The organism is Pectobacterium colocasium (genome assembly GCF_020181655.1).
In the GTDB taxonomy this organism is placed as follows: Bacteria; Pseudomonadota; Gammaproteobacteria; order Enterobacterales; family Enterobacteriaceae; genus Pectobacterium; species Pectobacterium colocasium.
In genome coordinates this window covers 1,612,219-1,669,889 of sequence record NZ_CP084032.1, presented here as the reverse complement: position 1 = coordinate 1,669,889, position 57,671 = coordinate 1,612,219, and the positions used below count along the sequence as shown (strand labels likewise).

At 51.9% G+C, this 57,671-nt stretch carries 47 protein-coding genes, 1 tRNA gene and 1 pseudogene (2 of these 49 only partly in view); 28 read left to right on the top strand and 21 right to left on the bottom strand.

The features are described from left to right. From fdhF to LCF41_RS07470, 4 genes are all read left to right on the top strand, one after another. Positions 1 to 79, top strand: partial view of a formate dehydrogenase subunit alpha gene (fdhF, locus tag LCF41_RS07485; RefSeq protein ID WP_225087509.1) — the 3' end only. Its footprint begins 2,072 nt before the window's first position; only the last 79 of its 2,151 coding nucleotides appear in the window; its start codon lies beyond the left edge, outside the window; the stop codon is at positions 77 to 79. Positions 80 to 837: 758 nt separating this feature from the next. Further along, on the top strand, positions 838 to 2,151 hold the full coding sequence (locus LCF41_RS07480) for a CitMHS family transporter (RefSeq protein ID WP_225087508.1): 1,314 nt from the start codon (positions 838 to 840) through the stop codon (positions 2,149 to 2,151). 107 nt (positions 2,152 to 2,258) lie between these two features. Continuing rightward, entirely contained in the window at positions 2,259 to 3,152 is an 894-nt protein-coding gene (locus LCF41_RS07475; protein ID WP_225087507.1) for a GntR family transcriptional regulator, read from the top strand. Between the two features lie 660 nt (positions 3,153 to 3,812). Then, positions 3,813 to 5,120: a dicarboxylate/amino acid:cation symporter gene (locus tag LCF41_RS07470; protein WP_225087506.1), complete on the top strand. Its 1,308-nt coding sequence runs from the start codon at positions 3,813 to 3,815 to the stop codon at positions 5,118 to 5,120. Positions 5,121 to 5,240: 120 nt separating this feature from the next. Here LCF41_RS07470 and hypT read toward each other — a convergent pair whose 3' ends face one another. Then, positions 5,241 to 6,140: a hypochlorite stress DNA-binding transcriptional regulator HypT gene (gene hypT / locus LCF41_RS07465; RefSeq protein ID WP_129703913.1), complete on the bottom strand. Its 900-nt coding sequence runs from the start codon at positions 6,138 to 6,140 to the stop codon at positions 5,241 to 5,243. Positions 6,141 to 6,379: 239 nt separating this feature from the next. On the opposite strand from hypT, the gene cuyB reads away from it, so the two are divergent. After that, complete coding sequence (cuyB, locus tag LCF41_RS07460) at positions 6,380 to 7,096, top strand: cysteate racemase (RefSeq protein WP_225087505.1); 717 nt, start codon at positions 6,380 to 6,382, stop codon at positions 7,094 to 7,096. Between the two features lie 16 nt (positions 7,097 to 7,112). Here the strand turns inward: cuyB and LCF41_RS07455 are convergent, their stop codons facing one another. The 8 genes from LCF41_RS07455 to nlpA form a co-directional block, all read right to left on the bottom strand. Beyond that, on the bottom strand, positions 7,113 to 8,483 hold the full coding sequence (locus LCF41_RS07455) for an efflux transporter outer membrane subunit (RefSeq protein ID WP_225087504.1): 1,371 nt from the start codon (positions 8,481 to 8,483) through the stop codon (positions 7,113 to 7,115). Then, positions 8,480 to 10,411 carry an ABC transporter permease gene (locus tag LCF41_RS07450; protein WP_225087503.1) on the bottom strand — a complete coding sequence of 644 codons (1,932 nt, stop codon included), beginning with the start codon at positions 10,409 to 10,411 and terminating at the stop codon, positions 8,480 to 8,482. The genes LCF41_RS07455 and LCF41_RS07450 overlap by 4 nt, the downstream gene beginning before the upstream one ends. Further along, positions 10,405 to 11,610, bottom strand: coding sequence for an efflux RND transporter periplasmic adaptor subunit (locus LCF41_RS07445; RefSeq protein ID WP_225087502.1), 1,206 nt, complete (start codon positions 11,608 to 11,610; stop codon positions 10,405 to 10,407). Before LCF41_RS07445 ends, LCF41_RS07450 begins: the two co-directional genes overlap by 7 nt. Before the next feature lie 143 nt (positions 11,611 to 11,753). After that, positions 11,754 to 12,068 carry a hypothetical protein gene (locus LCF41_RS07440; RefSeq protein WP_225087501.1) on the bottom strand — a complete coding sequence of 105 codons (315 nt, stop codon included), beginning with the start codon at positions 12,066 to 12,068 and terminating at the stop codon, positions 11,754 to 11,756. 69 nt (positions 12,069 to 12,137) lie between these two features. Further along, positions 12,138 to 12,434, bottom strand: coding sequence for a hypothetical protein (locus LCF41_RS07435; protein ID WP_225087500.1), 297 nt, complete (start codon positions 12,432 to 12,434; stop codon positions 12,138 to 12,140). Between the two features lie 122 nt (positions 12,435 to 12,556). Next, a complete protein-coding gene (locus tag LCF41_RS07430) occupies positions 12,557 to 13,585 on the bottom strand; it encodes an AraC family transcriptional regulator (protein WP_225087499.1) in 1,029 nt (342 codons plus the stop codon). Positions 13,586 to 13,940: 355 nt separating this feature from the next. Continuing rightward, a complete protein-coding gene (locus LCF41_RS07425; protein ID WP_225087498.1) occupies positions 13,941 to 14,885 on the bottom strand; it encodes a polysaccharide lyase in 945 nt (314 codons plus the stop codon). Between the two features lie 225 nt (positions 14,886 to 15,110). After that, the gene (gene nlpA / locus LCF41_RS07420) at positions 15,111 to 15,926 is read right to left on the bottom strand and encodes a lipoprotein NlpA (protein ID WP_431191555.1); all 816 of its coding nucleotides are present in this window, start codon (positions 15,924 to 15,926) and stop codon (positions 15,111 to 15,113) included. 244 nt (positions 15,927 to 16,170) lie between these two features. On the opposite strand from nlpA, the gene LCF41_RS07415 reads away from it, so the two are divergent. The 10 genes from LCF41_RS07415 (at position 16,171) to LCF41_RS07370 (ending at position 30,598) form a co-directional block, all read left to right on the top strand. Then, positions 16,171 to 16,800 carry a response regulator transcription factor gene (locus LCF41_RS07415; protein WP_043881903.1) on the top strand — a complete coding sequence of 210 codons (630 nt, stop codon included), beginning with the start codon at positions 16,171 to 16,173 and terminating at the stop codon, positions 16,798 to 16,800. A gap of 3 nt (positions 16,801 to 16,803) precedes the next feature. After that, positions 16,804 to 18,381: an MASE1 domain-containing sensor histidine kinase gene (locus tag LCF41_RS07410; RefSeq protein ID WP_225087497.1), complete on the top strand. Its 1,578-nt coding sequence runs from the start codon at positions 16,804 to 16,806 to the stop codon at positions 18,379 to 18,381. Positions 18,382 to 18,470: 89 nt separating this feature from the next. Beyond that, on the top strand, positions 18,471 to 19,808 hold the full coding sequence (gene uhpC, locus LCF41_RS07405) for an MFS transporter family glucose-6-phosphate receptor UhpC (protein WP_225087496.1): 1,338 nt from the start codon (positions 18,471 to 18,473) through the stop codon (positions 19,806 to 19,808). Between the two features lie 39 nt (positions 19,809 to 19,847). Then, positions 19,848 to 20,882, top strand: coding sequence for an ABC transporter substrate-binding protein (locus tag LCF41_RS07400; protein WP_225087495.1), 1,035 nt, complete (start codon positions 19,848 to 19,850; stop codon positions 20,880 to 20,882). Positions 20,883 to 21,078: 196 nt separating this feature from the next. Continuing rightward, positions 21,079 to 23,157, top strand: a complete 2,079-nt coding sequence (locus LCF41_RS07395) for an ABC transporter permease (protein ID WP_225087494.1) — start codon at positions 21,079 to 21,081, stop codon at positions 23,155 to 23,157. A 5-nt stretch (positions 23,158 to 23,162) separates the two neighbouring features. Continuing rightward, positions 23,163 to 24,221, top strand: a complete 1,059-nt coding sequence (gene fbpC / locus LCF41_RS07390) for a ferric ABC transporter ATP-binding protein (protein WP_181829482.1) — start codon at positions 23,163 to 23,165, stop codon at positions 24,219 to 24,221. A 202-nt stretch (positions 24,222 to 24,423) separates the two neighbouring features. Further along, positions 24,424 to 25,500 carry a LacI family DNA-binding transcriptional regulator gene (locus LCF41_RS07385; protein WP_225087493.1) on the top strand — a complete coding sequence of 359 codons (1,077 nt, stop codon included), beginning with the start codon at positions 24,424 to 24,426 and terminating at the stop codon, positions 25,498 to 25,500. Between the two features lie 295 nt (positions 25,501 to 25,795). After that, a complete protein-coding gene (locus LCF41_RS07380; protein ID WP_225087492.1) occupies positions 25,796 to 28,927 on the top strand; it encodes a beta-galactosidase in 3,132 nt (1,043 codons plus the stop codon). A gap of 190 nt (positions 28,928 to 29,117) precedes the next feature. Then, on the top strand, positions 29,118 to 30,380 hold the full coding sequence (locus LCF41_RS07375; RefSeq protein ID WP_225087491.1) for an MFS transporter: 1,263 nt from the start codon (positions 29,118 to 29,120) through the stop codon (positions 30,378 to 30,380). A gap of 142 nt (positions 30,381 to 30,522) precedes the next feature. Further along, positions 30,523 to 30,598 (top strand) — tRNA-Asn (locus LCF41_RS07370). A gap of 270 nt (positions 30,599 to 30,868) precedes the next feature. Here the strand turns inward: LCF41_RS07370 and LCF41_RS07365 are convergent. Continuing rightward, complete coding sequence (locus LCF41_RS07365) at positions 30,869 to 31,459, bottom strand: flavin reductase family protein (RefSeq protein WP_225087490.1); 591 nt, start codon at positions 31,457 to 31,459, stop codon at positions 30,869 to 30,871. A 379-nt stretch (positions 31,460 to 31,838) separates the two neighbouring features. Between LCF41_RS07365 and LCF41_RS07360 the strand changes: the two genes are divergently transcribed. The 7 genes and pseudogenes from LCF41_RS07360 to LCF41_RS07330 all read left to right on the top strand — a co-directional run. After that, positions 31,839 to 32,171, top strand: a complete 333-nt coding sequence (locus LCF41_RS07360; RefSeq protein ID WP_225087489.1) for a TehB family protein — start codon at positions 31,839 to 31,841, stop codon at positions 32,169 to 32,171. 10 nt (positions 32,172 to 32,181) lie between these two features. After that, the gene (locus tag LCF41_RS07355) at positions 32,182 to 32,520 is read left to right on the top strand and encodes a DUF1869 domain-containing protein (RefSeq protein WP_225087488.1); all 339 of its coding nucleotides are present in this window, start codon (positions 32,182 to 32,184) and stop codon (positions 32,518 to 32,520) included. Between the two features lie 513 nt (positions 32,521 to 33,033). Next, entirely contained in the window at positions 33,034 to 33,486 is a 453-nt protein-coding gene (locus LCF41_RS07350; RefSeq protein ID WP_225087487.1) for a hypothetical protein, read from the top strand. Positions 33,487 to 33,593: 107 nt separating this feature from the next. Further along, on the top strand, positions 33,594 to 34,400 hold the full coding sequence (locus LCF41_RS07345; protein WP_225087486.1) for a hypothetical protein: 807 nt from the start codon (positions 33,594 to 33,596) through the stop codon (positions 34,398 to 34,400). 333 nt (positions 34,401 to 34,733) lie between these two features. After that, positions 34,734 to 36,605, top strand: coding sequence for a beta-glucoside-specific PTS transporter subunit IIABC (locus tag LCF41_RS07340; RefSeq protein ID WP_225087485.1), 1,872 nt, complete (start codon positions 34,734 to 34,736; stop codon positions 36,603 to 36,605). After that, positions 36,605 to 38,068: a glycoside hydrolase family 1 protein gene (locus LCF41_RS07335; RefSeq protein WP_225087484.1), complete on the top strand. Its 1,464-nt coding sequence runs from the start codon at positions 36,605 to 36,607 to the stop codon at positions 38,066 to 38,068. Before LCF41_RS07340 ends, LCF41_RS07335 begins: the two co-directional genes overlap by 1 nt. A 96-nt stretch (positions 38,069 to 38,164) precedes the next feature. Continuing rightward, positions 38,165 to 38,569 (top strand): annotated as a pseudogene (locus tag LCF41_RS07330) (CAT RNA binding domain-containing protein); the annotation flags it as partial. Between the two features lie 35 nt (positions 38,570 to 38,604). Here LCF41_RS07330 and LCF41_RS07325 read toward each other — a convergent pair. After that, the gene (locus LCF41_RS07325) at positions 38,605 to 39,813 is read right to left on the bottom strand and encodes an IS256 family transposase (protein ID WP_225084729.1); all 1,209 of its coding nucleotides are present in this window, start codon (positions 39,811 to 39,813) and stop codon (positions 38,605 to 38,607) included. Positions 39,814 to 39,887: 74 nt separating this feature from the next. Here LCF41_RS07325 and LCF41_RS07320 point away from each other — a divergent pair, with 74 nt between their 5' ends. The 6 genes from LCF41_RS07320 (at position 39,888) to LCF41_RS07295 (ending at position 44,659) form a co-directional block, all read left to right on the top strand. Next, positions 39,888 to 40,328 (top strand): PRD domain-containing protein, encoded by a 441-nt coding sequence (locus LCF41_RS07320; protein WP_225087483.1) that lies wholly within the window; start codon positions 39,888 to 39,890, stop codon positions 40,326 to 40,328. Positions 40,329 to 40,545: 217 nt separating this feature from the next. Beyond that, positions 40,546 to 41,592 (top strand): Fe(3+) ABC transporter substrate-binding protein, encoded by a 1,047-nt coding sequence (locus LCF41_RS07315; protein WP_225087482.1) that lies wholly within the window; start codon positions 40,546 to 40,548, stop codon positions 41,590 to 41,592. After that, positions 41,576 to 43,273 (top strand): ABC transporter permease, encoded by a 1,698-nt coding sequence (locus LCF41_RS07310; protein WP_225087481.1) that lies wholly within the window; start codon positions 41,576 to 41,578, stop codon positions 43,271 to 43,273. Before LCF41_RS07315 ends, LCF41_RS07310 begins: the two co-directional genes overlap by 17 nt. A 21-nt stretch (positions 43,274 to 43,294) precedes the next feature. Beyond that, on the top strand, positions 43,295 to 43,984 hold the full coding sequence (locus LCF41_RS07305) for an ABC transporter ATP-binding protein (RefSeq protein ID WP_225087480.1): 690 nt from the start codon (positions 43,295 to 43,297) through the stop codon (positions 43,982 to 43,984). Between the two features lie 76 nt (positions 43,985 to 44,060). After that, positions 44,061 to 44,339: a type II toxin-antitoxin system ParD family antitoxin gene (locus LCF41_RS07300; protein WP_180742476.1), complete on the top strand. Its 279-nt coding sequence runs from the start codon at positions 44,061 to 44,063 to the stop codon at positions 44,337 to 44,339. Then, on the top strand, positions 44,339 to 44,659 hold the full coding sequence (locus LCF41_RS07295; protein ID WP_225087479.1) for a type II toxin-antitoxin system RelE/ParE family toxin: 321 nt from the start codon (positions 44,339 to 44,341) through the stop codon (positions 44,657 to 44,659). The genes LCF41_RS07300 and LCF41_RS07295 overlap by 1 nt, the downstream gene beginning before the upstream one ends. Before the next feature lie 118 nt (positions 44,660 to 44,777). On the opposite strand, the gene iolB is transcribed toward LCF41_RS07295, so the two are convergent. The 10 genes from iolB to LCF41_RS07245 form a co-directional block, all read right to left on the bottom strand. Further along, on the bottom strand, positions 44,778 to 45,614 hold the full coding sequence (gene iolB, locus LCF41_RS07290; RefSeq protein ID WP_225087478.1) for a 5-deoxy-glucuronate isomerase: 837 nt from the start codon (positions 45,612 to 45,614) through the stop codon (positions 44,778 to 44,780). A gap of 87 nt (positions 45,615 to 45,701) precedes the next feature. Next, a complete protein-coding gene (gene iolE / locus LCF41_RS07285; protein ID WP_225087477.1) occupies positions 45,702 to 46,592 on the bottom strand; it encodes a myo-inosose-2 dehydratase in 891 nt (296 codons plus the stop codon). A 33-nt stretch (positions 46,593 to 46,625) separates the two neighbouring features. After that, positions 46,626 to 48,530 (bottom strand): bifunctional 5-dehydro-2-deoxygluconokinase/5-dehydro-2-deoxyphosphogluconate aldolase, encoded by a 1,905-nt coding sequence (locus LCF41_RS07280; protein WP_225087476.1) that lies wholly within the window; start codon positions 48,528 to 48,530, stop codon positions 46,626 to 46,628. Positions 48,531 to 48,571: 41 nt separating this feature from the next. Beyond that, entirely contained in the window at positions 48,572 to 49,705 is a 1,134-nt protein-coding gene (locus LCF41_RS07275; protein ID WP_225087475.1) for a Gfo/Idh/MocA family protein, read from the bottom strand. A 40-nt stretch (positions 49,706 to 49,745) separates the two neighbouring features. Then, positions 49,746 to 50,777: an ABC transporter permease gene (locus LCF41_RS07270; protein ID WP_010281439.1), complete on the bottom strand. Its 1,032-nt coding sequence runs from the start codon at positions 50,775 to 50,777 to the stop codon at positions 49,746 to 49,748. A 12-nt stretch (positions 50,778 to 50,789) separates the two neighbouring features. Beyond that, positions 50,790 to 52,337: a sugar ABC transporter ATP-binding protein gene (locus LCF41_RS07265; protein WP_225087474.1), complete on the bottom strand. Its 1,548-nt coding sequence runs from the start codon at positions 52,335 to 52,337 to the stop codon at positions 50,790 to 50,792. 66 nt (positions 52,338 to 52,403) lie between these two features. Beyond that, a complete protein-coding gene (locus tag LCF41_RS07260; RefSeq protein WP_225087473.1) occupies positions 52,404 to 53,342 on the bottom strand; it encodes a substrate-binding domain-containing protein in 939 nt (312 codons plus the stop codon). A gap of 80 nt (positions 53,343 to 53,422) precedes the next feature. Next, complete coding sequence (gene iolG / locus LCF41_RS07255; RefSeq protein WP_225087472.1) at positions 53,423 to 54,409, bottom strand: inositol 2-dehydrogenase; 987 nt, start codon at positions 54,407 to 54,409, stop codon at positions 53,423 to 53,425. Between the two features lie 739 nt (positions 54,410 to 55,148). Beyond that, on the bottom strand, positions 55,149 to 57,080 hold the full coding sequence (gene iolD / locus LCF41_RS07250; protein WP_225087471.1) for a 3D-(3,5/4)-trihydroxycyclohexane-1,2-dione acylhydrolase (decyclizing): 1,932 nt from the start codon (positions 57,078 to 57,080) through the stop codon (positions 55,149 to 55,151). A 357-nt stretch (positions 57,081 to 57,437) separates the two neighbouring features. Then, on the bottom strand, positions 57,438 to 57,671 hold the end of the coding sequence (locus LCF41_RS07245; protein ID WP_225087470.1) for a CoA-acylating methylmalonate-semialdehyde dehydrogenase. Its footprint extends 1,278 nt past the window's final position; the window shows 234 of its 1,512 coding nt (coding positions 1,279-1,512); its start codon lies beyond the right edge, outside the window; its stop codon occupies positions 57,438 to 57,440.

Below are 57,671 nucleotides of genomic sequence, written 5' to 3'. Positions count from 1 at the left end.
AGCGGCGGAGCACTACGTACAGCAGGAATACAGCCAGTTGAAAGATCGGTTACGTACTACCGCAGAAAACGTCAGCTAATCCCCTTGCCTAAGCCGCCGCGAATACGAGCCATTGAGTAAAGCTCATTGAGCACAGGCCGTGGCGGCTTAGGAAATACATCGCACCCAGACAAGACATGTGATTGAGAAAATACATAGCGTCCAGAAAATACATGCTGGTTTAGACAACGTTTAACTCCCCTCTCTGATAATATCTTTATTTCTCACCTCATCTTGTAAAGATTTATTAATGGACGCGGATAAATTTCCGTTAATCGATAATAAATTTCTACGCAGCCATTAAATTTTCACACCTCTGTTTATCTTTTAAAATTATGTTGGCCATTGTATCCCCTCTCTCCGTTCAATTGTTTTTTATTCCAATTTAGCGCAATTTGCGTTTCATTTTACAATGATTTAATTTGTTTTTAACAAAAAGAGCCCCTGCCAGTCGTGGTAATTTTCCACGTAATGCCATGCCAAACAATCGGTTAGATTTAAGCTGGCGGGGATAAAAGGAATGTTATTATCGCTCGTATCGAGGTCGTTTATGTTGCCGATTACCGTTACCTTGTCTCGCCATCATTACCTGTCGTTTATTATTCGTATCGACCCCGGAAGCTAATTCCCTCCTTTTATCCGTATTTCCTCTGAACGTCTCTGACGCTGGGAAATAACCCGCTCCTATCCCTTTCGATATGCGGTTATGCAAAAACCGCACGGCTTTTGGCACCCTAAATTTGCCGACGAGAAAGGCAGTAAGCTACTCGGAAAATAATAAAAAACAGGAGATTCACTGTGCTCACTATTCTCGCTTTCTCTATGGTCATCTGCTTTATGTACCTGATCATGACCAAACGAATGTCTGCGCTTATCGCGCTGATTCTTGTCCCTACGCTGTTTGCGCTGGCGGCAGGTTTTTATCAGGGGCTGGGAGCAATGATGCTGGACGGCATCAAAACGCTGGCGCCAACGGGCGTAATGCTGACGTTCTCTATTCTTTACTTCGGCATCATGATCGACGCGGGGCTGTTCGATCCGTTGGTGCGTTTCATTCTCCGTCTGGTTAAGGGCGACCCGCTGAAAGTGTTGGTCGGCACCGCCGTATTAACCTTAATGGTTGCGCTGGACGGCGACAGCACAACAACCTACATGATCGCGATTGCCGCATTCCTGCCGCTCTATCAGCGGCTGGGTATGAGCGTGCTCGGATTGACCTGTCTGGTGAACATCGCCAGCGGCGTGATGAATCTTTCCCCTTGGGGCGGCCCTACGGCGCGCGCCGCCGCTGCATTGCGCGTTGATGCGCTGGACGTTTTCCTCCCCATGCTCCCTGCAATTATTCTAGCCAGCCTAACGCTGGTCGGCGTGGCCGTGTTTCTGGGGCTACAGGAACGTAAACGATTGGGGATCATTGATATCAGCGACCTCCAGAATGCCTCGATCAACCTGGGCAACGGTAGTGACGAAGAAAGCGATGCCAATCGCCGCCCTAAGATGTTCTGGCCTAACTTTGTCCTGACCACCCTGCTTCTGGTGTTTCTGGTGATCGGCATTCTGCCGATTCAGGTGCTGTTTATGGTCGGCTTTGCCATCGCCGTCATGCTCAACTATCCCAAGCTGGAAGAGCAAAAAGCGCGAATCGGCTCACACGCGGCTAACGTGTTGGCGGTAACATCGCTCATTTTCGCCGCCGGGATTTTTACCGGGATCTTATCCGGTACAGGCATGGTGGATGCCATGGCGAAAAGCCTGCTGCAGGTGATACCAGAGAGTTTCGGCCCGTATCTTGCGGTATTCACCGCGCTCATTAGCCTGCCGTTTACTTTTTTGATGTCCAACGATGCGTTCTATTTCGGAATCTTACCGGTTATCGCCCAGACGGCGGTCAACTATGGTATCACCCCAGAAGAGATCGCTCGGGCGTCGATTGTCGGCCAGCCGTTCCACCTGCTCAGCCCGCTGGTGCCGTCACTCTACCTGCTGGTCAGTCTGGCAAAAGTGGACATCGGCGATCACCAACGCTTTGCCATCAAATGGGCGATTTTTGTCAGCCTGTCGCTGCTGGTCGGTGGTATTGTCTTCGGCGCGTTTCCGTTCTATCACCAGTAACGCAGGATTGCTCCGGCTCCAGCCGGAGCCTACTTCGCAGGCAAGCGAACCTTGCTCCAGAACATAACGATCCCCGTAACACCCTTAAATGACATAGCAGGATAGCGATGGCTTTAACTCCCCTACAGACAAGGATTGTCAGGCAGATTGTCGCCTATATTCGCCGCGAGCAACTGCCCCCCGGCGCACATCTGATCGAATCGTCGCTGGCGCAGGTACTGAATGCCTCACGCACGCCGGTCAAGGCAGCTCTGCTGTATCTGACAGAAAAAGGCATGCTGCATTACCACCGTAATCGTGGGTTTTATCTTGACCGTCCGGCCCATGAATTGGGTCATCTGGTCGCCGAGTTAGCCACCAGCAGCGAAGACCCGCTCTACCAGAAGATTGTCGATATGCGTCTCGCACGCCGGTTGCCGGAGCAGTTTTCAGAAGTGGATCTGATGCGGGAATGTCAGGTGTCCCGTTCCGTGCTGCGTAACGTTCTGACGCGTATTCAGCAGGAAGGCTGGCTGGAGTTTCGCACCGGCCAGGGTTGGCGAACCACGCCGATTATCGATTCCGTCGCCGCCTATGAGGAAAGTTTTACCTTCCGTCTGCTGCTTGAGCCGATCAGCCTGCTGTCGCCGCAGTTTCATATCGATCAGCATACGCTGGACGCCTGCCGTAAGCAGCAGGAAGACATTCTCAATGGGGGTTACCTAACGCTGACCCCCCATGAAATGTTCGATGCCAATACGCACTTTCATGAAACGCTACTCGCCTGTAGCGGCAACCGTTTCGCCCACCATAGCCTGCAACGAGTCAATCAATTACGGCGTCTGGTGGAATACCGACAAAGCAGCCCAACCTTCAATCCCAAGCGGCTGGAACAGATTACAGAACATCTGGACATTCTTGATTGTTTACAGCGGGGAGAACGCGAAACGGCAGCAGAGCGGATGAAAAAACATCTGGAAAACGCTTGCCACGATAAAGTAAGCATCGAGCTTTTTCGCTGAAATAACCAACAGCGAGGCCTCAAATCATAGGTAACATATGTTTAAAAAATAAAAAACACCATTTTAAACACACCAAATGCTTTGAAAGTTACAAATAGAAACACATAGAACAATAAGTAAACATTAAACCAGTAACACCAAAATGAAGGTTAAACCACAAAAGAAAAGTCACGTTTTAAATAATTAAAAAATTAATTTTTTTATAAAAATACATGTATATAAACTTTTCGTTAATTGTTCTTTTATTTTTACTTAATCTTTAAGTAATTCACCATATGTTTTATTGATGTATAGCCACAGATCATTAGCAACACTAATTCAACACATTACGCATCCGCTCTTCGGGCAAAAAAACACATCCCAAGCCATTGTTTATTAATGAATTAATGAGACATGCTTGTTTTATGCGTTCGGTGTGTCACATCCCCATTTATCATTATACACGACATGGATATGCATTTTTCGCATGACAAAGATCACAATTACATAACAATCCGCAGAAAAAAAATGTAAAAAGCAAGAATCGTTGTAATATCGGCGGGCAGACACAACACCCCAATAACAGATTCGGGTGAGGGCTTGGTGTATTCAGGGAAACATCGGCCATCACGCGGCAATAATATTGTGTTGTCTGAATCAATTCATCAACATGAGGTTTATATGCAAAGGCAGAAGTTACTTGTACAGATAGTCTTGGCTATCGTCCTGGGAATATTAATCGGCTGGGCCTGCCATCAATATCTTGATGGTGGTCGAGCAAAAGAAGTTGCATCCTATTTCAACATGGTTACCGATATCTTCCTGCGCCTGATTAAAATGATCATCGCGCCACTGGTCTTCGCTACGCTGGTTTCCGGCCTGGCAAGCATGGGAGGAAATTCTTCTGCCGTTGGTCGTATCGGTATGAAAGCGATGATCTGGTTTGTCAGCGCATCGTTCATCTCTCTGCTCATCGGTATGGTGTTCGCAAATCTGTTCCAACCAGGGGCAGGAATGAATCTGCCGATTCCTGTACAACAGGTTGCTACAGGTCTGAACACTGACGGATTTACGCTTAAGAGCTTCATCAGCCATATCTTCCCGAAAAGTATCGTAGAAGCGATGGCGAACAATGAAATTCTGCAAATTCTGGTGTTCTCACTGTTCTTCGGTTCTGCTCTGGCTTATGTCAAAGGCAAAAACAAGCACGCGACCACGATCATTTCCATGATCGAAGAACTGACCAAAGTGATGTTCCGCGTGACCGACTACGTCATGGCGCTGGCTCCTATTGCTGTCTTTGCCGCAATCGCTTCCGCGATTACCACGCAAGGTCTGGGTCTGCTTTACGACTTCGGTAAACTGATCGGTGAGTTCTACCTCGGTCTGGCCGTACTGTGGGGCGTTCTGTTCCTGGTTGGCTACCTGTTCCTGGGCAAAGCCATCGTTACGCTGGCGAAGCTGATTCGTGAACCGACCATGCTGGCTTTCGCCACGGCGAGCAGTGAGTCTGCTTACCCGAAAACCATGGAAGCGCTGACCAAATTCGGCGTGCCGAAAAAAGTCACCAGCTTTGTGCTGCCGCTCGGTTATTCGTTCAACCTTGATGGTTCCATGATGTACCAGTCCTTTGCGATTCTGTTTATCGCACAGGCTTACAACATCGATCTGAGCATTACCCAGCAAATCCTGATTCTGCTGACGCTGATGATCACCAGTAAAGGGATGGCGGGTGTAGCACGTGCTTCCATCGTGGTGGTTGCCGCCACGCTGCCAATGTTCAGCCTGCCGGAAGCCGGTATTCTGCTGATTATCGGTATCGACCAGTTCTTGGATATGGGCCGTACTGCAACTAACGTCATCGGTAACAGTATCTCTACTGCCGTTGTGGCCAGTATGGAAAAAGATATCCATGATGATGATGAGGAAGAGGCTACCGACGAAGTCGTCGCCTATCAGGAACCTCAGCAAGCCACGCAAAATAGCTAATGCTGAGTGAGTGAATGCTTCATCATAGCGGCCTTCGGGCCGCTATTTTTTTATCTCGCCATACGTCAAGCAGCCCGTGTGCGGGTCGTATGACTCAGCACCTCAATGGTCTCACGCCGCTTATAGCCCAGACGTCGATGACAGCCCTTTCATGTAGCGCCAGAATTTCTCAGAGGCCACATTCAGCCGCGCATCAAGACGATACAGATAAACCCCCATGCGGATCACCGCATTTTCCATGCTCAGGATCGTCAGCTCTTTGTTTTTCAGCTCTTCCTGAATGGAATAGTCCGGTAGCCAGGCAATTCCATAACCTTTTTTCGTCATGCGTTTGAGCAAGTCGCTCATAGAAGAGACGAAGTTGACCGTAAACTTATCGCTATCGACGCTGGATAAGTAACGGCTGACCTGACGCCCCATATAGCTGGTCTCGGTATAGTTGAGTAACGGCACCGATGAGGCGCTGACATCAAACAGTGGCTTCCCTGCGCTATCACACGCGCAGACCGGATAAAGCCGGGATTCCAGTATCTTCTCGTGCATAAAGGGCTCCCCCATCAGATCCTCATTGTAGAATGAGAAAATGAAGTCGCTGCGCCCTTCTTTGAGATTCAGTACCGCTTCATCGACATCGATCGATTCAACATAGAAGATTTTTTCCTGCGGATCCGGCACGTCTTTTAACAGCTCCGGCATGATGAAGACCGACAGCGAATGCGCCGCCGCAATGGTGATCTTGTTTTTGTAATTATCCCCGCCGTGCAGCTTATTGAGCTGATACTCCAAATCATCCAGCGTATTGCGGATATAGGCGTGAAACACGCGGCCCTGTTCGGTGAGTTGCAGCGGCAGCGCGCTACGGTCGAAAATGTCAAACCCAACCGCCGCTTCCAACGCCTGAATGCGCCGGCTAAATGAGGATTGAGAGATATTTCGCTTCTCGGCCGCCAGCGTAAAACTCCGGTGCTCTTCCAGCACGATAAAGTCATAGAGCCACTTGGTTTCGATATTATTCAGCATTACCCCTCACTCAAAACGCGCAGCGTCATGTTTTCGTTCCCTATACCAACGTCCTATCTCTGCCAACGTCCAGCCTCGCCGATAAAGCGGCTTCCCACCGTATACGGTTAAAATCAATAAAAGCATAGGGATGCCAATAGTTATGCAAATCATACATAGCAGATGGGAATTTAGCAATTCACATTGCCCGGCAGTGTGCGATTATCCTTTTAATTTCATAATGCTACAGGGTTAACAGCATGAACAGTCTCGTGGGAATTCTTGGCGGTATGGGGCCGGGTGCCACCGTCGATGCGATGCAAAAATTGATTAAAAACACGCCAGCGTATCGGGATCAAGACCATATCCCCATGATTGCGGTGTCTATTCCCGATATCCCTGACAGAACAAAATGCATTCTTCAGCACAGTGCCTCACCGCTGGAAAAAATGCTGCAATATATGAAAATTCTCGAAAATGCAGGCGCTGAATGTATCATTATCCCGTGTAATACCGCGCACTATTGGTTTAATGAATTAAAACAGCAATGCCGAGCGGAGATGATCAGTATCATTGATGTGACCTGTCAGGCGATTAAGAGTGCCAACACCACGCGCGTCGGCCTGTTAGCAACGACAGCGACGGTCAAAGCGAGAATTTATCAGGACAACCTGATTGCCGATAATATTGAGTGCTACACGCCGGATGATGCAGACCAACAACAGGTAATGGAAAGCATTTACGCGTATAAATCCGGTGATATCGCCAGTGCCTATAGCATACTGTCGCCGGTAAAAGATCGCCTGTTGCAGGCTGGCGTCGAGAAAATTATTCTGGGCTGCACCGAGCTTCCTCTCATTCTGGAGCAGGAAGTCAAAACGTCACCCCAGCATTATGTCGATGCGACGGAAGAGCTAATAAAGAAAACGGTCGAGTGGTATTTTTCCCACAGCCCGAGAAATGATATTGCGGCTTAAGGTGCGACAGTGCATATCACTCCTGCAACTCGCTGCCTCCAAGTGCTACAGCCAGATCGTTGGCGGCTTGCAGCCTCTGTTGCCACAATATGCTGGATGCTAGCTCCGTGCTATAAAACACATTTTGTGCGTTTAGCAAACGCTGTAGATCCTCAGCTCCCTCTCTATAGCGGATCTCAGCAAGCCTTAGCGAGTCCCGTGCCGCCGCCAACTGTGCATCTTGCCAGCGCTGCTGCTGCTGTAAATTCAACATCGCATGGAGCGCCGTTTCGACGTCACCAAAAGCCACCAATAGCGCTTCGCGGTAGGCGTTAAGCGCAATTTTTCGGTTAATTAAGGCAAGACGCTGATTATCAACTCGAGCAGCTCGATCCCAAATAGGTAGCGAAATCTCCAGACCGCTGCCCCACCCTGGCGCTAGCCGAAATAACTGATTTAGTCCCGCTGCGCTCACGCTGGAGGTCGCCGAAAGGGAAATCGAGGGAAACATTGCGGCTCGTGCCGCATCAATATTGGCGCCCGCAGCAGCCAATTTGGCTTCCGCACTTAACAGGTCGGGCCGCTTGTGCATGAGATCCGCAGGAAGACCGCTGCCAATATCAGGCATGCGGAGATCTTCAATATGCAGCCTAGGCTCTATTAATTCCTGCGGCGTTTTATCGAGTAACGCTGCCAGCGTTTTGCTGACCTGCCGAGATTGCTGATGCAGTTGCAGAAACATCACTTCCATTCCCGCAACAAAGGATTGTTGTTGAGCAAGGTCGAGTCTCGCGACAGCACCAGCAGCATATTTAGTCTCCACAAGGGTCAATAATCTGCGGCTAATGTCCAAATTTTTCTCGGCCAGCGCGATCTGACGACGGATGCCAAGCAGTGCTAAATATTGGGTAATTACTGACGAACGCAACATTAATGCCGTCGCGGAAACATCATAAGATGCAGCTCGCCACAACGCTTCATTACTATAAGAAGCAGCGCGTTTGGCTCCCCAGACATCGGGAGAATAAGATAGCGACAGGCTGGCGCCATAGCTTTTGTTCCGCTGATGTTCTCCCCAAACGCCCGAAAGATTCTTAGAAAATGCGCTATTCACCTCTGGTGTTTTCGCCATCTGGCTACTCTGCCATTGGATACGAGCTTGCTCCATGTTCTGGCGAACAGTATCAAGATTACGATTGACCAGCAGCGCTCCTTCCAGCAGCGTGTTCAACTCCTGACTGCCAAAAGCCTTCCACCACCCCTTATCTGGCGGCTTCAGCGCTGAAGTCACGTCTATTGACCAGGTATCCGGTAATTCGGAGGCGGCATCATCAGGAATGGGTAATACTGTACAGCCCGCACATAGCATCCCTATCAATACATAGCTGAATTTCGTTAGTGTCCTCATTCCTGATTCAACGCCATAACGGGATCGAGCTGGGCCGCTTTACGTGCGGGTAAATATCCAAATAGGAGCCCGGTGACAAGCGCACTACAAAAAGAGAGTAAAGCAGGGAGAAAACCCAGCGCGACTGGCTTGCCGAAAGAGTGAACAACGTGAGCAAGAAAATACCCTGACAGTAGCCCCACCAGGCCACCACTCAATGCCAGAATGATGGCTTCCCACAGAAACTGGAACTGGATATCCTGCTGACGAGCACCGACAGCCAGACGAATACCGATCTCTCGCGTACGCTCTGCAACAGACATTAACATTACGTTCATCACGCCAATTCCACCCACAAGCAATGAAATCGCGGCAATTGAACCCAACATGGCAGTCATGATATCCATCGACGCTTCCTGAGAGCGCAAAATAGCCGCCCGGTTGATGATGGTGAAATCAGGGCGCTGATGACGTGCAGACAGTAGATCATTCACCTCGCTTTCCACGCGTCTTACCGTTTGTAAGGAGCGTGCTTTCAATGTCACGCTGTCGATATTCTGCCGTCCTATGACGCGTAAACTTCCTGTGCCAAAAGGCACGATAACAGCTTGATCAAGATTCCCGTTCATGTCAGCCCCGCCTTGAGGCGCAAGAACCCCTACCACCGTGAACGGAATATTGTTCAATAGAATGTCGCTGCCTACTGCGTTTCCAGAAGGAAAACTGCGCTGCGCGACCTCTGCACCCAGCACAGTGACAGACATATTCGCGTATTCGTGCAGAGGCATAATAAATGCCCCAGCGCTTAGCCCCCAGTTATTGACCGCCATCGCCTCAGCCGTCGTGGCAATAATGGCACTTTTTAAATTAAAGGCGCCTTGTCGCACCGTAGCCTGTCCTGTAAGCATGGGGACGACGGCGTCGATATCTGGTAGCCGCTTAAGCGCTTCAATATCCGCATCAGTAATACGTCCCGCAGCCACATCAGCGTCAATGCTCTGCGGAATCACGGTCATTAGCGTGCTACCCAGCCGCGATAAGGTTTTTGACATTTCTTGTCGAGCGCCTTCCCCAATCCCAAGCATCACGAGAATAGAGGCAATACCAATAGCAATCCCCAGCAATGTCAGCGCACTGCGCAATGGAGAAAACAGCAGAGTCCGCCAGGCCTGACGCAGTAACGCATAGCGGTCAGTTTTCCCTCCCGCCGTAACAAGCCAATGTGTGCCCATTGTCTCTGCTGGGGCAGAGACAACACGGACGGTATCAGAAACAATACGTCCATCGCGTAATTCGATCACGCGGCGGGCGCGATTCGCCACATCTGGGTTATGCGTGACTAAAACAACGGTTCTTCCTGAAGCCGCCAGCGTCTCCAATAACACCAGTACCGACTCACCGTTAACACTATCAAGCGCGCCCGTCGGTTCATCGGCAAACAACACATCGCCGCCGTTTATCAAAGCCCGAGCGATAGACACACGCTGCTGTTGTCCGCCCGAAAGTTGCTCCGGTTTGTAGTCAAAACGATCGGATAGAGAAAGCTGGCCTAACAATGCCTGCGCATGGTCATGGCGCAACCTTTTTTCCAGCCCAGCATAGACGGTGGGAAGTTCAACATTTTCCTGCGCACTAATCCCAGGAATAAGAAAGTAACGTTGGAATACAAAACCGAAAACCGTACGACGAAGTTGTGCCAATTGATCAGCACTTAACCGAGAAACATCCTGTCCGGCAAAGCGGTAAACACCCTGAGTCGCACCATCTAAAGTCCCTAGGATATGCATGAGAGTCGACTTACCCGATCCAGAGGGACCAACAAGAGCGACAAACTCACCGGCATGAATAGTCAGATTGATATCCTGTAATACGCTAACGTAGCCCTGAGCCTCGTTACCATACTGCTTGCTAACACCAGATAACGCGATTAAAGGGGTAGGATTTACCATAACGAATCACTTTCCACAATTTGCGGCAACGGTGGTAACAAAACATGCTCACCAAGACTCAGCCCAGAGGTGATTTGAGCAAGAACGGGACCTTTTATACCCACCTGAACCAAACGGGGAATCGCGTTGACATGACCGCCTTCTGGAGGGATCACCTCAACCTGAAAATGCCCATCGGGGCGTAGTGTTAACGCGGTAATCGGGACGCTAATAGCCTGCTTTACCGCATTCACAACGAGGTAAACCTGAGCGCTCATGTGTGACATCAAACGACCATCTGCGTTATCAATATCAAAAAGGGCGGTATAAAATACCGTTTCCATCATGGGGCTTCCACCCATGTTACCACCATTCATCGTGTTGTCCTGACTCCCTTGCGGAGCAGGCATGATCTGCTGTAACTTGGCTGTCCAACGCACTTTCGGATAACCGAGAACACTGAAATAGACAGGCATTCCGATACGGAGACGGGGAATATCCGCTTCAGAGACACGAACGGATACCGTCATCTTTGTTAGATCGGCAATCCGCATAATGACGGGGGTCTGTTGTACTGCATTGAGCGTTTGACCGGGACGAGCCTGTAATGATACAACCGTACCCGCGATGGGCGCGTAAATCTGGGTATAACCTAGCTTGACCTTATCCCCTTTTAACGTTGACTCCGTTTGGCGTATCTGTGCTTGAAGACTTTCTAACTGCGCTTGTGCAACCCGCAAGTTGGCTTCGCTAATCTGTATGTCCTGTTCGCTGGCAGCCCCTTCCATCCACATTTTTCTTTGTCGGGCATTCTGGCGCTGAGCTAATGTCAACTGCGCCATCTGCTGGCGTATAGCCGCCTGCTGACTATCAAGTAATGCACGATTCGCCTCAACCGTCGCGAGTTGTAATTCCGGATCAATCTGCGCGACGAGCTGCCCCTTTTTTACGGTCGCCCCCACCGCCACAGGAATATGCTGAATCTGCCCAGAAACCTGAACCCCAACATCGACATATTGCATCGGGCTTATCTGCCCTGCTGCAGTCACCACATCGTCAATATCGGCGTAGGTAACCTCAACGCTATGGCGATTCGCAAATTCGGTCTGGCTGAAAAATAGACCGCCACTCCAAACCGCAATACCAATACCAAGAGCCCCCAACACCAATAATAGGCTGAGCCACAGTTTTCTCTGTTGTTTATTTATTTCTGATTCCATATTTAACACTCAATACTCAGAAAAAATCTGGCGCTGGCGTGTGGAAATAAAACCTACAATAATATTTGACCAGTCCTATGACAATAAAAAACTGGCCAAACAACATATCATTTTAAATAGATTAACACATCAAGTCGATGCTATTATGTATTACTATCACACACCCAACTAGACAACACTCGGTCGCCACTAATTTTTGCCGTATCCCTTATATAATGCACACTTTTTGTTTGAGGGTAAGCTTTCCGACAAGCGTCCCAAGCCTTACCCCAACTCGCCGTTGGCGGAATAGAATATGTATAACTTGCACGCCCCGTTGAACGGTCAAAGATAATTGTTGCCGGATCGGAAACATTAACAATCCCAAATATTACCGCACTAGCCTGAGGAACATAGCTTGCTGTTAATGCAACGCTACAGATAAAAAAAGCGAGTGTGCGAATTTTTTTTAATCTCATATTTTACGTCCTTTTGATATTACATAATATTAAAGAGAGTGTTGATACTTATAACTGCATAGCAATTTATTATTTATCGTGACAATCCCATGAGGCCAGCCAATATACGCCGCCGGTCGTTTCAGACATACCTTGCGTTGCTCCTTTAAATCCCAGACTTTTAGTCCCACGATACTTGGAACGACATTCATCCCAAGCAGCCCCCCAACTATCTTGCCAGGCAGAATGAGACATAACTTTAGTAATGACAGTCACTCCACCTAATGTTGCTGCTGACGTGGCAGATGAAAATAATGCAGGCAGAAAGAAAACAGTGGCGGTAAAAGAACAAGCCATAAGTAGCTTTTTATGAAAAGTAACGTCCATGTTGCATACCTCGTTTGAGTAATCATAATGTGTCTTATTTACGAACTGCATGATGAGGTTACAATAGTGATTAAAATAAAAAAGGGCGTACGGCGGTCAATTGAGGACAAATCCGGCCATTTTCAGGTATGCCGCTGCGCACGAAGTTGACGAGGCGTCTTGCCGGTCCAACGAGTAAACGCACGCCTAAAACTACGAATGTCATCAAAGCCCACCGCAAGGCCAATCTTTTCTATTGATAATCCTGAGGTGTACAGCAATGCCAGAGCACGCTCTTTACGTACCTCATCCAGCAGCGTGAGATACGTTTTACCGCATTCTGCAAGTCGACGCCGTAATGTACGTTCACTTACTGCAAGCTGTCTGGCTATTGCATCAAACATTGGCGGTTTTTCCAGCGTTCGATATAGGATAAGGGATACCTCATTAACAATATTTTTCTGAACAACATAACGTTCAAGCAGTTGTTCAAGAAACGTCAACATCAATTTATGATTGACATGGTCATGAGTAGGAATAGGTAATTGTAAAATAGATTCTTGAAAATATAATGCATTATGCGGCTGGTTAAAATGTAAATCGCAGTTGAATTTTTTCCGGTATTTATCAAAATAAGAAGGTTGAGGGAAACTAAAGTCTATCTTTATCAACCGGATATTTTTCGCAGACATCTCTTGAATCATTCTTGGTAAGAATGAAAAAGCTTCCTCAATGAGAAAGGTAAGAATATCGATCTGCTGAAATGTACTGTGGGCAAATAACACCAAATTTCTCGATTCTTCTTTCCTATACGAGAAATGCAGTAACCCATGGATAAGCCCTTGGTATTTAAATCCGATATCTAATAAATGATGGAGCGTTGGGCTAGTAATAAAAGCAAAATAGAGCGGCCCCATTGTAGAGATAGTATGATTAGCGCCAATCCTTAGCCCAAAGCCATCATATCGGCAAAGCTGTAAGGCTCTCTGGATAACTGTTTGTCCATGAAGCACTGGAATACGGACATAGGGATCATTAACATCTTGCAATGTGATAGGGAGGCCGGAAAAAATTATTTCAGGATCAAAACCTTGATTGACAAGTTCATCACTAATGCTACGTAGTAAAAACGTAGGCATAGTTGAATAGATAAACTCTCTGTTTTTCATCATTCCTCCATGACTGCCGAAAAAATCCCCCACAAAATTTGTTATTTTCCTTTACAAACTTCTTCTAATGGGGCTTTCCAAGTGTTTATTATAGAACAATCTTATCCGATATTGATGGCACGGAATAATTTTTTTACACTTTTAGTTATTGATGAAAGAAATTTTTCTGCGCAGTGTTCGTAAAATCATTATGCTACTGAAATAATCATTATTAAAATAAAAAAAGTGCCACTCAACATAAAAAAGTATGTCGAGTGGCATGTGTCTAAGATCCATCAATCTAAAACGTAAAGCGTTTGAAAATCAAGCACACAAAAATATGCATGACAGACGACTATCTAACGTTCCCTCCTACTAATTATGACGGGAATTTCAGCGCACTATTCTGTGCACCTGCATTCGAAACGACCCAGGATTGCGCTGCCGACGTTGTCATCAAACTGTATGAATAATTAGATGACGCTGTCCATTTAGCCGCAGGCGATTTACTTGCCACCGCCGCCGGTGAACTGCCATTATCGGTAAAGGTTGAACCATTGCCTTTATCATCAACCATCCCATTCTTCTCCGCACCGCTGCCAAATACGTTGCGTTCAGAAATAATATTGGCATTCTGTGCGACAGTAAAAGCCAACTGGAATTTATTGATGTAGTTGTTGAACACGTGGAAATAACCGTAACGCATCAGGCCTGGTGCACGAACCTCAATATTTTCGTAATAGTTATGGCAGATAGTCAAACGCGGATAGCCATTGTAAGCGCTATTATTGTCATCTGCCGGGTGACCGAAAATGCAGCCATATTTATGATTCGAGAATAAGCAGTTACTGATGGTGACGTAATCCGCTTTTTCACCGACATAAATCAGTTTATCGAGGCTACCGTCGTTATCACTCCACGTATGTCCAGGCCATGAGCAGTGATCGACCCAATATCCCTTACCGTAGTTCAAATACAGCTGAATATCGTCATTATCCTTGATCCCGACATCATGTTTAAAAACCAGGTTCTGGAAAATGACATTGGCAGAGCTGGCATCAGCGCGCAGGTGGATATTGGTCAACACATTCGCCCCACCGAAAGAACCGACGATGGTTTTATTGCTGCCAAATACCACTTTGGTCAGCGCGGATGCTTTCAGCGATGCACCCAGCACCACAATCGTTTTTGTGGAACCGCTCACGGCTGATGTAAAATCAGCCAGAGAATTTACCGTAACAACTTTACCACCTGTTCCTCCGGTAACATTTGCTGCTTTTGCAAAACCAATAATCCCAGTAAGATTCGTTGTTGGATAAGCCATAAATTTTCCTTTTTACAATTAGTGAATAGTAATGTCATTTGAGGTGTTAATTAATAAAATAAATAACACGCCTTCGACAATTACAGAGTGTATATAAGAGAATTTACTATGCTTATTAATCGAGTTTAATAAAAAAAAGAACCTTGCGAATAGTTTCTTATTTAATTAATTTGCAGTCACATTATTAATAAAGGTGACTGCATCATAGCCATCAAATTATTATCGCTACCATCCTTTTACTGCACCGCCATTAAAAATATGGTTAGCAGCCTGTTCAACCTCATCGGACTGGTAGGCTTGAATAAATTTCTTCACGTTCTCCGCCTCCTTATTATCCTCACGGGTAACAATGATATTCACATACGGAGATTCTTTATCTTCAATAAAAATACCGTCTTTCGTTGGCGTTAAGCCCGTTTGCTGAATATAGGTGGTGCTAATGATCGCCACCGTCACTTTCGGGTCATCTAATAAACGTGGCAACTGTGCGCCTTCTACTTCCATAATACGTAGGTTATGCGGATTGGCAGTGATATCCAGCACCGTCGGCAATAAACCCGTATCAGGCTTCAGGGTAATTAATCCGGTTTTCTCCAGTAATAACAGCGCCCGCCCCAGATTCGTCGGATCGAAAGGAATCGCGATGGTATCGCCATCTTTCAGATCGTTGATATTTTTTATCTTTTTCGAATAACCCGCCATCGGGAAAACAAAGGTATTCCCTACCGCAACCAGCTTATAGCCGTGTTCACGATTTTGCTGTTCCAAAAAAGGACGGTGTTGAAAGACATTCGCGTCCAAATCACTTTTATCCGTCGCTTCGTTCGGCAATAGCGAACCGCTAAACCCAACTAACTCGACATCCAGGCCATATTTTTCTTTTGCCACTTTCTTCGCAACATCGGCAACATCCTGTTCCGCACCATTAATCACCCCCACTTTAATGTGGTTGGCAGAATGGCTTGCGTTATCGCATGCGGTCAAGGCCATCGCGGCCGTGACCATTCCCGCCACCAAAGCTATACGCCATTTCTTCATCACTCTGATTCCCTGATATCGTAAATACATTGATTTCTCAATATATTGATTTAAAGAAAAAAAACAGTATGTCCCTCGATTAAGCGAGTCAAATAACTCCGCGTTCTATCAATATGCCTTTCATCATTCGGTCAATGCATATGGTGAATGTGTTAAGCCGATTCCATTTTACTTATCTGCTATTGCTCACCTCTTGATTCCCCCGCATTATGACACTTTGATGACTTTGGATTTACACGGCGAAACCATGATTAATGTGGCTTTGGTTGACGATCACATCGTTGTACGGTCTGGCTTTGCACAGCTTCTGGCATTAGAGAATGACATTCAGGTCGTTGGACAATATGCCTCGGCGGCACAGGCGTGGCCGCATCTACTCAAACAGCCGATTGACGTTGCCGTGATTGATATCGCCATGCCGGATGAAAGCGGCCTGTCGTTATTAACCCGCCTGCGTCAGCAGCGTCCTCAGTTTCGCGCCATTATTCTGAGCATTTACGATACCACCGCATTTGTACAAAGCGCGCTGGACGCGGGCGCGGGCGGCTATCTCACAAAGCGCTGCGGCCCGGAAGAGTTAGTACAGGCGGTTCGCGTGGTCAGTAGCGGCGGTATTTACCTCTGCGCGGATGCCCTGCACGCCATCCGCCACCAGCAGCAGCCACCGAAGGAACTGCTGGCACTGACTCCACGCGAGCGGGAAATATTCAGCCTGCTGATCAACGGGATTAGTGTGAAAAGCATCGCTGAACAGCTCGAACTCAGCCATAAAACCGTTCACGTGCACCGCGCCAATATTCTCAGCAAATTGCAGTGTGAATCCACGGTTGAACTGGTGCACTTTGCACTACAGCATCAATTGCTGGCCGGGAAATAAACCATGCGCCGCCTGCACGTCGTCGGTATGACGCTGTTTCTGGCCTTTTTCTACAGTCTGACCTGGCTGGCGCTGTGGACCATCAGTTTCTATTTGAGCAACAACGGCCAACAGGCACTGCTACTGTTACCGCAAGGGCTACGGCTGGCGCTGATGATTTTGCTGCCGCGCAAATACTGGCCGACCTTGCTACTCTCGGAAATTGCTATCCAGAGCTGGCTTATCAGCGAACAGCTCATGACGCGTTCGCTGCTACTGCTTTCCCCGTTCCTCAGCCTGATTCCGGCCATCATCACGCATAAAATCTGGCATCGCTACACGCTTTATTGGCAACGCCTCTTGCTGTTGCTAGCGGCGCTGTCGCTCAACACGATTCTGCACGGCATCTCGATTGGCCCCTGGTTGCATTCGCAGCTGACGCAGACGCTGCTGGCCACGTTTACCGGCGGCGTCCTGCTGATTCCGTTCATCTATCTGCTGTACGAATACATCAAGCAGCAACACTTGCAGACCCTGCTGGCGCAGGAGATCCCCGATCCGCCGTTGCGTACTTCGCTGCTGATTTGGTGCTCGCTGTTTTTTTCGATCGGCGTTTGCCTGCAAATGGCGTTCACTCCGGAGATGGAGCGACTGCTGCTGATCTTCGTTTTTCTGCCCAACGTGGTGATGGCGTATAAATTCGGCTGGCAAGGTGGCGTGCTCTCCGCCGTACTCGGCAGTCTGATGATTGCCGTCACCCGCCAGGTAAGCGGTGCATTCGACGATTTGCGCGAGCTGGAGCTATTCCTGTCCACGCAGGCATTGCTCGGTATTGGGCTGGGGATCGCCATCAGCCGCCAGCAACAGCTGGCACAGCGGCTTCAGCGCTACCGTCAGCAGTTGGAACAGGAGCTGAAAACCCGGCGGCGGCTCATGGAGCGCATCATCCATACCGAAGAGGCCGTGCGCAAAGACATCGCACGCGAGCTGCACGATGACATCGGCCAAAATATCACCGCCATTCAGATTCAGGCCATGCTGGTAAAACACAGCGCGCCAGCCGAGGCCGCCCAGCATGCTGCCGGACAAATCAGCGAGCTGTCGCGACGCATCCACCACACCACGCGCCAGCTTCTGCGCCAGCTGCGCCCGCCGGTGCTGGATGAGATGGTGCTGGATAAAGCGTTGCATCATCTGGCGGATGAATTCGCCTTCACCGCACGCGGCATCCAGTTTCAGCTGGATTATCAGCTTCCCACGCCCCCGAACGATGACGTGGTAGTTTTCACCCTTTACCGACTGGTGCAGGAACTGCTGAATAACATCAATAAACACGCCAGCGCCACGCAGATTACGGTTCGGCTTTCTCAGCAGGATAACCTGATTACGCTTGACGTCATTGATAATGGCGTGGGCATTGCACAAAAAGACAAGAAAAAACCTTCGAGCGGCGGCTTCGGCCTGCGGGGCATCGAGGAACGCGTTCAGGCACTGGGCGGTCACTGGCTGGTGAAGACCGCGACCAGCAGTGAATCCACCACACCGCACGGCACACACATAATTGTTAACCTGCCCACAAAATTTAAACAAAAAGACGATTAGCTAAGAATTATTCCTAGTTACCTAAAACCTTGTCTCATCCTTTTTAATTCGCATCCCCCTACTCTTCTCTCAACGCGACGGAGAACCCCATGCAGGCACCCATGTTTACGGGACAGGTTTCAACGGGACAGCTTTCACCAACACAGATCAGCCAGCGCTATCGCTACTGGCGGCCGCGGTTGCTGATTTCCATGGTCATCGGGTACGCCACGTTTTACCTGACGCGCAAAAGCATCAACTTCGTCATGCCAGTGATGCAGTTGGAATTAGGGTTAAGCAAAGGCGATATCGGCCTGCTGGGAACGCTGTTTTATCTCTGCTACGGCGCGTCCAAGTTTATTTCCGGCATCGTGTGCGATCGCAGCCAGGTGCGCTGGTTTATGGGCGTCGGGCTGATGATTACCGGGGTGCTGAACATTCTGTTCATGTACTGCCAGTCGCTCACAGGGTTACTGATTGTCTGGGCGCTGAACGGGTTCTTTCAAGGCTGGGGTTGGCCCCCTTGCGCCAGACTGCTGAGCAGTTGGTATTCGCGCAATGAGCGTGGTCTCTGGTGGGGATGCTGGAATACGTCAATCAATATTGGCGGTGCGGCGGTTCCCCTGCTCGCGGGCTATCTGGCCTCCGAATGGGGATGGCAGGCTGCGCTGCTGGTGCCGGGCATCATCGGCATAGTGATTGGCCTGTGGTTGTGTTGGCAACTGTGCGACAAGCCCCAGCAACAGGGATTACCGAGTGTAGGCCAGTGGCGACGCGATGCGTTGGAGATTCGTCAGGAGCAGCAGAGCCCGCCGATGCCGATGCGCCAGATTCTGCGCGATGCGATTCTGCGTAACCGCACCATCTGGCTGCTCGGGTTCTCCTACATTCTGGTGTACCTGATTCGCATTGCACTGAATGACTGGGGGAACATTTGGCTGTCGGAGAGCCACGGTTTCAACCTGCTGAGCGCGAACGCCACGCTGTCGCTGTTTGAACTGGGTGGATTGCTGGGAGCGCTGTTTGCCGGTTGGGGGTCAGACCTGCTGTTCCGTGGTCAGCGCGCACCGATGATTTTGCTGTTTGCCCTCGGGCTGTTTTTAACCATGACTGCGCTGTGGCTGGCACCGATTCACCACTATTCACTGCTCGCAGCCTGTTTCTTCAGTATCGGTTTTTTTGTTTTTGGACCACAGATGTTGATCGGTCTGGCTGCGACGGAATACAGCCATAAGGATGCCGCAGGTACGGTGACAGGTTTTCTGGCGTTGTTTGCCTATCTGGGGGCGGCGCTGGCGGGCTGGCCGCTGGCACAGGTGCTGCAACACTACGGATGGTCGGGATTTTTTACTCTGCTGGCGTTGGCTTCAGCCTGCATCGGACTGCTATTGATGCCGCTGCTGATGGCAGGTGTCAGCCGCCGGGAACGTTTGATGACATCAAAATAGCGATAACCATCCATAACTAGATAAGAGAAGGAAAACATCATGAAACTAAGTACCTTAACTACCCTCATCGCCGCTGGACTGACCGTTGCTGCCGTTACCACCAGCACCGCACGTGCCGAAGGGCGCTTAGTCATTTACTGTAGCGCCACCAACGCCTTCTGCGAGGAAGAAGCCAAGGCCTTCGGTGAAAAACACAATGTTAAAACCTCCTTTATCCGCAACGGTTCCGGCAGCACGCTGGCGAAAGTCGATGCAGAGAAGAAAAACCCGCAGGCTGACGTCTGGTACGGCGGCACGCTGGATCCACAATCTCAGGCTGGCGAAATGGATCTGCTGGAGCCCTATCAGTCTAAAAACCTCGATCAGATCATGCCGCAATTCCGCGATCCCGCTAAACGTAAAGGCAACTACTCATCTGCCGTTTACGTCGGCATCCTCGGCTTTGGCGTCAACACCGATCGCCTGAAAGAGAAAAATCTGCCGGTTCCACAGTGCTGGAAAGATCTGACCAACCCGGTCTACAAAGGCGAAATCCAGATTGCCGATCCACAAAGCTCCGGTACAGCCTATACCGCACTGGCGACCTTCTCCCAGCTTTGGGGGCAGGATCAGGCCTTTGATTACCTGAAAAAACTGAATACCAACGTGTCGCAGTACACCAAATCCGGTATTGCCCCGGCACGTAACGCCGCGCGTGGTGAAACCGCTATCGGCATCGGCTTCCTGCACGACTATTCACTGGAAAAAGAGAAAGGCGCACCGCTGACGCTGATCTCCCCCTGTGAAGGCACCGGCTATGAAATTGGCGGCGTCAGTATCCTGAAAGGCGCACGCAATATGGATAACGCCAAGCTGTTCGTTGACTGGGCGCTGTCGAAAGAAGCACAGGAACTCTCCTGGAAGAAAGGACAGTCCTACCAGATTCTGACTAACACCACCGCCGAGGCGTCCCCACTGTCGCTGAAATTGCAGGATCTGAAACTGATCAACTACGACATGGACAAATACGGCGCGGCAGACGTGCGTAAAGAGCTGATTTCCAAGTGGGTTAACGAAGTCAAAATGGGCCAATAATCTCGACGCATTACCTTTGATTCATTGACCTTTATTGATGACAAAAACAACGGGAACACGGCGGCAGCTTGCTCGTATTTCGCTTAACGCCGTGTTCTCAGCATCGCTGATTAACCATTACTCAATATTATTCACCAACCAATACCTGTGACGATTCAATCTTATAAAACAACGCTATAAAGCACCAGGGAACCTTATGTCACACACACGAACGCTTTCACCGACGCCTAAGCGGGATCCTATATTCCTGTGGCTGGCGCTGATTGCAGCAACTTTCTTGCTGCTGCCAGCGTGGAGTCTGGATTACGGCCTGCTGGATGCCTCACGCGATGAACTGCTGGCAGCCTACAGCTGGTCAAGCCTGAATATCAGCCTGCTTTGGTTCCTGCTCCCATTAGGGTTGCTGGCGCGTCCGCTGTTTACGCCCGGTCGGGAACAGCGTGGCCGCCACCGTTTTGATGCAGCTTATGCATTGTTCTGTGCGCTTTTCGTGGTCATCAGTGCCACGGTTGAAGGGCGCGGAATGGGCTATGGCACGATCGCACTATTTGTCGCACTGAGTGCGATTATTACGCTGGCGCTCTCCAGGCTTGACTGGCTGGGTGGCGATCGCTTCGTCATCGGCTCGCTCATCAGCATCATCGCGCTGATTGGCGTGTTTATTCTTTACCCCAGCATCGCCATTTTTATTCCCATGTTCACCAACGACAGCGGTGAATTCGCGCCGCTGGCATTTATGCAGATTCTGGGTCAGACACACATTTTACGGGTGATCTGGAACTCATTCCTGCTATCGGTTGCCGTCGGTATCGGCTGTACCTTCTTCGGTATGGTGTTGGCAATCTACACCTCGCGCATCGCCCGCCGCTCCGCGATTATCGGCCGCATTTTCTCAATTCTGCCTATCGTTACGCCGCCGTTTGTCGTCGGGTTAGGTGTAACGCTGATGATGGGCCGCTCCGGTTATGTGACCGAGCTGATGGTGGATTGGTTCGGGCTGACGAACACCAACTGGCTGTACGGTTTTACCGGCATCTGGCTGGCGCAGGTGCTCGCCTTCACGCCCATGTCGTTTATGATTCTGGAAGGCGCGATGAAGACCATTCATCCGTCGCTGGAAGAAGCGTCGTACACCCTGCGTGCCAACCGCTATCAAACCTTTCAGCGGGTTTTCCTGCCGCTGCTGAAACCCGCGCTTGCCAACTCGTTCCTGATTGTGATCGTCCAGTCGCTGGCCGACTTCAGTAACCCGCTGGTGTTAGGCGGTAACTTCGACGTACTCGCCACCCAGATTTACTTCTACATCACCGGTGCGCAGTTGGACTATCAGTCAGCCAGTACGCTTGGCGTTATCCTGCTGCTGTTCTCACTGGCGGTGTTCTGCGTGCAATATCTGTGGATCGGTAAACGCTCCTACGTCACGATTTCCGGTAAATCCTACCGGGGTGATGTGCAGCCGCTGCCCGTTTCGCTGGTGTGGATCGTCAGCATCCTGCTCTATGTCTGGATTGCCTTTAACGTCTTGCTGTACGGCAGCATTTTCTACGGCAGCTTTACCGTTAACTGGGGCGTGGATTACACCCTGACGCTGGACAACTTCAGCAAGCTATTCGGTCAAGGCTTTAGCGACGGCGCCTGGCCTTCCCTGCTGGATACGCTGTTGTTCGCGGGCATCGCCGCGCCGATTACGGCACTGTTCGGGCTGCTTATCGCCTACATCGTGGTGCGCCAACAGTTCTACGGCAAGAAAGCCATCGAGTTCACCACCATGTTGTGCTTTGCGGTACCGGGCACCGTTGCTGGCGTGTCTTATATCCTGGCCTTTAACAGCGCGCCGGTTTACTTAACGGGAACAGCAGTGATCGTCATCATGTCGATGGTGATGCGTAACGTGCCAGTCGGTATCCGCGCGGGTATTGCCGGGCTGGGGCAGTTGGATAAATCGCTCGATGAGGCGTCGCTCAGTCTGCGCGCGGGTTCGATGCGCACGGTGTTCTATATTCTGCTTCCACTGCTGCGTCCGGCCATTTTATCTGCGCTGATTTACAGCTTCGTGCGCGCTATTACCACCGTCAGCGCCATTATCTTCCTGGTTACGCCAGACACCCGCGTCGCCACATCTTACATCCTTAACCGCGTGGAAGACGGTGAATACGGTATGGCGATTGCCTACGGTTCCATCCTGATTGTGGTCATGCTGGCCATTATTTTCCTGTTCGATTATCTGGTCGGTGAAGCGCGGGTTTCCCGCTCAAAAGCCAAGAATAGTGACTAAGCGGAGTGATTACTTTGAATACTGAAAAAAACTTTGTTGAACTGAAGCACGTCACTAAACGTTTCGGCAACAACACCGTCATTGATGATTTGAATCTGGCGATCCCACAGGGAAAAATGGTCACGCTGCTGGGGCCCTCTGGCTGCGGTAAAACGACGGTACTCCGGGCGGTTGCCGGTTTGGAAAAACCGACGGAAGGCCAGATTTTCATCGATGGCGAAGACGTCACCGAGCGCTCCATTCAGCAGCGCGATATCTGCATGGTGTTCCAGTCTTACGCCCTCTTCCCACACATGTCGCTGGGGGAAAACATTGGCTACGGGCTGAAAATGCTCGGTCGCCCGAAAGCGGAAATCAATCAACGCGTAAAAGAAGCGCTGGCGCTGGTCGATCTGGAAGGGTTTGAAGATCGCTACGTCGACCAGATTTCCGGCGGACAGCAACAGCGTGTCGCGCTGGCGCGTGCGCTGATCCTTAAACCTAAAGTCCTGCTGTTCGATGAGCCGCTGAGTAACCTCGACGCCAACCTGCGCCGCAGTATGCGTGAGAAAATCCGCGAGCTTCAGCAGCAGTTCAATATCACCTCGCTGTATGTGACGCACGATCAGAGCGAAGCCTTTGCGGTATCCGACATGGTTCTGGTCATGAACAAAGGCAAAATCATGCAGTTGGGCGCACCGCAGGAGCTCTATCGCCAGCCAGCTTCCCGCTTCATGGCCAGCTTTATGGGGGATGCCAATATCTTCCCTGCCACCTTCACGGCAGACAGCGTGAACATCTACGGTTATCTCATTCCGCGTCCGCAGGGCTTTGCCGCCGGATTAAGCGAATCGACCGTCGGTATTCGCCCGGAAGCCATTACGCTCAGCCATCAGGGCGAAGAAAGCCAGCGCTGTACCATTACACAGGTCGCCTACATGGGGCCGCAGTACGAAGTGCAGGTCGATTGGCACGGGCAGTCGATGCTGTTGCAGGTTAACGCGACCCAGCTTCAGCCGAATCCGGGCGACAGCTACTATCTGCAAATCCACCCTTACGGTATGTTTGTGTTGTCGGAGCAGTAAACCGCGGGTAGCCATTCACCACAAACCGGGAGCGCTTGCTCCCGGTTTTACTTTTTACAAACACCTAAAAACGCCTACAAACGTCAGCTTCTCTTCGGCCTGCGTTGATTACACCTGAATACGCACACCGATTACGGATTACCCACGCGATTTGTTATGATGATGCTCTTTCACGCATGGAATCACGCTCGGAATAGCCACGATGAAACAGAAACCCATAACATTAAACGATGTCGCCGAGTACGCAGGGGTTTCCTATCAGACGGTTTCCCGCGTGCTGAATCAGGCGCCTCATGTTTCATCCCGCACTCGCAGTAAAGTAGAAGAGGCAATGGCGGCGCTTAACTACACGCCTAACCGCGTCGCACAGCAACTGGCAGGGAAAACCATCACCACGCTGGGGCTCGTTACCACCGATCTTTCACTGCACGCGCCTTCCCAAATTGCCGCAGCGATCAAGAGCACCGCCAGCCAGTTAGGTATTAACATCGTGATGTCCATGCTGAGCAGCCCGGATGTTAACACCTGCAATAACGCGGTTAACGACCTGCTTTCTCAGCGGGTCAGTGGTGTTATCGTCAATGTCCCGCTCTCATCAGATGGCGTCGCCCACATTAGCCAGACCTGTGCCGATACGCCAGCCCTGTTTATGGATGCCGATCCGCATACCAACATACTCAACGTCATGTTCGATCCCGATCACGGCGCACGCTTGGCTATCACGCATCTCGTGCAACTGGGGCACCAACATATCGCTCTGCTGACAGGGCCAATGACCTCAATTTCCGCCCGCCTGCGCTATGAAGGCTGGCTGGCCGAGCTGGAAAAACAGCAACTCTCCCCTGCTTCGGTGCTGCACGGAGACTGGAGCGCCGCTTCCGGTTACCACCAGACGCTGGCTCTGCTGGGGCAATCTCTGCGCGTATCCGCCATTGTTGTGGCGAACGATCAAATGGCGCTTGGCGTTCTGCGCGCCCTGCACGAATATGGCTTGCGCGTGCCGGAGCAGATGTCAGTTATCGGCTTTGACGACACTCAGGACAGTGCGTATTACACCCCACCGCTGACAACCATTCGTCAGGATTTCAGACAATTAGGTAAAGAAGGCGTCACCCGCTTGCTCACTGCGCTACGCGATCCTACCCAGGGTACATCACTGCTGTTGCCCACGGAACTAATCGTCCGCCATAGCACCGCGGTGTATTCATCTACACATGCCTCCCTGCAAGAACTCACCCAAAATCTGTTGGACATTACACGCCAGCTCCAAAGGCTGTAATCCTTTACACAACAGATCCTTTTTCACTGTCGATGCAAAACCCTAACAAAATAAGATGATAAACAATAAGTTATTTATCATTCTTTGTTGATTTATTGCGTCGCGCTTTCCAAAGTCAATGTTCTCTCATTGTTCTTACAAACGATCTTTGTGATCGCTTCCACTTTATTGTCACGTTCTACTTTACTCGCCTTGATGAGTCGATATTTTATGAGTAATACAAAATTGTGAGCGGATAACAATTTAAGGAATCCATCACAGTGAAAGACTCGAGACGTTCAGGAGCCAAGCCATCATGAGCGATACCGTTTTACCGTATCCAGTTCGCCATAGCGCCACGCTGCAAGACATCCTTGCTCGACGCGATTGGGAAAACCCAGCCTGTACTCACTACCAGAGGCTTCCTGCGCATCCACCATTTAACAGCTGGCGCAGTGTGGCAGCCGCACAGCAGGATGAACCTTCTCAGCGGCTGCGTCGCCTGAATGGCGAATGGACATTTAGCTATTTCACTCGCCCGGAAGCCGTGCCGGAAAGCTGGTTACAGCGGGATCTACCTGGTTCCGATACCATTCCCGTTCCTTCCAATTGGCAGTTAAAGGGATATGACGCTCCGATTTATACCAATGTAAAATACCCGATTCCGGTCAACCCGCCTTATGTGCCGGAGGACAATCCCACCGGTTGTTACTCGCTCACTTTTAAGGTCAATCATGACTGGCTCAGCAGCGGACAAACCCGGATTATCTTTGATGGCGTTAACTCCGCGTTTTATCTCTGGTGTAACGGTCATTGGGTAGGCTATTCGCAGGATAGCCGCCTGCCTGCGGAGTTTGATATTGGTCGCTATCTGACGAGTGGAGAGAATCGGCTGGCCGTCATGGTGTTACGCTGGTCTGACGGCAGCTACCTGGAAGATCAGGACATGTGGCGTATGAGCGGCATTTTCCGCGACGTCACGCTTCTACATAAACCGACCGTTCACCTCAGCGATATCCAACTGACTACGCCGCTGAGTGCCGATTTCCGCCACGGTACGCTGGAGGTTCAAGTTAGGGCAACTCTCACCGACGTTGAATCCAAAAGCCACCGCGTCCGTGCACAGCTTTGGCGTGGTAATAAACTCATCGGCGACGCACGACAGGCGTTCGGCAGCGATATTGTCGATGAACGTGGAGCCTACCACGATAAGGCCTTGCTCCGTATTGACGTACCACAGCCTGACCTGTGGAGCGCCGAACTGCCGCACCTCTATCGTGCTGTCATCTCATTGGAAACATCGGAAGGCGGCCTAGTCGAAGCGGAAGCCTACGATGTCGGTTTCAGAAAAGTGGAAATCCGCGGCGGTCTGCTGCTGCTGAACGGTCAACCGCTGCTGATCCGCGGTGTTAACCGCCATGAACATCACCCGCAGAATGGTCAGGTCATGGATGAAGACACGATGCGGCGCGATATCATGCTGATGAAGCAGCATAATTTTAACGCGGTGCGTTGCTCGCATTATCCCAACCATCCGCTCTGGTATCGATTGTGCGATCGCTACGGCCTGTATGTTGTGGATGAAGCGAACATTGAGACACACGGCATGCAACCAATGAACCGTCTGTCTGACGATCCTGTCTGGCTGCCAGCTTACAGCGAACGCGTATCGAGAATGGTACAGCGCGACCGCAACCATCCCTGCATCATTATCTGGTCATTGGGGAACGAATCCGGCTATGGCGCAAACCATGACGCGCTCTATCAGTGGATCAAACGCCACGATCCGACTCGTCCCGTACATTATGAAGGCGGCGGCGCGAACAGTCGTGCAACCGATATTGTGTGCCCCATGTACGCCCGCGTTGATGAAGATCAGCCCTTCCCCAGCGTGCCTAAATGGTCGATCACCAAATGGATCAGCATGCCGGATGAACACCGCCCACTTATCCTCTGCGAATATGCGCACGCGATGGGCAACAGCCTGGGAGGATTCGCCCGCTACTGGCAGGCATTCCGTCAATATCCTCGGTTACAGGGCGGATTTATCTGGGACTGGGTCGATCAGGCGCTGACCCGTCGCGACGAACAAGGTAATGCCTACTGGGCGTACGGCGGAGATTTTGGCGACATGCCTAACGATCGCCAGTTCTGCCTTGATGGCCTGCTTTTTCCCGATCGCACGCCACATCCCAGTCTATATGAAGCCCAACGGGCACAGCAGCCCATTCAATTCACCTGGCAGGTTGAATCCCCGTGCGAGCTGCGCGTCACCAGCGAATATCTGTTCCGCCATATGGACAATGAGCAGTTGAACTGGTGCATTACGCTGGGCAATAAAACGCTCGCGAAAGGTTCGCTGCCGCTGACGCTCGCGCCACAGGCCACCGAGACTCTCACGCTTCTGGAAGCCCTTCCCGCTGTTGAAGAGGCGGGGGAGCTTTGGCTCAACGTTGAAGTCGTACAGCCCAAAGCCACCGCCTGGTCAGAGGCAAACCACCGCTGCGCCTGGGATCAATGGCAGCTTCCTGCACCACTTCATCTTCCCAATACCTCCTGTTTCGGGCAGAAGAAACCTCCCGTTCTGCGATCGTCCGATACGTACTTCGATATCGTTCAGGGCGAACAACACTGGCGCTTTAACCGTCAGAGCGGCTGGCTGGAACAGTGGTGGACAGCCGACACGCCAGCGCTGTTAACCCCGTTGCAAGATCAGTTTGTCCGGGCACCGCTGGATAACGACATCGGTATCAGCGAGGTGGATCGCATCGACCCTCGCGCCTGGGCCGAACGCTGGAAGTCCGCCGGGCTTTATCAATTACAGACGCAGTGTGTCGCCATTCAGGCTGACCAACTCGCCGACGCTGTGCACATTGTCACCGAGCACGTATTCCGCCATGCCGGACAGATCCTGCTACAGAGTAAAAAACGCTGGCAGATTGATGCTCACGGCATCGTGACCGTTGATGTCGACGTTGATGTCGCCACCGTGCTGCCGTCATTAGCCAGAGTGGGATTGAGCTGCCAGTTAGCCGACATCGCGCCTCAGGCCAGTTGGGTCGGGCTTGGGCCACATGAGAATTACCCAGACAGACAGTTGGCTGCACAGCATGGACACTGGAGCCTGCCGCTGGATGATCTTCATACGCCCTACATTTTCCCATCAGAAAACGGGCTGCGCTGCAACACTCGTACGCTGACATACGGCAAATGGACAATCACTGGACATTTCCACTTTGGATTAAGCCGCTATGGGTTAACCCAGTTAATGACATGTACTCACCATCATTTATTAGAAAAGGAAAAGGGTGTTTGGCTCAATCTGGATGGCTTCCATATGGGAATTGGCGGCGATGATTCCTGGAGCCCCAGCGTTCATCGCGATGACTTACTCACGGCGACACATTATCACTATCGCGTCGCTCTTCAACATCACCAACCGTATTGATATGAAAAAGCAGTATTAAAAAATAACGAAAGAGCGCGGATATATACCCTAAATAATCCAGGTTGCATGCGGGCTGCAATCGAACGCGTTCTCAGGCGCTTACATCAGTAAGTAACTGGGATGAGTGAGAGAAGCCAGCATACATATGGCTTGAAGTATGACAGGTATAATGCCTATCGGAGAAAGCATCATGTACTACCTACATAATAAAAATTTCTGGATATTCGGCCTGTTTTTCTTTTTCTACTTCTTCATAATGGGGGCTTACTTTCCGTTCTTCCCTATTTGGCTTCACGATATCAACCAAATAAGTAAAAGTGATACGGGAATTATCTTCGCCTGCATTTCCTTTTTTGCCCTGTTATTTCAACCTATATTTGGCTTGTTATCTGATAAATTAGGATTGAGAAAACACCTGCTATGGATTATTACCATCATGCTTGTGTTTTTTGCTCCGTTTTTTATTTATGTTTTTGGCCCATTACTGAAATACAACATCGTGTTAGGTTCTATCGTCGGCGGAATTTATCTGGGATTTATCAACAACGGCGGCGCACCGGCTATTGAAGCCTATATTGAAAAAGTCAGCCGCCGCAGCCAGTTTGAATTTGGCCGAGCACGCCTGTTCGGCTGCCTCGGTTGGGCACTCTGCGCCTCTATCGTCGGGATTATGTTTACCATCAATAACCAGTTTGTTTTCTGGCTTGGTTCCGCTTGTGCCGTCATTCTGGTCATCCTGCTGCTGTTGGCGAAGCCGGAGGTCTCTTCCAGCGCTATCGTTGCCGATCAGGTTGGCTCCAATCAGAAACCCTTTAGCCTGAAAATGGCGGCCGAGCTGTTAAAAGAACGCAAGATCTGGTTCCTGACCCTCTATGTCGTCGGCGTGTCGTGCACCTATGATGTCTTCGATCAGCAGTTTGCCAACTTCTTCACCTCGTTTTTCGAGACCCGGCAGGAAGGGACGAGAGTATTTGGCTATGTCACCACGCTGGGTGAATTGCTCAATGCCACGATCATGTTTTTTGCGCCGCTGATTGTGAACCGCATAGGCGGCAAAAACGCCCTACTCATCGCCGGGACGATTATGTCCGTACGAATCATTGGCTCTGCCTTTGCCAGTTCTGTACTGGAAGTGATTGTGCTGAAAACGCTGCACATGTTTGAGGTGCCATTCCTGATTGTTGGTTGCTTCAAATACATCACCACCGTCTTTGAAGTCCGCTTTTCCGCGACGATTTATCTGGTGTGCTTCTGCTTCTTTAAACAGATATCAATCATTTTCATGTCCGTCTTTGCTGGCAACATGTATGACAGTATCGGTTTTCACGGCACTTACCTGATTTTAGGCGGCGTCGCCCTCTCTTTCACGGCGGTATCCCTATTCACGCTGTCGGGAAAAGGACCGTTATATGCCTTTTCCGAAAAACAAAAAGCACCGGTGAATACACTCTAACGCTGCCAGAACACAATAAAATGCCGGTATTTGCCAAAAATATCGGCAGATTGCACATTCTCTCACCGAACAGTGCAGTTTTGTGGTTTACGCCTTTGACATGCGCGGCACACGCCGTTATTATGCGCCCCGTTCACACGATTCCTCTGTAGTTCAGTCGGTAGAACGGCGGACTGTTAATCCGTATGTCACTGGTTCGAGTCCAGTCAGAGGAGCCAAATTTAGAGAATCCCGCTTAAGGCAACTTAAGTGGGATTTTTGCTTTTATCATTTTATTCAATGCGTTCCACCTGAGAATCGTTCCCGATGCATTTTCAGTTTACCCTTCGTATCGGGAGAATTTGGTGGTCAGATTTGGGGTCACGTTGGTTCGATGACGGCGTGACCCCAAAATGGAATGATCACACTGGCATGGAGAGCCCTATTCATCAATAGCATAAGGGAGTGCTACCACCTGAAAATAATGCAGCAGCATTCTCTCTATAAGATTAATGGCCGTATTTAAAATTAAAACCTAATGCGTCCCCCGTGGTGTCGTATTCGCGGAAGTTGTAGATCAGAGGCTTCCATTTTGACGAATCAACAACACCATTCGCTCCTAATAGCTCGCTATCTACCCAGACATTGACAATATCCAGTTCGACGAGAATAAAACGACCTTTGTCCGTCGTGCTGACGGTTTTACATTCCGCCTGAATAGGACATTCAATCACCCGAGGCGGCGCAATATCGCTAGAGGATTCCGTGTGAAGGCCGACTTTGGAGAATTTATCATGGCAGACCTGGACGCCCCATTTAATTTGACCTTCAGATAGCACATCGCTCCCGGTCAATTTTCCCAGTTCTTCAACCTTTTCCCACTGTTTGTAATCAGGAATATTGATGACAACATCGGAACCAGATAATAAATTACTGCAGGTCTTACTTCCTTTAGTGACACCGATAATAATTTTATCGCCGAGAGAAATTGACGACGATACAGAAGCAACATTGATATTTCCGTTGTTATTATCCGTCGTCGTAACAAGAAAAACAGGGAAGCCATAATAAAACGAACTGAGTTTTACCTTCTTTTTCATTTGAGTTCGGACCTCATCATCGAGTGGCGTTATATTTCTCACTTTTACTCTTTTGATTTATCTTTAACAATAACCCTAATTGAGTACCAATGAGGATTTTTTTTAGAATCAACACCCATAATAAGGGGAACATCAAGAAAATAACTTAATGTAACTATTCCTTGATGTTAGTTTTTATCTCCACCAGTAAGATGAGATAAATAACCAAAGAGGGAAATGTTGCCCCTTATAATATGGCTTTTCTGCAAAGTGTTGCGGTACTGTAAAAAATTAATTAACAGAAAATAATTCACAAACATAAAAAGAGGTATATGATATGCATCATATCATTCTTTCCTTCCCACCCGCCATGGGACTGGGTAAAACATGAGGTTTAAACATGGAACGAATTGTCATACCCGCGAATTATATTCACACTCGTACAACGCCTTTTTGGACAAAGGAAACTGCGCCAGCATCTATCTGGAACAGCCATTTGGATGCAGGAACACGACAAGGTGTTTACCCACGCTTGTGCGTAATGCAAGGGACAATCCGTTATTATGGTTACGCCAATGAGACCAGTCCTGACCCCGTCGAAACACTGACTATTGAAGCCGGACAATTTGGCGTATTCCCACCAGAAAAATGGCACAGAATAGAAGCGTTATCTGATGATACGCTATTCAACGTAGATTTTTATGTCGATCCAAAAATTCTGATAGAAGGTTGAGGTAAGCATAATGACAAGTGAAAACAAAGGGTATTCATTAACACTGTTGAACCGAGACAATAAGGAAAAGGCAGAGAAAGTTTATCTCAAGCCGATGGCATTTTATGTGCCTGATTTCGCCACAAGTGCAGTGGTGGAATTGCTCAATGAACTGTCGTCAACCAGCGAAAATAAAAAAGGTTTTTTGCTAACGGTCACAAATAATAATAACGGCGTATCCGTCGATAAAGATCTCTCTACGGTTGAAGAATTAAAAGACAAGGCAATTTCTGCTGAAGCGGTAAAAGAGCTGGTTAATATCGTACGCGGTTACGATGCGGATGAAGAGAATAACGTCTGCGGCTGGTAAAGCAATATAGTTTCATCACTATTCAAGCTGCTCCTGTATCGATTTTCCCGCAGTTCGAATGATTTAAGCGCTACCTTTAGTACCCGCCCTCATTAAAACAGGCGCTGGATGTCTTTTGACTTACCAAGCGCCCCTGCCCCCCCCTTCGATTATTCCAAATAACCACATTAGCATTAGTTGATTATCTCATTCAGTACGCGAAATCTGTCTATAGCGGTTCGTCTAACACAATCATCCCATTCTGGAGCAATAGAACATGCAAATTAATAATTATCATGATTATTATTAGCGAAGATAAACTAAGAATAGAAAGAAAATAGATTTTCAAAGCCTATAGAACGTTATGAAAATAACCATGAATACTTAAACATTTTTTATATAATGCCGATTTATTATTAAATCACGCGGTCTGCCTGCGTTTATGGCTACAGCACACAGCGTCGTATTCCGCATAGTGAGTTAGAAAGAATAAAAAGACTGTGGTCGCAGATGAAAATACATGGAGTTTTTCAAATGAAATCAAGCAACATTCTGTTGTCCTCACTGTTCATGACAGCCCTTTTTGCATCAGCAGCGGCTAATGCGGGCCCGAAATTCAATGTCACCTTTAAGAATCTTGGCACATCCTCCGCCCCTGCCGCGGTTTTTTCGCCGACGACAACAGCCGAAGTGTTCTCGCAGGCGAATGCGTCTCCAAAGCCAAAAGAAAGCGTCAAATCTGGGGATTCAGATCAATATACGATCTCCAATCCAATCAGTGACGTTGGTTCAATGCATGTTCGTTACAAAGTTGGGGCCAAAGTTTGCCAGTTTGATATGACGTATACTGTGAAGTATGTGTTGGGAAATAAGATCCCACAATGGACTAAGAGCACCACGCCTAGCAACGGCGCACGCTGTGACTTAAGAGTGACGTATGCCAACGTCAATACTCACGACTCAGATGTAGAAATTACCATGAGATAGCACCGTACTGAAAAATCGCTGAGCAACCACTCAGGCATTTTTTATGAATAGGGATAAGCAGCATGAGTCGTTACTTATCCCTGAATCACAACGAGTGAGAAGAACGAATGATTAACTTCAATGGCCTTTCAAAAAGTACGGTGGCAGATGCGCAGTCCACCAATGACAGTCGCTCGATAAAAAAGCAGGAAAACGTATCCGAAGGCACACAGTCTGCGTCTACGGCGTCTGATGGTTATTCAAATAAAAAGAATAGCGGCATTACAACGCTGGCAAAACAGCTCAGCGACGCCGCCGTCAGGGCCGAAGCCAGAGATGCTAAAAGCGACCGCAGTACATTGGCGGCCAGGGCCAGAAGTGTGGATGATGAACTGGTCGGCATGGGCTATGTCAGTAGTAAGAAAGCACACGATGCGGAAGTCCCCGATAGTGATGACCCCGAGCGATTAGCCAGAGCGAAACAAGCGACAGCGTATGCCAATGGTCAAGGAAGTAATCCCTTCAAAGGTCTGTCCCGTGAACAGCTTGCGCTGATTACCTATGACGATAGCGGAACCTTTACGGTAAATGAGCGGCGTGCGGCCTGGAGCGAGGCTTATGACCAGGAGCAAGTGTGGCGCACGATGGCCATGGCGCAAAGCAAACTGGAGTGGAGTCGCGGCGAGTTTAAACAAACCGAATTTTTCAAAATGGTGTTAGAGCACCATGAGAGCCTGCCATTAATTGAACAAGCGCAGGCACCGGAAGGCTATGTACCACGTCTGAAGTACCTGATAGAGATGGACTTCAACTTTATGACTGGGGAATCAGGCAAAGACGCCGATCCGTTCAACCGCCTGTTTGAACTCCTTTCCCCCACCAAACTTCACTTAGAAGATGGCAAACTCACTCTGGATACCACCAAAGATGCCTGATAAGCAGATGATAACATCTGCATAGGGCATTTATGGTTGTGCTGCGATGACCTCAAAAGCGCGGGTTTGATCTTTTTTTCGCGTGATTTTATTGGCGTACATTGCAGCATCAGCCCGGCGAATCACGTCATCAGGCTCCCCTTACATTCTGCCATTACCATCACACTTACCCGTCAAGGCAGTACGATCTGTTTGACTTTCCCGCGTACCAGGACTTACAACAGCAGCACAGGCGTGTAACTAGTTTTCTAGGCAAGACCTGAAGCTATCCCACTCAACATCATGGGAGGAGCTTCAGGTCTTTTTTCGTTTCTGGATCAGGGGAACCGTCGTATGAGCCATACCGCAGCAGATAATAACGCGACAGCCTATGCCACCACCGCGGAAAAAATCATCACATTGGTCGGTGGAATTGACAACATTGAGCACATTGAGCACTGTTCTACGCGGCTACGGTTTAGCCTTTATGACAATAGTAAGGTGAACCAGCGCGAGCTGGAAAACGTGCCGGGCGTGTTGGGCGTTCGGGTCAACGTGCAGTGTCAGGTGATCATCGGCAGCGAAGTGATGCAGGTGTACGACGCGGTGCAGAACCTCGCCGCAGGCCGCAAAGAAACGGGCCGCACCGTGCCAGCAAAAACCAACCGCACGGCTTTTGTCATCGATTTTATCATCAGCGTATTTCAGCCGCTGGTTCCTGCGATTGCTGGCGGCGGTGTGCTCAAGTCACTGCTATTGCTGCTTGACCTGCTCGGCTGGCTCACTAAAGACAGTTCAACCTACAAGGTGCTGGATAACATCGGTTCCGCACCGCTCTATTTCCTGCCGATTCTTGTAGGGATCACCACCGCGATGAAGTTGAAAGTCAATGTGCTGGTCGCGGTTTCCGCTGTCTCGGTCATGGTGCTGCCTGCCATGTCTAAACAGCTAGCGGAAGGCGCGGAATTTCTCTCTCTCGACCTGAAAAACGTCGCTTACGCCTCGCAGGTTTTTCCGGCGATTCTGTGCGTCATTTTCTATGCGCAAACCGAAAAGATCTTCAATCGCTACTCACCGAGTGCCCTGCGTATTTTCCTGTCACCGATGCTCTCGCTGCTGGTCACCGTTCCCGTCACGCTGCTGGTTCTTGGCCCATTGGGTTATGAACTCGGTGCGGGGCTGGCTAGCGTAATCCTCTGGCTGTACAGCAAACTGGGCTTTGTGGCGACAGGCTTACTCGCCGCTGCGCTGCCCTTCATGGTGGCATCGGGGATGCATAAGCCGATGCTGCCCTATGCCGTGTCCTCCATGAGCCAGTTTGGTAAGGAGATGCTGTACCTGCCTGCGTCGCTCGCACACAACATTGCCGAATCAGGTGCCTGTATAGCGATCGCGCTCAAGAGCAAAGACAGAACATTAAAATCGACGGCGCTTTCAGCCGGTATTTCCGCCCTGTTCGGCATCACCGAACCCGCGCTGTACGGGATTACGCTGCTGAATAAAAAAGCGCTCTACAGCGTGCTGGCAGGTAGTCTGGTCGGCGGTGCGTTTATCGGCTGGATGGCGATTGAAGCCTTTGCGCTGGTTGGTCCCGGTCTGGCTAGTATCTCCATGTTTATCTCGCCGGAAAATAGCTGGAATATCGTTTATGCCATCGCGGGTGCCGCACTCTCTTTTGTCATCGCCTTTCTCTCCGCCCTGTTCCTCTGGCGGGAAGAAAAACCCGTCGCGGCGGTAGAGACAGAAGAAGCCCATCACGCTATCGCTGAATACCCGTTCGCCAGCCCGATTGAAGGAAAAGTGATTCCGCTGGACAACGTGAATGACGAGATTTTCTCCAAACGCATTATGGGTGACGGCATTGCCATCATCCCCGAGAAAGGTGTGCTTTATGCGCCCGCGAACGGCACCATTGAGAACGTATTTGAAACCGGCCACGCCGTCAGCATGCTCACCGACAGCGGCGCTGAACTGATTTTCCATATCGGCATTGATACCATCAAACTCAATGGTCAGGGCTTTCAGCCGAAAGTCACGGCCGGCCAACAGGTTAATACCGGCGATGTCCTCATTAAATTTGACCTCGATAGCCTCATTGCCGCGGGTTACGATCCCGTCGTCATGATGGTTATCACCAACAGCGAGCGCTTTCGCGTGATACCGGAAGCCACTGACGCCCTCATCCATCCCCACACCATCATCATGACCTTAAAGGAGTCTGTGTAATGGATAAAAACATCGCATTCCCGGAACACTTTTTATGGGGCGGCGCGATTGCCGCGAATCAGGCCGAAGGCGCATGGAATGAAGACGGCAAGGGGCCGTCGGTCGCAGACGCCATTACCTGGAAACCGAATCTCGATTTGAAGAATTACCATGCCCACATGGCGCTGACGGACGACAACATCGCCGATGCGCTGAACGGTAAAAACGATGCATTCTACCCCAAACGGCGCGGCATCGATTTCTATCACCGCTACAAAAGCGATCTGGCACTGTTTGCCGAAATGGGCTTCAAGGTGCTACGCGTCTCTATCGCCTGGTCGCGCATTTTTCCAACCGGAGAAGACAGCGTGCCGAATGAAGCAGGCTTACAGTTTTACGACGATCTGTTCCGCGAGATGCGCAAGCACGGCATCGAACCGCTGGTGACACTTTCACACTACGAAATGCCGCTGGCGCTGAGTGAAAAATACAATGGTTGGGTGCACCGCAACGTGCTGGATGCGTTCGTGCGCTTCAGTAACGTCTGTTTCGATCGCTACAAGAATTTGGTGCGCTACTGGCTGACCTTTAATGAGATCGACAGTATTCATCGCCATCCGTTTACTACGGCGGGGATCCGTGAAGAGAAAAGCGCCCCGGGACAGGCCAAACAGGATATTTATCAGGGACTGCACCACCAGTTTGTTGCGTCGGCCATCGTCACCCGCGACTGCCACGCAAAAATACCAGGCAGCCAGGTCGGCTGCATGCTGACCAAACTGACGACTTATCCGCACTCTTGCCGCCCGGAAGACGTCGAAGCCGCGCTGAAAAAGAACCTCGAAAACTACTTTTATGCCGATGTACAGGTGTTCGGTGAATATCCGCCGCTCATCAAGCGCGACCTTGAGCGACGCGGCATCCACATCACCATGCAGCCCGACGATTTGGCTATTCTCAAGCAACACACCGTGGATTTTGTGTCGTTCAGCTATTACATGTCGCTCACCGAATCCACACAGCCAGATGCCGAAAGAATACCGGGGAATACCGTTCTGGGCGTAAAAAACCCGTATCTACCAGCCTCGGATTGGGGATGGCAGATCGACCCTATCGGGCTGAAAATCTCCCTGCTGGAGCTTTACGACCGCTACCAGAAGCCGCTGTTTATTGTCGAAAACGGTCTGGGGGCGAAAGACGTTGTCGAGAACGGGAAAATCCACGATCCTTATCGCGTTGACTACTTTCGTTCACATTTCGAGCAAATGCGTGAAGCGATTGGCGAAGGTGTTGAACTGATGGGTTTCACCAGTTGGGGAGCGATTGACATCATCAGCGCGGGCACCTCACAGATGTCCAAACGCTATGGCTTTATCTATGTCGATCAGGATGACGAAGGCCACGGCTCGCTGGCACGCCTGAAAAAGGATTCCTTCTACTGGTATCAGAAGGTTATTGCGACGAATGGCGCCGACCTCTCCTGACAGGCAGATGCTTGCCGCAGGCAGTGTGAGCAACGACAGGGGACCGTTGTCATGGGAAGCAACGTGATTGAAAAAACCGTGTGATGGGAAAAAAACGTGATTAAAGTGAAAAAAGCGTTAAATAACAGCATGCTGTTGGTAGATCATGAACAGCAGGAGATGATCCTGTTGGGTAAAGGCATCGGATTTGGTGCCAGACCCGGTTCGTTGATTGATGTGACGCATGTTGAACAGGTTTTCATTCCACTGGAAAATCTGAAATCACGGCATTTTCTTTCATTGACCGACACGATTCCTGCGGCTTTTTTTGACATCACTCATGAGATCGTCACGCTGGCGCAAAGTCAGTACGCCGAAAAGCTGAATTCGGTGCTGTTCTTTACGCTGGCGGAACATCTCTATTTTGCGGTTGAACGCGGCAAAACAGGCACCCACTTCATCAATAAGCTCAGTTGGGAAGTCAAACGCTATTACCAAAAAGAGTACGCCATCGGCGTGCAGGGACCTTGTACATGATTCTGTGTAAATGCCATTTCTCAGAAGTGACCGTCCAGGCGGTCACCGAACTCGATAATAAAGCGGCTCATCGCCAGCCGCCAGTTTTGGATCGGCATCGTCCATTTTTTTGATGCCGACTGTATTGCCAGCCACACCACTTTCCTTACTGAGTCATCTGTCGGGAACACCTTGCGTTTCTTTATGGCATGCCGGATGACGCTGTTCAGTGATTCAATGGCATTGGTCGTGTAAATCACCTTACGGATGTCACTCGGGTACGCGAAGAATGTTGACAGATTCGCCCAGTTTGCACGCCAGCTCCGGCTGATTTGCGGGTAGCGCTCATCCCAGACCCTGGCGAATGTTTCCAGCTCCTGCAACGCCGCTTCTTCCGTCGCGGCCCCATAAACCGCCTTCAGGTCGCGAGTGACGGCCTTATAGTCCTTCCATGAGACGAAGCGCAGGCTGTTGCGCACCATATGGACTATACACAACTGGATGCGGGTTTGCGGATAGACCGCATTGATAGCGTCAGGGAAGCCTTTCAGACCGTCAACGCAGGCGATGAGAATGTCGTTCAGACCTCTGTTTTTCAGCTCAGTCAGCACATTCAGCCAGAACTTCGCCCCTTCATTTTCCGCCAGCCACATACCCAGTAGTTCTTTCTGACCATCGATATTGATGCCCAAGGCCAGGAACACGGATTTGTTGATGACACGACTATCCTGACGGACCTTAAGGACAATACAGTCAAGATAAACAATGGGATAAAGGCTATCCAACGGCCGATTCTGCCATTCAACAACCTGCTCCATCACTGCGTCCGTGACCTTTGAAATCAGGGCCGGCGACACATCTGAGTCATACAGTTCCTTAAACGTCGCGACGATCTCTCGGGTAGTCATGCCTTTGGCGTATAACGACAGGATTTGGTTATCCATGCTGGTTATCCGGGTCTGATTTTTCTTCACCAGTTGAGGTTCGAATGTGGCATCACGATCTCGCGGAGTACGCAGTTCGAGCGGGCCATCGCCAGTAATGACAGTTTTTGTGGAATAACCGTTACGTGCGTTAAGACCCGCTTTGGGCTGGTTTTTCTCGTACCCGAGATGGTGGGACATTTCAGCATTAAGGGCGGCTTCAACACTGATTTTTTTCAGCAGGCGATCGAACTGGCTGAGATCCTCAGGTGTTTTAAGATTTTTGGCCAGTTCGTTAGCCAGTGCCTGTAATTGTTTTTCGTCCATAAATTAACCTGCTTTTGATGTTGGATTGAACATATCAAAATCAGGCAATTACACAAATTTATGTACAGGCTCGCGTGCAGGCGAAAGATCGCGTATCAGCGCGTTTTAACGTCACGTTATCTGATGACGAAGCCGTCAATATCGCGTTTCACCTCATTAATGCCGCCGGTAGCGCCGAAATCGCCGATGCCCACCAGCAGGTTCAGTTGGTGAACCGTCTGGCGGAAATTGTCCGCTACAAATTAAACAAGAATATTGACGTCAACGCCGTCGATTATCTCCGTTTTATCACCCATCTGCGGTATTTCTCCGAACGGGTGATTGCCCGCAAACTCGCCCCTGGGCGTACGGACGATTTCTATCAGGAACTGCTGAAACACTACCCTGAAGCGATGGCAATTTCCTGGGCTATCAGAGATTACGTTCAGGAAAAATACCAGATGGCCTTGCCGAAAGAAGAGCTGACCTGGCTGACCATGCATATCAGCAGGCTAGCCGACAGCCAGACGCCATAGCGCTTACCCCACACAAGATAATCATCTGGCGCTGTTTTATCCACACGCAGATCGTCTCGCTGAGTCCGTATGTTGACCGTCATCACGATAACAACGCGCACGCACTAATGAGATTGCAAACAAGAGTGATTATCATATATAGTTTTTGTCACCTGCCGAAAATATCTCCTTATTTTATTAATTTACGCATCACATTCACTCTGGAGAAGATAATAACATGTCAAAAACGCTGTCTGTTCTGCGCAAAAAAGCGCGCCTGCTGACGCTGGCTTCATCGCTGATGGTGGCCTACGCCCTGCCTGCTGCCGCAGATGACTCTCTGACCCTCTACACCACGCGTGAACCCGGCCTGATTCAGCCGCTGCTGGATGCGTTCACCAAAGAAACGTCGGTTAAAGTCAATACCGTGTTCATCAAAGATGGCATGCTGGAGCGTGTGAAGGCAGAAGGCCAAAACTCACCGGCTGATCTGCTGATGACCGTTGATGCGGGTAACCTGATCGATCTGGTCGAAGCGGGTGTCACACAGCCGATTCAGTCCAGCACGCTAACCGAGGCCATCCCCGCGGCGCTGCGCGATAAAGACAATCAGTGGTTTGGCCTGTCGATGCGTTCACGCGTGCTCTACGCGGAAAAATCCCTGCCGCTGACCGGCATTACTTACGAAAATCTGGCCGATCCAAAATGGAAAGGCAAAGTGTGTATCCGTGCAGGTCAACACCCTTACAATACCGCACTGGTTGCCGCAATGATTGCGCACCACGGCGAAGCCAAGACGGAAACCTGGCTGCGCGGCGTGAAAGACAATCTGGCGCGTAAAGCCACCGGTGGTGACCGCGACGTCGCGCGCGATATCCTTGGCGGCATCTGCGATGTGGGTCTGGCGAACTCTTATTATGTCGGCCACATGAAGAATGCCAAAGAAGGCACCGACGCCCGTAAATGGGGCGATGCCATCAAGGTGGTTCAGCCTAAATTTGAAAACGGCGGCACGCACGTCAATATCACTGGCGCAGCCGTTGCACGCCATGCACCGCATAAAGATCAGGCGGTGAAATTGATGGAATATCTGGTCTCCGCACCGGCTCAACAGCTTTACGCACAGGCAAACTATGAGTATCCGGTTCGCAAAGGCGTCACGCTGGATTCCACCATTGGCAGCACGATCGGCGAAGTGGATATCGATAGCATCCCGCTGACCGACATCGTTAAATTCCGTAAACAGGCCAGTCAGTTGGTAGATAAAGTTGGATTCGATCAATAAGACCGGTTCGTCAACGATGCGCGGCGCCTTCGGGCGACCGCGCCTCTTTTTTTCTCCGCTTCGCATCGCTGCCGTCATCATTGCTCTCGGCGTACTGGCCCCGCTGGTGTCCCTGCTTTGGCTAGCCGCGGGCGCGGGTGTTGGTCATTGGGATCACCTGATGCGCTACGTGCTGCCCGATGCCGCGCTCAATACGTTGATTCTCCTGCTCGGCGTCGGCGTGCTGGTCATGGTGATTGGCGCAGGCTGCGCCTGGCTGGTGACCGCCTTTGATTTCCCCGGCAGGCAGTTTGTTAGCTGGGCGCTGCTGCTGCCGCTGGCGATGCCAACCTACATTGTCGCTTTTGCCTGGCTCGATCTGCTGCACCCCATTGGGCCGATTCAGGAAGCTATCCGCAGTGTGCTGGGCTACGACAGCCCGCGTCAGTTCCGCCTACCGGATCTGCGCTCCATGACGGGCGCGATTTTGCTGCTCGGTCTGGTGCTCTACCCGTATGTTTATCTGACCATGCGCGCGATGTTTATCAGCCAGCCAGCACATTTGCTGGAAGCCGCTCGTACGCTGGGATTAAGCGCAACGGGAACCTTTTTGCACGTTGCCCTGCCGATGGCGCGCCCTGCGCTGGCCGTTGGCACCAGTCTGGCCTTGCTGGAAACGCTGAATGATATTGGTGCCTCCGAGTTCCTCGGGGTGAATACACTGACCGTGACGGTTTACACCACCTGGGTCACCCGTTCGGATTTACCGGCAGCGGCACAAATTGCCTGCACCATGCTAACGGTGGTCATCCTGCTGCTGACGCTGGAATATTACGGCCGGAAAAACCAACGCTATGGCACCAGCCGACAGATGCGCGGCATCGTGCCCGCGCCGTTGAAAGGCGTTCGCGCCTGGCTGGCAACCTGCGCGACGGCATTACCGATCCTGCTTGGCTTTATCGCCCCAGCCCTCTTTCTGGCCTGGGAAAGCGCCAAACGGCTGGGTGATAACGTGACGATCTCCGCCGGACTGATACAGTCGTTACAGAACTCGCTTCTGCTGGCCGTTGGCGTCACGCTGGTCGTGACGTTCGTTAGCCTGATTATTGCGTGGTATGCCCGTCATTCGGCCATCACCGACCGATCGCCGGAACGTCGCCGCACCCTACTGAGAATCGCGTCGCTGGGCTATGCCGTGCCCGGTACAGTACTGGCGATTGGCCTGATGACACCCGGTATGGCGACGGATAATTTCCTCGCTGGATTGATTGGCTATAAAGGATTGCCGCTGCTTTCCGCGGGTATCCTGCTGGTGATCTGCTGCGCGATTCGCTTCATGGCGATTGGTATTGGCGCGCTCGATGCCGGGCTGACGCGCATTCCTCCCGTGATGGAGCAGGCGTCGCGACTGCTGGGCGAAAGTGAATTCGTCACGTTTTTCCGCGTACACCTTCCGTTGCTGCGCCCGGCGCTGGTGACCAGTGCGCTGCTGGTGTTTGCCGACGCGATGAAAGAACTCCCCGCCACGCTGCTGCTGCGGCCAGTCAATTTCGAGACGCTGGCGACCGTCCTCTATGCCGAAGCCGCCAGAGGCACCTATGAAGAAGGCGCGATTGCCGCACTGCTGATTGTGCTGGCGGGTACGCTCCCCGTTGTCCTGCTGGCTCGCAGCCAGCTAAAAACGTCGGTTGAGAAAGAATAAAAATCATGAGGAAGAGTCAAGGTGTCTGAGGCTACACTCGTTCTGAATAATGTCCACATCGCCTACGGGCACAAGCATAATGTTCATCACGTGCTGAACGGTTTTTCCATGGAAGTTGCCGCCGGTGAACTGGCCTGCCTGCTGGGTGCATCAGGATGCGGTAAAACCACGGCTTTACGCGCGATTGCGGGTTTTGAGCACCTGACTCAAGGAACGATTCACGTCGGCGGACGCTGTGTAGTTGGCCCCGACGTCCATCTGCCGCCGGAACAGCGCAACGTCGGCATGGTGTTTCAGGACTATGCGCTGTTTCCCCATCTGACCGCCGCGCAGAATATTGCCTTTGGCCTGAGAAAACAGCCGCAAGATCTACAGCAATCACGCGTCCGCGCCATGCTGGAACTGGTCGATCTTGCCGCGCTGTCGCAGCGCTACCCGCATGAGATGTCCGGCGGGCAACAGCAGCGTATCGCGCTGGCGCGGGCATTGGCTCCACAGCCTGCCGTGCTACTGCTCGACGAACCGCTATCCAGCCTCGACCCCGACAGCCGCAAACGGCTGGGGCAAGAAGTGCGCGACATCCTGCGCGACGCCGGACAAACCGCGCTTCTGGTCACACACAGCGAACAGGAAGCCGAGCTAATGGCCAGCCATATTGGCTATTTGAAAGAAGGTAAGCTCGATACTATTTCGATGAACCGAGACGGTTGATTCAGTGGCTCGCCCCTGACAACATGGGAAATAATGAGTATGATTAAATCCTATCGGTAAGTTCAAGGGGTAGGCAATGAGAACAACACAACAGATGAGTATAACGCTACCGAATGAAATGGCTGCTCAGGTGAAAGCCCGAGTTGCCAGCGGTGAATACGCGTCAGAAAGTGAGGTTATTCGGGAAGGACTTCGAGCGCTGATTGCACGCGATAATGCAGTAGAGAGTTGGCTGCAAGAACAAGTCGTTCCCGCCTGGAACGCGCTGCAACGCGGTGAAACAGAAAGCCTCAGCAGTAGCGACATTAGAAACAGATTAAAAGCAGAGTTCAGGAAGATGACCGGAGAAGAGTAATGGACTACAGGGTCATATTCGCACCGGAAGCGGAAGAACAACTGGCAGCACTGTACCGCTACATAGCGAAAGTTGCCTCACCCAAAACCGCACTCAGCTATACCGAAAGCATTGTCAGTTATTGCGAATCGCTTGAGTTATTCCCTGAAAGAGGAAACCAACGCAGCGATATCTTACCAGGGCTTCGTGTTACCAATCATCGTAAAAGAACACTCATTGCTTTTATGGTGGAAAAAGAGAAAAAAGCGGTAACGGTTCTGGGCATTTGGCATGGTGGTCAGGATTATGAAAGCGACCTGCTGTCAGATGAAACTGATTAAAAGCATCTGGTTAACCCACTATTTTTCCAGAAATGCGTCTCCCCAAATAATAGGGCAACGACCTACAAGTTATCCATAAGCCACTGCCCATACTTAAGCTCGCTTGCCATTATAGGAACTACACGTTGCCCCGCCGGTGTTTATCCGCATACTCGGGGCTGTTGATCCACTGGTGATCCGCTTCCCAGGTGAAACGCCACTGGCGCGTCGGGCCTGCCATCACATTCAGATAATAACTGTCATAGCCTGCGATAGTGGCGACAGGGTGATAGCCACGTGGCACCTGCACCACGTCCTTATCGTAGACCGCCATGCATTCATCTAATGAACGGTCATCGGTATAGACGCGTTGCAGGCAAAACCCCTGCTCTGGATTCAAACGATGATAGTAAGTTTCTTCCAGATAGGTTTCGTTCGGCGGATTATCGACATCGTGCTTGTGGCTGGGATAGGAGCTGGTGCAGCCTTCATCGGTGTACACTTCGACTACCAGCAGGCTGTCTGCCGCGTTGTTTTCCGGCAAAATATTATGCACATAGCGCTGATTATTGCCGGCACCACGCTGTTCGGCGTCGATATCCTGCGGCGCGATCAGCCGGGTTGGATGCGTGCCGAACCCCGGTGCGGCACAAACCGCCAGTTCCAGCGCCGTGTGCGCCGTGACCGTCACCGCCTCTCCCGCCGTGACATAAACCGCATAGGGTTTTCTGCGCTCAAACGGGCTCATCCTGTCGCCAATCTGCTCGAAACGCTCGCCCGGCGTGACCACCGTTGCCTTGCCGCTGACCAGCACCAGACAGCGTTCGTTATCGCTGGCGGGCAGCGATAGCACCTGTTCCGGTGCCAATTGATATACCTCGAACCCCACGTAGCGCCAACCCGCCGTTTCCGGTGTGATGTGCTGCGTCCGTCCGTGTTCGTCAGGGGCGCGATGGCGTGATAATAGTCGGGACATCTTTTGCCTCCTTTATCTCCCCCGACTTCAAACTGCCTGCACGTTGATCTACTGGCAGCTTGAAGATGCGGGGGATATCACCACGAATCAGATCAATTCCGCCTGCTGGGCGAAACGTTGCAAGTTATTGTAGCCTAGCGTCGCATACGTCAGCGGATGCGCGACAGCCGGATCCTGCTCCGCTTCAACCACCAGCCACCCGCTGTAATTATGGGCTTTCAGGATGCTGAACACCGCCGGATAATCGACGCAACCATCGCCCGGTACGGTAAAGACACCGCTCAGTACCGCATCCAGAAAGCTGGTCTTGCGGTTTTTCACGTCTTTCAGCACATCGGCGCGAATATCTTTGCAGTGAACGTGATTGATGCGGTTAATCCAACGCTTCGCCACCGCCACCGGGTCTGCACCGGCAAACGTCAGGTGACCCGTATCCAGCAACAGCCCCACTTCCGGCCCGGTATGCTCCATCAGATTATCCACATCCTGCGCACTTTCAATCACCGTTCCCATATGGTGATGATAGGCAATCTGCACGCCCTGACTTTGCGTGTAGCGCGCAAACTCGGTCAGCTTTTTGCCGTATTCCGGCCAGCGATCTTCTGGGAAACGCGGGCGCAGATGGACCGGCTTCTGTTGGTCGCCGTGAATCGCCCCCGTCACTTCGGCGAACACCAGCACCGTCGCACCGAGGTCGCGGAGCAATGCCAGATGCCCCTGCACCGCCTCAATCTCTTCTTCCACTGAACGGGTGAGCAGTTCGCCGGAATACCAGCCGGAGACTAAGCGCAGATCGTGCGCTTGCAAAATGGGCCCCAGCACGCTGGCCTGACGCGGGAACTTGTTGCCTAATTCAAAACCGACGAAGCCGGCCTGCCGCCCTTCACTCAGGCAGGTTTCCAGCGGCGTTTCCGCGCCCAGAGAAGGCAGATCGTCATTGGTCCAGGTGAGTGGATTAATACCAAGTTGAACGGTCATGTTATGTCCCTTATTCAAATACACAAAAACGGGTTAACCGCGCTGCCGCCAGACGGCGATCAGTTGCAGGTAGTTATGCTTAACTTGCTCAATCAATTCGGCGTCGTCGATCTCGTTACGCAGCCACTTTTGTGCTGGCTGGGCAAACAGGGTACGACCAACAGCAAAGCCTTTCACAATCGGGAAACCGACGGCGGCGCTGAAGCCCTGTTGCAGCGTTTCCAGCGGCGCATCCAGCCCCAGAATGACCACGCCCCGACAGTAGGGATCGCGTTCTGCCAGCAGCGGCGTAAGCTGTTCCCAGCCGGCGGCAGACAGCGGCGGCAGTTTCCACCAGTCTGGCCGCACACCAAGGTTGTAGAAGCGTTGAATCGCACGCAGGTAAAGCGCATCGCTGTGTGGCATTCCCGCCGGCAGAATGACTTCGAGCAGCAGTTCATGACCGGACTGGCGGCAGGCCTGATAGACTTCCATCACCTTCATTTCCTGCTCGCGCCGCAGCGCGTGGGCATCTTCCGGGTGAAAGAACACCAGACATTTCACCACGTGCTCCAGCGGCCAGCTCACCAGCTGTGAACCAATATTGCCGCGCTCCATCATTAACGGGCGCGATCCCGGCAGCTCAATCGGTCGGCCAATCCACCAGCCCTTTCCTGTAATGTCGTTCAGCGCATCCTGCCCGAACGTGCCGTCGCACAGCAGACCCGCTTTGCCCTCCAGCCCGGCCTGCTGCGCCGCATCATAACTGGCACGCAGAATCAGTTTCTTCAGCGCAGGAATACGACTGATTTCAGTGCCGCAATTCAGTGCCATGTCTTCCAGTTGGCTGCGGTGATCGAACGCGATCACGCACAGTTCATGCCACTGTTTACGCCGTGTCGTAACTCGATGCAGATGGTTAAGCTCTTCGTCCAGATCGGGACGCGGCACGCTAGCCGCCCGTGCTAAATAGTTATCCAGTTCGATTTTGCTTGGCATGGCTGGCGCGCAGCCGTGGCGCGATACCACCAGCGCGCCGCAGGCATTAGCATACGCACAGGCTTTCTCCCAGCCTTCGCCGTTGAGGTAGCCGCGCAGCAGGCCGGACATAAACGCATCACCCGCGCCCAGTACATTCAGCACATCCACGCGAACCCCTTTAATCGTGATGCCTTTATCCAGATGATCGGGGATAGCGTGGCTAAACACCGAGCATCCCAGCGCCCCGCGTTTGCACACCAGTTCCGCCTGCGTGTGCTGCCGCACCGTGCGCAGCGCCTGCAAGGTATCCGTGCTGCCGCCCGCAATGTGGAACTCTTCCTCGGTGCCGACTATCACGTCGAACAGCGACAGTACCTGCTGCAACTGCTCGGTGACCGCCTGCGCTTCAACAAAGCGGGTTTCGCCATCGCCCAGCGACGTCAGCCCCCACAGCACCGGACGGTAGTCAATATCCAGCACCGTTTTCACCCCGTTGCGCCGCGCGTATTGCAGCGCCGTCAGTACCGCTTCACGCGTGTTAGGGTGAGAAAGATGCGTGCCGGTAATCGCCAGACAGCGTGACGACGCAATGTAATCCTCAGTGAAATCCTCCGGTGAGATCGCCATATCGGCGCAGTTGTCGCGGTAGAAAATCAGCGGAAAGGTATCGCGATCTTTGATGCCCAACAGCACCAGCGCCGTCAGACGTTCCTTATCGGTAATCAAATGGCTGGTATCGCAGCCGACCTGATTCAGCTCTTCACGCAGGAAGCGCCCCATATGCTCGTCGCCCACTCGCGCCAGCATAGAAGAACGCAGCCCTTGTCGTGCCGTGCCGTAAGCCACGTTGCCGGACGACCCGCCCAGATACTTGGCAAAGCTGCCCATATCTTCCAGACGCGCGCCGATTTGCTGCCCGTACAGATCGACAGCAACGCGCCCCATGCAAATCACATCAAACGTCTTTTCCTTACTCATAGCAGCCAATCCTGTAAAAAGTCGCGTAAAAAAAGTCGTAGTTAGCCCACGTCGTCCACATTCACCCAGCGTGCCGTTTCGTGTGACAGCACGATCGCGTCCAGAACTCGCGAGACTTTCCAGCCCTCTTCGAAGTCCGGCCACATGGGAACGTCAGCCGCAATACCGTCGATCAGATCGCGTACCTCAACCGTTTTTTGATCGTTAAATCCAATACCGTGTCCGGCGCTGGCGCAGAAGGGCGCGTAATCAGGATGCTGCGGCCCGGTCAGCAGCGTTTTGAATCCCTGCCGGTTCTCCGGTTCGTCATGCCGATAGAGTTTCAGCTCCGCCATGCGTTCCTGGGTGAAACTCAGTGTGCCTTTGGTACCGGTCACCACGTAGGTGAGCCCCATTTTGCGGCCGCAGGCGATACGCGAGGTTTCAATCACGCCGCGAGCGCCGCTGGCGAAACGCACCATCGCATGCGCCTGATCTTCATTCTCCACCTGTACTAATTCGCTGCTGCCCGATGCCGTCGGGCGCTGCGCAATCACCGTTTGCAGATCGCCGCAGACGCTGACGATGTCCCCCACCAGATACTGCGCCATGTTGACGATATGCGCCGCCAGATCCCCCAGCGCCCCCAATCCGGCGGTTTCTTTGAAACAGTGCCAATCCGCGGGTTTGTTCGGATCGGCCAGATAATCCTCGTTGTGCGTACCGTAAAAATGCACCACCTCGCCAATCTCGCCGCTGGCGATAATCTCTTTGGCCAACTGTGAGGTCGGGTTCTTCATGTAGTTGAAACCCACCAGCGTTTTCACGCCCGCCCGCTGTGCGGCATCGACCATTTCTCGGGCATCACGTGCGTTCAGCGCCAGCGGTTTTTCTGAGTAAACGTGCTTGCCGTGCTCAATAGCCGCCATCGCCATCGTTTTATGCAGAAAGTTCGGCGCGCAGATATCCACCACGTCAATGTCCGGGTCCGCCACCAACGCACGCCAGTCCCCTGTTGAGCGCTGAAAACCGAACTCCTGCGCCCGTTTGGCTGCCAATTCCGGCGACACTTCCGCCAGCATCGCCTTCACCAAGTTGCCTTTCAGCGGGAAGACCGTCGGCGCTTGCGCATAGGCGATGGCATGTGCACGACCGATATAGCCAGTGCCGATTAACCCAATGCGTACATCCTTCATATCCACCTCGGTGCAAAAAAAGAATCGGTACGGGTGCGGCTCAGATCGCGCCGCGACGGCTCTTGGCATAGGTGTCGAACGCCACGGCCAGCACGATAATTAACCCGGTGATAATCTGCTGGTAGTAAGCCGATACGTTCATCAACACCAGTCCGTTAATTAGGATCCCCATGATGATCGAGCCGATAATGGTGCCGCTGATCCGGCCGTAGCCCCCCATCAGCGAAGTCCCGCCGATGACCACCGAGGCGATGACGCGCAACTCAAAGGTGATCCCCGCGACCGCTTCCGCGCTACCAAGACGGGCGCTGAGAATGAAGCCCGCCAGCCCAGCCAGACAGCCAATCACGACGTAGACGCTAACCAGAACGCGCTGCACATTGACGCCAGCCAGACGTGCGGCTTCGGTGTTGCCGCCGATGGCGTACACGAAACGGCCCCAGCGGGTTTTATGCAGCGCCAGATAGCCCAGCAAGGCGACCAGCGCGAAGATCCAGATCGGCACCGAAATACCGAGAATCTCGCCCCGTCCCCACCAGCGGTAACCGGGGTCAAAGCCGGCAATCGGCGCGCCGTCGTTCATCACCAGCGTTAACCCGCGCCAGATCGTCATCCCGCCTAGCGTGACGATGAACGGCGGCAGACGCAGTTTGGTCACCCCCAAGCCATGTAGGAAACCAATGAAGGTACCCATTGCCAGACAGACGCCCAACGCAACCAGCCAACTCAGGCCGTACCAGGCATCAGGATCGACGGTAGTAAAGTTGTCGCCTTTAATCACCGACGCGGCGGTGATGGCACACACTGCCAGAATGGAGCCGACGGACAGGTCGATCCCGGCAGTCAGAATGACAAACGTCATCCCTACCGCCATGATGCCGTAGATGGAGACTTCGGTCAGAATGTTGGTGATGTTGCGTTCAGACAGAAAGTTGCTGTTCTGCGACTGAAAGAAGATCAGCAGCAGAATCATGAAAATAAACACGCCAAAGCGTTCAAAAAAGGCAATCGGATCAAAACGTCCACGCGGATTGGACGGCGTAATACTCTTAGAAAGCGGCTGCTGGGACATGCGTCACCTCCGTTATGCTGCGTGTAATGCGTCGTGGCAAATGGCCATCATCGTCATCAGTTTTTCTTCTGTGGCATCATCGCCATGAATTTCCCCGCTAATCCGCCCTTCGCTGAGCGTGATAATGCGGTCGGAAATCGCCATGATCTCCGGCAGGTCGGAGGAAATCACAATCACGGCGACGCCCCGTTTCGCCATATCGAACAGCACCTGATGCACTTCGGACTTGGTGCCAACATCGATGCCGCGCGTGGGCTCATCCACGATCAATACCTTGGGATTCAGTGCCATACAGCGAGCAAGAATCACTTTTTGCTGGTTGCCGCCCGACAGCTTGCGCACTTCCTGCTCGCTGTTCACCATCTTGATGTGCAGCGCCTGACGGTAGGCTTCAATCAAATCGTCTTCCTTGCGGGTATTCACAAACCAGCGCCAGCGCATGAGCGACGAGAGGTTGGAAAGCGAAATGTTTTCCCGGATCGATAACCCCAGCACCGCGCCCTCTTTCTTGCGATCTTCCGGCACCAGCGCGATGCCTTGCGACAGCGCATGCAGCGGCGTAGACGGATGGTAAGGGGCGTCATCCAATACAAATTCCCCCGTAGAGAAAGCGTCGGCGCCAAACAGGCAACGTGCGATTTCCGTCCGTCCCGCTCCCACCAACCCAGCAATGCCAAGCACTTCGCCCGCATGCACCTGAAAACTAATGTCTTTTAGTTCGATGCCGTGCGCATCTAACGGCGGTTTTTCCCGACTTAAGCCCTTCACCGCCAGACGTACCGGCTTATCCTGATGATGCGTTTCTGAAGGTGGACGGCGGTTAAACACCACGTCACGACCGACCATCAGGCGAATAATTTCCTGCACGTTTGTGCTGGCGACATCGCCGGAACCGGTGTAACGGCCATCCTGAAACACGGTAAACCGATCGCACAATTGGAAGACTTCGTGCAGCCGGTGCGTGACATACACCACGCTCACACCACGCCCTTTAAGCTCACGCACCACACGGTGCAGGCTGTCGACTTCGCTGTCGCTCAGCGCCGCCGACGGTTCATCCATCACAATCAGCTTGGCGTTCAGCGTCAGCGCTCTGGCGATCTCCACCATTTGCTGTTGCGCTACACTCAACCGTGCCACCTGCGTCGTCGGCGCCATGTTCAGTTTCAGGTAATCCAGTACCGCTTTCGCCTCGCGATTGACCGCCAGCGCATCCACGAATACGCTGCTACGCTGCGGTTCACGCCCCAGGAACATGTTCTCCGCCACGCTCATATTGGGCAGCAGATTAAATTCCTGATAAATGGTAATAATTCCCCGCTTTTGCCGTTCAACCGGCGATTCGAGCGGTAATAGTTTCTCGCCGCCAAACCAGATGTCGCCGCTGGTCTGCGGCTGCGCCCCTGCCAGCGCTTTCAACAGCGTCGATTTACCCGCGCCGTTTTCTCCCAATAGCGCATGAATTTCACCCGGCTGTACGGTCAGCTGTGCGTTGCTCAGCGCCCAAACGCCAGAGAAGCTCTTTGCCAGATTGGTGATGTTCAGTAGGGGTTCCGTCATGTTTACCTTCCTCCCGCAAGGCCGCGCGAACGCGGCCTGCTGAATGCCTGTGATGTAGAGCGCGACTTATTTACCCGCTTCGCCAATGCGTTCGGCATCGTTCAGGTTATCTTTGGTAATCATGGTCGGTTGGTAGTCAGCCCCGGTGATAGGCGTCTGACTGCGGATGTTATTGGTCAACTGCGTCAATGCCGTGGTTACCGCATAGCCTGGACGTTGGTCGGCAGTCACGGCCAACCAGCCGTCGCGTACGCGAGCCAGCGCTTCCGGCACAGCGTCAAAGCCGGTTACCATCACTTCACCGGGTTTCAGACCCTGCCCCTGCAAGGCTTCAATCGCGCCCAGCGCCATGTCGTCATTCGCAGAGAGGATCACCTGTGGACGCTTAGGCAGCGACGGCAGGACGCTTTCTACGATGCGCATCCCTTCGGAACGCATCCAGTTCCCCGTCTGGTCAGCCACAATGTGGTACTTGCTGCCGCCCGCTTTCAGGCTGTCGCGAATCCCCTGCGTCCGTTCGATATTAGAAGAAGAGCCCGGCTGGCCAGTCAGCAGAATGATCTCTGCCCCATTCGGAAATTTGGTTTTGACATAGTCGGCAATCGCCTGACCGCCTTTGTAGTTGTTGGCCCCAAAGTGCGGCACCGCTTTTTCTGTTTTCACCGAACGATCCAGCGTCACCACAGGCAGTTTGGCATCCTGAATTTCGGTCACGGCGCTGGAAACGGCGTTGACGTCATTCGGTGACACCACAAAGCCCTGCGCGCCGCGAGTAATGGCATTTTCTAAATCGGCGGTCTGCTTCGGTGAGCTACCCTGTCCATCCAGCACCTGCAAATTCACCCCCAACTCTTTGGCGGCTTTAACGGCGGTGCGCTGCATGTGAACTTCAAACGGCATGGCGAGATTCGGCGTACTGAAAACGATTTGTTCATTTTGGGCCTGAGCAAGACCAGACAGACCCAGTGCGATGGCGATTGCGGAAACGCTGATGATCTTTTTCATATGTCTTTTCTCTTCATCTGCTTCTGTTATGGGTATGGGTGTAGGGTTGAAAGCAGGTAAAACACGATGTGCCGATACGGTTACACGGCGACCTCCTTGCCTTGAGCCAGGGATTCAAAGGCTTTATCCGCCAGATTCAACGCACGCTCACCGTCCAGACCGGAGCACTCCGGCTGGGTGCGACCATTCAGCACATCGACAAAGTGCTGCCACTCTGCCGCGTAGGCCGCGTGATAGCGTTGCAGGAAGAAATATTCGGGTTTCGCTGCCAGACAACCGTCGTCGGTCCACTGCTCGACCACGTTCTCGCGGATATTGCCCGCGCTGAGCACACCTTTCGCGCCATGCAATTCAAGACGCTGATCGTAGCCGTAGCCGGAGCGGCGACTGTTGACGATGGTTGCCATCGCGCCAGAGGCAAATTTCAGCACGATAAACGCGGTATCAATGTCGCCCGCCTCACCAATGGCCGGATCGACCAGATTGCTGCCTTGCGCAAAGACCGACACCGGCTCTTCGCCCATAATGAAACGCGCCATATCGAAATCATGAATCGTCATGTCGCGGAACATGCCGCCGGAAACGCGAACATACTCAGCAGGCGGCGGCGACGGATCGCGGGAGATAATCAGGAGAGATTCCGGCTTGCCGATGCGCCCCTCGCCAGCCAGCGTTTTGACGCGGCGGAATTGCGGGTCATAGCGGCGGTTGAAGCCCACAAACAACGGCACGTTCTGCTGTTTGACGACGGTCAGACAATCGCGAACGCGGGCAATATCCAGATGCACCGGTTTTTCACAGAAAATGGCTTTGCCATGTTTGGCGGCCAGCTCAATCAAGTCGGCGTGTGTGTCAGTCGCGGAGGCAATCAGAACGGCATGCACTGCCGGATCGTTCATGACTTCATCCACGGTTTGCACTTTGGTATGGTAGCGTTCGGCCAGCGCTGCGGCATTGGTTGGGTTGGGATCGACGACCGCGTATAAGTTGGTCTCTTTGTGTGCCGCGATATTCACTGCATGGACCTGGCCGATGCGGCCTGCGCCCAGTAAAGCGATGTTAAACATAGATGCTCCCTTGCTGCCTGAGTGGCGTGTAATGCCAGACTGAAAAAGTGACGGGATAACGGCTAGTCGCATTCTTCCCACCAGCCCCATCACCCGCTTTTTACCGCAAATCCTGATAGCTAAAATAAAACATTTATTTCAGTTTTGTATAAATTGAAAATTATGTTTTTGCGTGTTAGTTAACATTTTCATGACATCTTCGCCGTTTTCTGCAACCCCAATCACATATCGTGGGAGAACGTTTGTGGGGATATACAGGACTATCAGAGAATCGGTCAGGTGCTGGCGCACCGCGGGAGAAAAATGAAACTGCGGTTTGAAAATGAAATGAATATTTCAATTTAATTCGGGAATATAGGGGAAATATTAGGAAGCACGAAAGATCGCAAACTTCATCTGCACAGACTCTCTTCTCACATTATATGCAGACTCAGTGATGTTTCGTGCGCAAAAATATCGCTATTCTCATGCTACTTAGTAGCACGCGCCCGACGCAGGGCGCTCAGTCGCCGCCGCCCTGCGAACCCTGGCTTCCGGCTAAATGATGTCGCTACGCGATACCTTCGTCGGTATCAGGCTTAACGGACCGCTTGCGACGTGCTCCCTGCACGGCGCAGGCTTTTGCGGCATCCATGCCGCTCATCCTAAGCCCGCTATCTCCTCAGCATAATTTCTTACGCCGGGTAACAACACCAACCTCACTTACGACCCGACATAGTTTGCCGCCAAGAGAAATAATCTAATACTGGCGGGCGCGGGAGAGCGCAGTTTTCACGTTATTAGCGGCAGCCTCAATCTCTGGATTATCCGCAACCTGCGCCGTGCCGGTGCGCCACCAGGATTCATAGCCGTGCGTCATGGTCTTCGGCAGTACCTTGATGTCGAGCAATACTGGCCCCGGATGCTGACGTGATTCCGCCAGTGCCTGCTTAAGCGAGGCTTCATCATGCACTCGCCATGCTTTACAGCCGTAGCTTTCCGCATTCTTGGCAAAATCGACCGGAATAAGCGCCCCGCGCAGTTGCCCCGACTCTGCATCGCGGTAGCGGTTTTCCGTACAAAAACTGCCCATGCCCTGACTCATTTGCAGGTTGTTGATGCAGCCGAAGCCCGCGTTGTCGAACAGCAGCACGGTGATTTTGATGCCTTCCTGTACCGCCGTTTGCAGTTCGGTGTGGAGCATCAGATAGGAACCGTCGCCGACCATCGCGTAGACGGGCTGTTGCGGTGCCGCAAGGCGTGCGCCAATCGCCGCCGCAATCTCGTATCCCATGCAGGAGTAGCCATATTCCAGATGGTAGCTGTCCGGCGTTTTCACATGCCACACGCGCTGTAGATCGCCCGGCAACGAGCCCGCCGCGCCAACCACAACCGCGTTATCCTCCAGCTCATCATTCAAGATCCCCAGCACGTGCGTTTGCGTCAGATGGGTATTCAGCGTCTGGCGATATTCATCCAGCTTGTCTTCCAGACCGTCCACCACTTCCGGTACCAGTTCTCCCTTACCCTGCACGGTAAACAGCCGCTGTAGCTCGCGTTCCCATTCCGCACGAGCCTGTTCAACGGCCTGCTGCCAGTCGCTACGATACGATGCCGTCGCCAGCCGTTCGGCCAACGCCGCCAGCCCGACGCGCGCGTCCGCGATCAGGGGCAACGCATCCAGTTTTAGCGCATCAAATTCGGTCACATTAAGCAGTAAAAATTCGACGTTCGGATTCTGAAATAGCGACTTGGAACCCGTGGTGAAATCGGTTAAACGTGTCCCGACGCCGATCACCAGATCCGCCTCTTGCGCCAGCCGATTCGCCGCCAGCCCGCCCGTTACGCCGATGCCACCACAGTTCAGCGGATGTGAAGATACAATCGCGCCCTTGCCCGCCTGCGTTTCGCCAAACGGAATAGCAAATTGTTCGGCAAACTGCGCCAGTGCATCATGCGCGCCGGAATAACGAACACCGCCGCCGCAAATCAGCATCGGGCGGCGCTTGCTCGCAATCAGCGTCGCCGCTTCATCCAGCCGTGCCGCATCCGGCGGGCGGCGTTCGAGGTGATGGACGCGCTTGCGGAAAAACGATGCCGGATAATCCCAGACTTCCGCCTGCACATCCTGCGGTAAACATAGCGTCACCGCACCGGTATCGGCCGGATCGGTCAGCACACGCATGGCGTTAATCAGCGCGCTCATCAGCTGTTCGGGGCGATTAATACGATCCCAGTAGCGAGAAACGGGTTTAAAACAGTCATTGGTACTGATCGACAGATCGTGATACTGCTCGACCTGCTGCAACACCGGATCCGGCTGGCGGCAAGCGAAGAGATCGCCGGGTAATAGCAGTACCGGAATGCGGTTGGCGGTGGCGGTGGCTGCGGCAGTCACCATATTTGCCGCCCCCGGCCCCACCGACGAGGTCACCGCATAGATTTTCCGCCGTTTGTGTTGCTTAGCAAACCCGACGGCGATATGCGCCATTCCCTGCTCGTTGCACCCCTGATGCACGCTGAGACGGTTTGCCTCCTGCTCCAGCGCCTGACCGATGCCAAGCACATTACCATGACCAAAAATGGTCATGACGCCCTGCACAAAGGGGGATTCTTCACCGTCTACGCTGATGTATTGCTGGTTGAGAAACCTGACCAGCGCCTGCGCCATGGTGATGCGACACGTATCCATTGATCTACTCCTTAAATAAGGATCTGATTTCTATAATGAACTATGTATATTCAGCGAGCATTTCGTGCGCGAAAATTTAGCCATTCTTATGCTACGTTGTAGCACGCGCCCGACTCAGGGCGCTCAATCGCCGCCGCCCTGAGAACCCAGGCTTATGGCGATAAATTATGCCGCTACGCGGACCCTTCGGTATGTGTCACCGTCATCCGAACCGCCAGTGACGCGGTCCCTCCGCGGCACTGGCTTTCGCGACATCCCTGTCGCTCTTTCGGCGGTGTCCCCTACCTCAGCATAATTTTTAACGCCAGAAGCGCAAAACCGATGCACTCTATTCATCACTTGTTAGCAGTCAAAACCTCACTCCAGTGTGGGCATGACGAAGCTGCTGGTGTGGTGTTCTAGACGGACGCTGGCAGGCCAGCGGCTGGTGACGGTTTTCATGCGGGTGTAGAAGCGTACGCCGTCGTTGCCGTGGACATTAAGCGGCCCGAAAATGGAGCGTTTCCAGCCGCCGAAGCTGTGGAACGCCATCGGCACCGGAATCGGTACGTTCACGCCGACCATTCCAGCCTGCACCTCTTCGCAGAACTG

Excerpts from the sequence above, each read along its gene's own strand:
- iolB (WP_225087478.1), bottom strand. The coding sequence starts at position 45,614 with ATGTCCCGACTATTATCACGCCATCGCGCCCCTGACGAACACGGACGG.
- LCF41_RS07400 (WP_225087495.1), top strand. The coding sequence starts at position 19,848 with ATGAAACTAAGTACCTTAACTACCCTCATCGCCGCTGGACTGACCGTT.
- LCF41_RS07300 (WP_180742476.1), top strand. The coding sequence starts at position 44,061 with ATGAGAACAACACAACAGATGAGTATAACGCTACCGAATGAAATGGCT.
- iolD (WP_225087471.1), bottom strand. The coding sequence starts at position 57,080 with ATGGATACGTGTCGCATCACCATGGCGCAGGCGCTGGTCAGGTTTCTC.
- LCF41_RS07395 (WP_225087494.1), top strand. The coding sequence starts at position 21,079 with ATGTCACACACACGAACGCTTTCACCGACGCCTAAGCGGGATCCTATA.
- LCF41_RS07410 (WP_225087497.1), top strand. The coding sequence starts at position 16,804 with ATGCGCCGCCTGCACGTCGTCGGTATGACGCTGTTTCTGGCCTTTTTC.
- LCF41_RS07475 (WP_225087507.1), top strand. The coding sequence starts at position 2,259 with ATGGCTTTAACTCCCCTACAGACAAGGATTGTCAGGCAGATTGTCGCC.
- LCF41_RS07335 (WP_225087484.1), top strand. The coding sequence starts at position 36,605 with ATGGATAAAAACATCGCATTCCCGGAACACTTTTTATGGGGCGGCGCG.
- LCF41_RS07280 (WP_225087476.1), bottom strand. The coding sequence starts at position 48,530 with ATGAGTAAGGAAAAGACGTTTGATGTGATTTGCATGGGGCGCGTTGCT.
- LCF41_RS07425 (WP_225087498.1), bottom strand. The coding sequence starts at position 14,885 with ATGGCTTATCCAACAACGAATCTTACTGGGATTATTGGTTTTGCAAAA.
- LCF41_RS07270 (WP_010281439.1), bottom strand. The coding sequence starts at position 50,777 with ATGTCCCAGCAGCCGCTTTCTAAGAGTATTACGCCGTCCAATCCGCGT.
- LCF41_RS07375 (WP_225087491.1), top strand. The coding sequence starts at position 29,118 with ATGTACTACCTACATAATAAAAATTTCTGGATATTCGGCCTGTTTTTC.
- LCF41_RS07385 (WP_225087493.1), top strand. The coding sequence starts at position 24,424 with ATGAAACAGAAACCCATAACATTAAACGATGTCGCCGAGTACGCAGGG.
- LCF41_RS07440 (WP_225087501.1), bottom strand. The coding sequence starts at position 12,068 with ATGAGATTAAAAAAAATTCGCACACTCGCTTTTTTTATCTGTAGCGTT.
- LCF41_RS07455 (WP_225087504.1), bottom strand. The coding sequence starts at position 8,483 with ATGAGGACACTAACGAAATTCAGCTATGTATTGATAGGGATGCTATGT.
- LCF41_RS07275 (WP_225087475.1), bottom strand. The coding sequence starts at position 49,705 with ATGAAGGATGTACGCATTGGGTTAATCGGCACTGGCTATATCGGTCGT.
- iolG (WP_225087472.1), bottom strand. The coding sequence starts at position 54,409 with ATGTTTAACATCGCTTTACTGGGCGCAGGCCGCATCGGCCAGGTCCAT.
- LCF41_RS07470 (WP_225087506.1), top strand. The coding sequence starts at position 3,813 with ATGCAAAGGCAGAAGTTACTTGTACAGATAGTCTTGGCTATCGTCCTG.
- LCF41_RS07355 (WP_225087488.1), top strand. The coding sequence starts at position 32,182 with ATGACAAGTGAAAACAAAGGGTATTCATTAACACTGTTGAACCGAGAC.
- iolE (WP_225087477.1), bottom strand. The coding sequence starts at position 46,592 with ATGACCGTTCAACTTGGTATTAATCCACTCACCTGGACCAATGACGAT.
- uhpC (WP_225087496.1), top strand. The coding sequence starts at position 18,471 with ATGCAGGCACCCATGTTTACGGGACAGGTTTCAACGGGACAGCTTTCA.
- LCF41_RS07340 (WP_225087485.1), top strand. The coding sequence starts at position 34,734 with ATGAGCCATACCGCAGCAGATAATAACGCGACAGCCTATGCCACCACC.
- LCF41_RS07315 (WP_225087482.1), top strand. The coding sequence starts at position 40,546 with ATGTCAAAAACGCTGTCTGTTCTGCGCAAAAAAGCGCGCCTGCTGACG.
- LCF41_RS07380 (WP_225087492.1), top strand. The coding sequence starts at position 25,796 with ATGAGCGATACCGTTTTACCGTATCCAGTTCGCCATAGCGCCACGCTG.
- LCF41_RS07350 (WP_225087487.1), top strand. The coding sequence starts at position 33,034 with ATGAAATCAAGCAACATTCTGTTGTCCTCACTGTTCATGACAGCCCTT.
- LCF41_RS07430 (WP_225087499.1), bottom strand. The coding sequence starts at position 13,585 with ATGATGAAAAACAGAGAGTTTATCTATTCAACTATGCCTACGTTTTTA.
- LCF41_RS07360 (WP_225087489.1), top strand. The coding sequence starts at position 31,839 with ATGGAACGAATTGTCATACCCGCGAATTATATTCACACTCGTACAACG.
- cuyB (WP_225087505.1), top strand. The coding sequence starts at position 6,380 with ATGAACAGTCTCGTGGGAATTCTTGGCGGTATGGGGCCGGGTGCCACC.
- LCF41_RS07325 (WP_225084729.1), bottom strand. The coding sequence starts at position 39,813 with ATGGACGAAAAACAATTACAGGCACTGGCTAACGAACTGGCCAAAAAT.
- LCF41_RS07345 (WP_225087486.1), top strand. The coding sequence starts at position 33,594 with ATGATTAACTTCAATGGCCTTTCAAAAAGTACGGTGGCAGATGCGCAG.
- LCF41_RS07450 (WP_225087503.1), bottom strand. The coding sequence starts at position 10,411 with ATGGTAAATCCTACCCCTTTAATCGCGTTATCTGGTGTTAGCAAGCAG.
- LCF41_RS07265 (WP_225087474.1), bottom strand. The coding sequence starts at position 52,337 with ATGACGGAACCCCTACTGAACATCACCAATCTGGCAAAGAGCTTCTCT.
- LCF41_RS07260 (WP_225087473.1), bottom strand. The coding sequence starts at position 53,342 with ATGAAAAAGATCATCAGCGTTTCCGCAATCGCCATCGCACTGGGTCTG.
- hypT (WP_129703913.1), bottom strand. The coding sequence starts at position 6,140 with ATGCTGAATAATATCGAAACCAAGTGGCTCTATGACTTTATCGTGCTG.
- LCF41_RS07435 (WP_225087500.1), bottom strand. The coding sequence starts at position 12,434 with ATGGACGTTACTTTTCATAAAAAGCTACTTATGGCTTGTTCTTTTACC.
- LCF41_RS07365 (WP_225087490.1), bottom strand. The coding sequence starts at position 31,459 with ATGAAAAAGAAGGTAAAACTCAGTTCGTTTTATTATGGCTTCCCTGTT.
- LCF41_RS07295 (WP_225087479.1), top strand. The coding sequence starts at position 44,339 with ATGGACTACAGGGTCATATTCGCACCGGAAGCGGAAGAACAACTGGCA.
- LCF41_RS07415 (WP_043881903.1), top strand. The coding sequence starts at position 16,171 with ATGATTAATGTGGCTTTGGTTGACGATCACATCGTTGTACGGTCTGGC.
- LCF41_RS07445 (WP_225087502.1), bottom strand. The coding sequence starts at position 11,610 with ATGGAATCAGAAATAAATAAACAACAGAGAAAACTGTGGCTCAGCCTA.